The following is a 57671-nucleotide window of genomic DNA, read 5'->3' on the forward strand; positions in this document are numbered from 1 at the left end:
GGTGCCGTCGACCTTGGTGCCGTTGTCCAGCGTGGTCGTCGCGGGGACGCGGAGGGTGCCCCCCGGCAGCATGGTCACGTTCATGGCGTGGCCTTTCCGTCGTCTCTCCTGACCGCTGTTCGCCCAGCATAGCTCCGGGGGTCGCGGCACGCCCACGGTCACCCGATGCCGTAGTGCCCGGACAGCCGGTGGTACACCCGCTCTGCCTCCGCCTCCTCGCCGACCAGGTGGAGCAGCCTGGTCGCCCTCCGGGTGAGCACGCAGGCGAAGGCCTCTGCGAACAGTTCGGTGACGTCGTCGCGGTAGGGCGGATGAAGACGGTCGCGGGTGCGGGCGTGCAGGTCGGTCCAGAAGGGGGAGTGCGAGGGCAGCCGGTCCATGTGGTCGGCGGCGTGGCCGAGCTCGTGCCCGCACACCGACACCGAGGGCGAAGGGGTGCTTCCCACCCCGATCCGCCGCTGCCGGGGGTCGTACACACCCGCGCTGCGCTCCCAGTGGCCCGCCTGCAGGGGCAGTGCGACGCCCCGCAGCCACTCGAAGCCGGGAAGGTCGGGCACCGATCCGGGGCCCACCACGATGCCGCCGCTCAGATGGGTGGTCAGGCGGGTGGCGAGTGCCTGTGGCACGGCCGCCAGCGTCAGTATCGCGAGGAGCGTTTCCGCCGGTGGGAACGTGCCAGGTTCCCAGGTGCGCGCCAACCGCGCCTCCAGTGGGCCGACGTGCAGCCAGCCGGGACGTCCTCTGCTGTGGTCGGCCAACGCAGCCGCTTCTCCTGGATCGGGGGGCGATCCGCCACGGCTTGCGGGCCGGGCCGATCAGGTCCGCGGGCCGCGACGGTGATCATGCGAGACTACATCTCCCGTGCCCCGGCCCGCGCGGGTACGCCCACGCCGGGGCCGTCCGCGCGTGGCCGGGCCGTGTGCCCCGGCTTTTTGTTCGCGGACGCGGGCGCGGCGGGGCGTCCGCACGTTCCCTTCCGGTACGCCCCTACCGGTGTCCGACCAGGATGGCGTGGTGGTCGGTGCCTTCCCCGCCGTCCGGGTCGGCGTGCACGGTGGCGGCCCCCAGGCGGGGCAGATGATGGATCAACCGGTGCTCGGCCTCCACCGCCACCGCGTGCGCCTGCAGCAGCGACAGGTCGTCACCGACCACGATGTCCACCTCGGCGCGCAGCGTGTGGCCCACCCAGCGCAGCCGTACCGATCCCACCCGCCGCACGCCGCGGGTGGCGGCCAGGATCCGCTCGGCGTGATCGACCAGGGCCGGATCGACCGCGTCCATCAGCCGGTGGTAGATCTCGCGGGCCGCGTCCCTGAGGACGAGGCAGATGGCCACCGTGATCAGCAGGCCGACGATCGGGTCGGCGATCGGGTAGCCCAGTGCCGAGCCGCCCGCGCCGAGCAGCACGGCCAGCGAGGTGAGGGCGTCGGTGCGGGCGTGCAGCCCGTCGGCGACCAGCGCGGCCGATCCGATCCGGCGTCCGACCCTGATCCGGTAGCGGGCCACCCACTCGTTGCCCACGAAGCCGATCACCGCCGCCGCGGCGACCCAGCCGAGCGCCCTCACCTCCTGGGGGTCGACCAGGCGCCGCGAGGCCTCGTACCCGGCGAGCACGGCGGAGGCGGCGATGATCAGGACGATGGCGATTCCGGCCAGGTCCTCGGCCCTGCCGTAGCCGTAGGTGAATCTGCGGGTGGCCGCCCGGCGCCCCAGGGAGAAGGCGATCGCCAGGGGGAGCGCGGTCAGCGCGTCGGCGACGTTGTGCAGCGTGTCACCGAGGAGGGCGACCGAGCCGGAGAAGGCCACGACCACCGCCTGGACGGCGGCGGTCACCATGAGCACGGCGAAGGAGACGGCCAGCACGCGCATCCCGCGACTGCTGGACTCCAGGGCGGTGTCGGTCCTGCTCGCGCTGTCGTGGCTGTGCGGGGTGAGGGCGTGGCCTACTCGTGAGAGCAGCCTCCCGAACCCGAACCCGAACCGGCGGCCGGTGGGCCCCCGTCGCTCGTGGCCATGCTCGTGATCATGGCTGTGGCCGTGTTTCCCCGGCTCGCGGTCGTCGCCCGGCCCGTGCCCGTGTTCACGGATGGGTTCGTGCCCGTGCCCGTGTGCGGCCTCGCGGCCCTGGTCGTGGGGGGAATCGGAGCCGGTGGGCCCGTGGGGGGACGGAGAACCGGCATCCTGCTGGTCGGACATGGCTACCTCGTTTGCGACCGGTGCCCTTTTCCCGGAGTATATGTAGTCATGTATGCACGCGACAATCAATCAGGTGACAACCCGTCGCAGGAGCAACCCACCGGCGCCCAGGTGGAGGCCGCCGTCGAGGCGTTCCGGATGCTCAGTGACGCCACCAGGTTGCGCCTGATGTGGCTGCTGTCGTCGGGGGAGTACGACGTCGGCTCGCTCGCCGAGGCCATCGGGGTCGCGCGTCCCTCGGTCTCCCAGCACCTGGCGAAACTCCGCCTCGCCGGGCTGGTGCGCACCCGCAGGGACGGTCGCCGCGTGCTCTACCGGGCCCGTGACGCCCACGTCCGCGCGCTCATCGGCGAGGCTCTGTTCCATGCCGATCACGAGGTCTCCGGCATCCCGCGCCACGACTGACAGTGATGACGTTCATGGTGACGTTGCGGCGGGTCTGACCCACCGACTGACTGACGTCTCGACTGTCCTGCCGGCGTGGGCGCCCGACCGGCGTGCGCCGGGTGACGGCGACCCGGCCGCCGGTGTGGTCACCGGCTTGCGGCGCCAATTGACAGATTAATTTGTCTAATGGTTCCATGAGGCCGTGCCCGCGACCGAGATGACACTCATGGACGAGCCCGACCGCCTGCGTGTCGCACTCCCCCCGATCCGCCGACGGCTTCTCGGCCGCCTGCGCGAGCCCGCCTCCGCGGTCCAGCTCGCGGCCGAGTTCGACCTGCCGCGCCAGCGGGTCGGATACCACCTCAGGGTGCTGGAGGAAGCCGGGCTGATCGAGCTGGTGGAGGAACGCCCGCGGCGCGGTTTCGTCGAGCGCGTCATGAGGGTCACCGCGAACGCCTTCCTCGTCGACCCCGGCGTGCTCACCTCACCCGACGAGGCCGACGAGGCCGACGAAGCGAGCAAGGCCGACGAGACCGGCGGCGGTGACGGTGACGGTGGCGGGGCCACCGGGACCGCCGAGGGGTTCCGCCGCGTCGCCGACCAGTACGCCGCCGAGCACCTCGTCGAGGTGGCCGCCGACACGGTGCGCGACGTCACCCGCATGGCCGCCACCGCCGACCGGCAGGGCGTCCGGCTGCTGACGTTCACCCTTGAGGCGCGGGTGCGCTTCGCCGAGCCCGGCGACGTGCACGACTTCACCGACGCGCTCGCCGACGCCCTCTCCCAGGTCGCGGCCCGCTTCGACACCCCCGGTGGGCGGCTCTACCGTCTCGTCGCCGGTGGGCATCCGGCCCCCGGTCCGCGAGGAACCGGTCTCACCCCCGGCACGCCGGAAACCGATGGGCATCCGGTCTCCGGCCCGGGAGAAAACGCTAGGCATCCGGTCTCCGGTACGCCGGAAACCGGCGGTTGACATCCTTCCCGGGACCGAGGTCCGGGGTTCCCACGTTGGAGGTATCCCATGACAGACGAGCCGTTCTCCATCGAGGTCACCATCGCCGCACCCGTCGGCGACGTGTGGAGCGCGCTGCGCGACCCCGAGCTGATCCGGCGCTGGCACGGCTGGCACTTCGACGGCCTCGACAAGGAGATCGAGGTCATTTACCACCAGAACGTCGTGGAGTCGGCCGCCGAGCACCGGCTGGAGATTCAGGGCGGCGACCTGTTCGAGCTGGCCGACCTCGACGGCCGTACGGGCCTGAGGGTGACCCGGGCCCCGCGCGGTGGCGACCCCGACTGGGACGCCTACTACGACGACATCACCGAGGGCTGGATCACCTTCGTCCACCAGCTCGCGTTCGCCCTGGAACGGCACCCGGGCGCCGACCGGCGCACGGTCTTCCTCTCCGGTGCGGCGGCCCCGCCGGTGCTGGAGGCCACCGGTCTCGCGGCGGTGGCCGGGTTGCCCCCGGCGAGCCCGTACGAGTTGGAGAGCCCCACCGTGGAGACGCTGCGCGGCCAGGTCCGGTTCCGCTCGGCCAACCAGGTCGGCCTCACCGTCGACGGCTGGGGCGACGGCCTGCTGGTCGCTGCTCAGAACCCGCCCTCACCCGCCAATCCGGGCGGCGCCGCCATGATGGTGCTCACCACGTACGGCCTCGACGACGCCGCGTTCGCCGATCTCGAATCCCGCTGGAACGCGTGGTGGGGACGTAACTTCCCGGAGGCCCCCGCGAACGATCAGGATGCCCCCACCGTCGCGGAGCAGGTCCCGAACGCGTGAGGCCGCCGTCCGCCCGGCATGGAAGTGCGGCGCTTGGGTCGGCCGATGGGCCGGGAGGACGCTACGGGGAGTGAAACCCTCGGCGGAGCGCGGGCCGGGCGGGAAGAACCCGAAGTCGCCGGCCCGTTCGGCGGCCTCGCCACCGGTTCCGGGGCGGTGGAGCAGTCGCGCCGGGAGATCGGCCTGACCCTCGGGCGGTGGAGGTCCTCGAACGGCGGCCCCTGACATCCTCCGTCCGCTCTCATCGTGAGAGCTCATGTCCCTGTCATGACACAGGGAGAGCTCACGCCTCCTTCAGGATGGCGGCCACCGACTCGCGCAGCGGTGTGGTGGGGCGGCCGATGAGGGCGCTGAGCTCGCCCGGGGTGGGGGACAGGGCTCCCTGGACGATGTCGAGATCGATGTCGGCGTACATGGTCGCCACCGGTTCCGGCAGGCCCGCGTCGATCAGGGCCCGGCGGAAGTCGGCGTGCGGGAGGTTCCGGTAGACGACCGGCCTGCCGGAGACCGCCGACGCCTCGGCGGCCAGCTCGGGCAGGCTCCACGCGGTGTCGCCGGAGAGCTCGTAGACCTTGTCGCCGTCTTCCTCGCGGGTGAGCACGGTGACGGCCGCGGCCGCGTAGTCGGCCCGGGACGCGCCGGCGACGCGGCCGTCACCGGCGGCGCCGAGGATCGCGCCGTGCTCGACTCCCTGGAGGACGGACGCCGCGTAGACCTCGGTGTAGAAGCCGTTGCGCAGGAAGGTGAACGGGATCCCGGAGGCGCGGATGTGCTCCTCGGTGCCCCGATGGTCGACGGCCAGCGCCAGGGGCGTGGTGTCGGCGTGCAGCACGCTGGTGTAGACGATGCGGGCCACCCCGGCCGCCCTGGCCGCGTCCACCACGGCGCGGTGCTGCCCGAGGCGCCGCCCGACGGCGTCGCCGGAGATGAGCAGGACCGTGTCGCCGGGGGCGAAGGCCCGTTTGAGCGTCTCCGGCCGCTCGTAGTCGGCCTCCTTGACCTTGACGCCGCGCGCGGCCAGGTCGGCGGCCTTGCCGGGAGTTCTCACGGCCGCCACGACACGGTCCGCGGGCACGCGCTCCAGCAGGCCGTCCACCACCAGGCGGCCGAGCTGACCGGTGGCACCGGTGACAACGATCATTTCACTTCTCCTCGCTCGAAGGGTCGCCATCAGGTTAGTACTAACTAATATATAGTGCCAACTAAAAGTTAGTGCTTTCTTTTGCGCAGTGCGACGAGAAAGTTAGAGTGGGCGGATGGACGACCAGGCCGCGATCCCGCTGGACGAGTTCAGCCAGCTCACCTTCGACGTCTTCGTGCGCGGATGCGCCTCGCGCGAGACGATGGAGCACCTGACCGGCCGCTGGGGCATCCTGGTCATGGTCGCGCTCAACGACGGGACCTACCGCTTCAACGCCCTGCGCCGCCGGGTCGACGGAGTGAGCGAGAAGATGCTCGCCCAGACCCTGCAGGCCCTGGAGCGCGACGGCCTGGTCCACCGCGAGGCCGAGCCGACCATTCCCCCGAAGGTCGAGTACAGCCTCACGCCGCTCGGCGCCCAGGCCGCCCGGCGCCTGCTCGACCTCATCGAATGGCTGGAGGGCGAGATGCCCGCGGTCATGGAGGCCCGCGTACGCCACGACCAGGCCAGAAACGAGCGGCAGACGACGTAGGCGCGTCGCCCGCCGCGTCACATCCGTCCGCCGCGCGGCGAATCCGGTGCCGTGGCGGGTGACCCGCGCGCCGCCGAGTACAGGTTTGTCGGTCCGGGGCGTTAGCGTTCCGCGCATCACGGTCGCGGGTGACGAAATCCCCGTGGGCGTCGGCAATCCTTCCATGGTGAAAGGCGGGACCCTTTGGGCTGGCTGGCAGCGGGAGACGGGTACGAGGTCGCTCTGGTGGAGGGCCGGGTGGCGGCGAGGGCCACCGCGGGCCGGGCGGCGGGACGGCAGCTGAAATCGCTGCCCAAACAGGTGCGCGAGCACCCCGAAGTCGAGCGGCTGCGCCGCCTGGCCGAGTGGCTCGACCGGCACGAGGCCACCTGTGTGGCACGGGTGGACGCCTGGATGGTGTCGTCCCTGCCCGTCCCCACCGGGCTGGTGGCCCGGCTGTGGCCGGACGAGGCGTGGCGGTCGGTGCTGTGCGACCTCGTGGTGGTCGGCGACGACGAGGCGGGCTTCCTGCGGGACGTCACCGGCTCCGGCGAGCTGCGGACGGTGAACCTGGACGGCGAGACCGTCCGGATGTCCCCGGAGACCGTGACGCTGCCCCACCCGGTGCTGCTCCCCGACCTGGACGACCTGAGGGAGTTCGCCGCGGAACTGGGCGTGACCCAGCGCGTCGAGCAGATCCACCGGGCGACCTGGGCCAGGCCCGCCGACTTCGCGGAGAAGGCCACCGAGGTGACGGAGTTCGCCGGGGGGAGATTCGCCTTCCGGTTCGGCCTCGCCGCCCGCGCGACCTCGCTCGGCTACCGCGTGTCGGGCGGCTACGCCACCTGCGCGGTGCGCGACGCCGGGCGGGGCGCCGAGGCGTCGGTGTGGATCGGAGAGCCCTATTGGGACGGTGACACCGAGACCGGAAGCCTGACCTGGCACGACCGTGACGGCAGGCGGCTCCCCCTGCGGGAGGTCGGCCCGGTGGCCTGGTCCGAGGGAATGCGCATGGCCGCGGCGCTGTACGCCGGCCGCAACGTCGAGGAAGGAACGAACGCGTGAGCGACGCCACGTCGTCAGTGAGCACCCCCGAGGCCGGGACGCACGAGCTGCCGGGAACGGGCGACGGAGCCGGGGCGCACGAGCCGTCCGGGCAGCGGGGCGGCACCGCGGTTCCCGAGCCGCGGGAGGCGGCGCGCGTCACCGAGGCGCGGGAGCTGCTGGAGGCCGGGGCGGTCCTTCCGCCGGGCACGGACGGCGGCGAGCGGGCGGTGCCGCTGACCGCGCGCGCCTACCGGCACCCCGGTCTGGAGGACCGGGTGGTGGTGCGCCTGGTCGCCGAGGAACTGGGCGCCGCGGAGGACGCCGCGGCGGGTTTCCTCGGGCTGGAGCCGGACGGCGAACCGGCCGTCGTCGGGGTGGGCCTGCGGCGCTCGCTCGGGTTCCCCGAGTGGGTGCTCGTGCATCACCCCGAGGACGGCCACCACGCGCTCGCCCTGGTGCCGGAGCTGGACCGCGCGAGCCGGCAGGCGAAGTCCAAGCCGAAGGCCGCCCTCGACGCCTACCAGCGGCTCGCCACCCAGCTGGCCGGGGCCGTCCCGCACTTCCTGCCGACGTTCCTCGAACAGGCGGGCCGGGTGTTCCTCTCGGTGGAGAACACCACCTACGCGTCACAGATGTTCGTCCAGGCGCGCAGGGCCGAGAGCGAGCACGGCCTGCCCGTCGACGAGGACCGGCTCGACGCGGTCTTCCTGGAGTTCGCGCTCGCCGGAGCCCTGCCGGTGAAGGCCCTGTCCGTGTACGCCAAGGAGCTGGCGGGCCGGGTGCCGGCGAACGAGGCGCTGCGCAGGATCCACCGGCTGTGCGTGCGCCGCACGGCGGGCGGGCTGTCGCCGTCCGCGCAGATGGCCGTCGAGCTGCGCCGCCTGGCCAGGGCCGCCGGGCTCGACGCGGACGTCGAGGAGCAGTCGTACCTGGTGGACCTGCTCGCCCTGCCCGCCACCTCCGGGGCGCCGCTGGGCTGGTGGAAGGCGCACCGCCCGGCCCTGGCGAACCTCGCCCGGCGAGAGCCCGCCTTCCGCGGGACGCTGCTGAACGCGATGCCCGCCAACGGCGACGACGACATGCCCGCCCTCTGGCTGGAGGTGCTGGAGGAGTCGGGCGCCACCGCGGGCCTGGGAGAGGCCGAGGTGCCCGAGGGCGAACGCCCCGCCGACGGCACGGCGGGCTGGCTCGAGCGCTTCCTGGCCATCTGGAACCCCGGCTGGCGGGGAAACCCGAGGCTGCCCGGCCTGTACGCGCTGGTCGAGCGCGTGGCGGGACGGCTGCGCGCCGAGCTCGCCGCGACGGGCGGGACCGTGCCGTTCAAGCCCGACCCCGACCTGGTCGACCTCCTGCTGTCGCTGGAGATACCGGTCGCCGATCCGGGTGACGACGCCCGCCTGCTGCTGGAGCCCTGGGCGCGCGCGGAGGAGGGGCGCGACCTGCTCGCGCTGGCCGCCGCCCCCCGGTTCCGGCGCGCGTTCCACCGCGCCGCCGAGGCGTTCAGTAACGACACCGACGGGAACCGGGCCGTACGCCGCCTGGCGGCCTCGCCCGGCGGCCGGACGATGCTGGCGGAGTGGGTGGGCGCGGTCGCCCGTCGCTCGGCCGCCACCGGCCTGCCGCAGCTGCCCGACGCCCTCAGCCGGCTGACCTGGCTGCCCGGCGAGGCGCTGGTGCTCGCCGGGGAGGAGGTCGCCGAGGCGGTGCGGGCCGACCTCGCCGCCGAACTCGCCAGGACGCTGCGCGGCGGGCTCCTCGACGAGCTGGGCTGGCCGGCCTGGGAGGAGGCGGTCGCCGACCTCGTCGGCCCGAAGGACCTGAACGAGATCGAGACCGCCGACGCCTGGCCGAACCTGATCGTCTCCGGCCCCTCCCGGGCCAGGGTCATCGGCCCGGAGGGAACCGTGCTCGTCCACGACCTGCGCCCGGCACCGGACGGCGTCTGGGGCGACCCCGACTTCCAGCACGTCGACGGCGAGCTGCTCGTCTACTGGCACACCTACGGTGACGGGCTGCGCGGATACTGGCACTCCTCGGCGGGGACGATCCTCGCGATGGAGGGGGAGGGCGGCAAGTGGGCGCTGGGCGCCGACACGGTCACCCTGCCGCTCCCCGGCGGCGGGCGGGCCACGGGCGCCGGGGTGCTGTACCCGGGTGACACCGTGGTGCCCCGCAGGCGCCGCCTGATGGGTGACGGGACCTCGTTCTGGATCTGGGACACCGACGTCAATGGCTGGCGCGAGCACGACCCCGCCGGCATGACGGAGGGCAGGCTGAGCGTGCCCGGGTTCCTCGCCGACGCGCTGCGCTCGGCGCCGCCGGGCAGCACCTTCCGCGACGGCTGGGTGCTGCCCGCCCTCTCCGGCGAGGCCACCCCGGACGGCGTTTCGGCGGACGGTCTGCTCGGCTGGCGGGTGGTCGAGCTGCCCGACGGATCGCTGCGCGGTGAGGACCTCACCGGGCGCGCCGTCACCCTGCGCGGCGGTCCTGACGGGCACGACTGGCCGTCGCGCGCGGTGACCTTCCCCGGTGACGACCGGCCGCGCGCCGTCGTCACGGGCTACCGCGATGTCAAACTTGTCGACCCGGAGGGCGTCGTCGTCGCGACGGCCTCGCTGCAGGGTGAGCCGGGAGTCTTCGCGGAGGGCACCACCCTTCTGCCGCCGCTTCGTCACTGGCACCTCATGCGGCCCCGCGATCCGGAGGGCTCGTCGGCTCTGCGCCGGATCGACGGGGAGACGGCGGCGGCCCTGCTGAAGGCCGCGGGTTCCGTCGAGTCCGTCGAGTCCGCCGATCAAGGGCAGCCGGGGCAGCCGGGGCAGCCTCCGCGGTCGCCGCGAGAGGAGCTGCGCGACCTGGTCCGCGCCCTGCTGCCGCAGGTCACCCATGACGCGCTGATCGCCGGAATCGCCGGGGTGGTGGCGTTCGCCGCCACCCAGCGGGCCACCCTGGACGCGGCGGCGGACAGGCTCGCCGCCGCACTCGCGGGCGAGCGGGAGGAGGGAGAGCCGGAGGGCCCCTCCGACCGGCTGCTCGCCGAGGCGCTCAACGGCCTCGGTGTCGTGACCCCGTACTGGGGGCGGAGGGAGACGTCCCACAACATCTTCCAGCAGCTCCGGACGATCGGCCGCGAGAGGCTGACACCCTCCGGCCGGTCCGTCCGCCTCCACGTGGACGGACCGCCGCTCGCCTACCTCTCCACGGAGTGGGAACCGCTGCTCGACCGGTCGGCCGCGCTCGCCTACCGGGCGGCGTCGGCGTCCGATCCCGAGCAGGCGGGCGCGCTGCGCGAGCTGCTCTCCGAGTTCGAGACGCTCGGGCTGGCCTCCGCGGCGGAACCGTCCTCCTGGCGCCGTTTCGTCCTGCACCTCGACAGCGCCTGGGTCGACAACGTGCGGAACAGGCGTCCCGGCGGCGGCTGGCGCAACGTGCTCCCGCTGGCGGACGGCGCCCTCATCGCGTTCCTGACCTTCGACTCCGACAGCGGCGGAGGCTACCGCTTCACCGCGCTCTTCCACGACCCGGCGGGCCGCTTCGACGTGCCCCACCCCTACACCGTGCGTTTCTCGGGGCCGGTCGGCGAGGCCAGGCACGCGGGCTGGCTCGGGGAGTTCCTCACCGAGCTCGCCGGACGCGGCCCCGTGCCCTGGCGGCCGGAGAGCGCGGAGGAGTTCGCGCGGCTCACCGGGGTGACCGAGACGACGGCCCGGCTGGTCGTCGCCGGGCTGCCGTACGTGGACAGCCACGAGCGCGGCTTCCTGCCCGGCGGCCTGCGGGCGACCCTCGGCGTGAAGGCGGCCGACGCCGCCGTGGCCAAGGACGAGCTGCGCGGGATGAACGCCGACGTACGGCGGGAGGTCGTCGGCGCGCTGCTGCCCGAGCGCCCGGCCGCGCTGTGGACCGAAGGGCCGGACGTCGCCGCCGCCGCGCGCGTGTGGAACGACCGGGTGGGACGGCGGGCCGCCGTCCCCGAGTGGCTCGTCGGGGAGGCGACCCGCGCGGTGCGTCCCTGGTGGGAGCCGAGCCGGGCGCTGCCCGCCCTGCTCGACCCGGCCTCGGCACCGGAGTTCAGCACGGACCTGCGCTGGCGGGTGAAGGGCGACCGCGTCGCCCCTGCCGACGGCGGCGACACCGGATTCACCCATTCCACGCTGCTCTCCGCGATCGCGCTGACCGCGTGGCTCGCCCACCGGCTGCCCTCCGGCGATCCCGTACGGGCCGCGCTGCCCGCGGTGCTGGCCGCGATCAGGGAGCGGCTGGCCAATCCCGACCTGCTGCTCGACCTGGGCGAGTACGTCGACCTCCCCGGGTTCCGCAAGGTCGCGGGAGCCCCCACCGAGGTCGCCGAGGGCTGGGAGCGCCACGGCGCCGTGATCATGGCCACCCATGACGACCGGCCCGCCCCGGGCCTGCGCGTCGCCCTGCTCGACGCGTCGGGGAACGACCCCTACCTGCCGGCCTTGCGTGCCCTGACCGGTCACCCGGAGCGGCCCTTCCCCGCCGAGCTGGCGCTGCGCACCGCCCGCGATCCGCGTTTCGAGGCGCTCCTCGCCGACCCCGGAGACCCCGTGGCGGGGGAGCGCGCGGCCGACGGCACCTGGTGGCCGCAGGACCCCTCCCGCTCCGTGCCCGCGCTGCTCTCCCAGGTCTCGGGGGAGTACGGGCTGGGCCAGGACGCCGCGGCGCTCTACCTGGCGCTGCTCGCGATGCCGGATCCCACCGACAAGAACGTCACCCGGTGGACCGGCTGGAAACCCGCCCGGTTCAAGGCGGCCCGCGCCGAGCTGGCCGCCACCGACCTGGTGGTCGAGGCGAGCCGCACCCGAGCGGGCCGCTCGCTCTTCCTGCCGGGAGGCTGGGCCGAGCTCAAGGCTCCGAACGTCCCGCTCGAACGGTGGAAGTTCCCCCTGCTCGACCTGGTCGGTGAGGAGAGCCCGGTGCTCGGGGTGCTCGTTCCCGCCGAGCCCGCCGCCGACCTCTACACCAGGGCGTGGCAGCGGGTTCGCGACGGCGACGTTCCCCGCTTCGAGGAGCTCCGCGTACGGCGCGGCAGGCGCCGCTGACGCGGGCGACCTCTTCCCGCGGACGCCCTTTTCCCACGGGGGCTTTCCTCTCGCGGGCCCGGACCTTCTTCTTGCGGGTCCGGACCTCATGGGTGCTCTCGTGGGTGCGGATCTCGCGCGGCGGGCCGCGCGGACGAACCGTACGCGCTGACTTCCGTGGGCACGGATCGCTCCAGTGGGAAACACCCGATTCCACCGGTTTCACCGCTTCCACTGTTTTCACTGTTTTCACCAGGCCTGATCGGCCGGGGCGCGGGCTTGTCGCCCGTGTCCCGGCCGGATCGGGCATTCTCCCGGACAGAAGGATCTCCCCGATGACCATGACCGAACCGGTGGCCTCCGCCGCCCTTCCCAGCCGGCGGACGCTGCCGGCCGAGGAACAGCACGCCACCGAACTCGCCTTCCTCGCCGCCCACGACGACGGCCCCCGCCCGCCCGGCTGGGCGCTGACCCCGCGAGCGGTCGTCACCTTCGTCTGCGGCAGCGGGGGCGAGACCCTCGAACTGCCCGGATCCCGGCAGGCGAAGAGCCGCGACGGCGGTGACGGCGGCACCGCGCCGCCCGCCCGGCTCGCCATCGCCCCCAAGTTCGTCGGCGAGCGCTCCCTGGTGGAACGCTGCGTGGTCACCCTCGCGGGCGAGCGTGGCCTGCTGCTGGTCGGCGAGCCGGGTACCGCCAAGTCGATGCTCTCCGAGCTTCTCGCCGCCGCCGTCTGCGGCACGAGCGCGCTCACCGTGCAGGGCACCGCCGGCACCACCGAGGACGCCTTCCGCTACGGCTGGAACTACGCCCTGCTTCTCGCCCAGGGGCCGAGCCGCCAGGCGCTGGTCGACTCCCCGGTGCTGGCCGCCATGCGGGCCGGGCGGGTCGTCCGGATCGAGGAGATCACCCGCTGCCTGCCCGAGGTGCAGGACGCCCTGGTGTCGATCCTGTCCGACCGGCGCCTCAGCGTGCCCGAGCTCGCGGGCACGCCCGACGCCCTGACGGCGGCCACCCCCGGTTTCACCGTGATCGCCACGGCCAACCTGCGCGACCGGGGCGTCTCGGAGATGTCGGCGGCGCTCAAGCGCCGGTTCAACTTCGAGACCGTCGTCCCCATCGCCGATCCCGTCGCCGAGGCCGCCCTGGTACGCGGCCAGGCCACCGCCGTGGTGCGGCGGGCCGGTGCCGCCTTCGGCGTCGACGACGCCGTGCTGGACGCGCTGGTCACCGTGTTCCGCGACCTGCGCTCCGGCCGCTCGGCCGAGGGCTGGGACGTGGAGCGCCCGGGAACCGTGATGTCCACGGCCGAGGCGGTGCAGGTGGCGGCCTCCCTCGGGGTGGCGGCGGCCTACCTGCCAGGCGGGGATGTCCTCGACCTGGTACCCGGTCACCTGCTCGGCGTGGTCCGCAAGGACGATCCGGCCGACCACGCGCGGCTGCTCGGCTACTGGGACGGCCCGGTGCGACGCCGCGCCGAGGACGGCTCCACGATGTGGCGCCGCCTCTGGGACCTGCGGGAGAACCTGCGTTGACGAGCGAGCGGCAGGCGGGCACTCCCGGTGCGGGGGACACGGGTGCCCAAGACGATGATGGCCGAATGACGGCCGGGCGTGGTTCCGGTGTTTCCGGCGGGGGCGTTCGAGATGGTGGTGTCCGGGTGACGGCCGGGCATGGTTTCGGTGTTTCCGGCGGGGATGTTCGAGACGGTGGTGTCCGGGTGACGGCCGATCGCGGTCCCGATCTTCCTGACGTGGACGCCCACGGCGGGGGCGTCGGTGCCGATCCGCGGGGCGCGGTGGAGGCGCTCGCCAAGGCGGGTGGTGACGGGCGGCCCTACCTGCTCGGCGTGCGTCACCACAGCCCCGCGCTGGCGGCGGCCGTCCCGGCCCTGCTCGACGCCGCCGGAGCCGAGGTGGTCTGCGTCGAGCTGCCCGCCGACTTCCAGCCGTGGCTCGTCCACCTGGCGGATCCGGCCACCCTCGCGCCGGTCGCCCTCGCCGGTACGGGTGGTGACGGGCGGCTCGGCTTCTACCCCTTCGCCGACTTCTCGCCCGAGCTGGCCGCCATCCGCTGGGCGCGCGAACGCGGGGCCGAGGTGCTCTGCTGCGACCTCCCGCTCTCCGCCCCCGCCTGGTCGGAGAGTGATCCGGTGAGATCCGGCGCGGCGACACCGCCGTCCAGGGCCTTCGCCGACGGCCTCGCCGCCTCCGCCACGGGCAGGGACGGGGACGACATGTGGGATCGCGCCGTCGAGGTGCTCGCCCCCGGCTGCCCGCCCGAGGCGGTACGCCGCGCGGCGCTGGGCGTGGGCTGGGCGCTGCGGCAGGACGCGGAGGCCTCGGGAGGAGTGTCGCCCGGCGACCTGGCCCGCGAGGCGCACATGCGCGAGGTTCTCGCCGGGGCGGCCACCGAAGGCCGGCGGGTCGCCGCGGTGATCGGCGCCTTCCACGCTCCCGCCCTGGTCACCCGTGACCCGGCTACCGCTGCCCCGGCCGTTCCCGGCACGGTTCCCCCGGACCACGCCACCCCGGACGCCACCCCGGCCCACCCCGCCTCCGGTCAGGCCATTCCGGGTCAGGCACCCTCCGGCAGGGGCACCTCGGCGCGCGGCACGGACACCCCCGCCGCGCCGGCCGCCGGAGGTCCCCCGCCCGCCACCTCACTCGTCCCGTACGCCTTCGACCTGCTCGACTCCAGGTCCGGCTACCCGGCGGGCATCCGTGACCCGCGCTGGCAGCAGGCGGTCCTCACCGCGGGCGGCGATCCCGGGAGGATCAGGGACGCCGCCGCCCGTACGATCACCGAGGTCTGCCGTGAGCTGCGCGCCGCCGGGCACACCGCGGGCACCGGCGAGGCCGTGGAGACGCTGCGGCTCGCCTGCGACCTGGCCCGGCTGCGCGGGCTGCCCGCGCCGGGGCGCGGCGAGCTGCTCGAGGCGGTGACGACCGTGCTCGGCCAGGGCGAACCCCTGGGGCGCGGCCGGGCGCTCGCCCGCGCCCTCGAGACGGTCCTCGTCGGTACCGAGCGCGGCAGGACCGCGCCGGGCACCCCCCGCTCCGGGCTGGGCCCGGCGGTCGAGACCGAACTGGCGGAGCTGCGGCTGCCCCACCCCGGTGATCCCGGCTCCCGCGAGGTCCGCCTCGACCCGCTCCGTTCGGACCTGGACCGCCGCCGCGAGATCCTGCTGCAACGCCTGCTGGTGTGCGGCACCGGCTACGGCAGGCCGACCGAGGTGACGGGTACGGGGGACGGGACGGCCCTCACCACCCGATGGCTGCTCTCGTGGACGCCCTCGGCCGCCGCGCTGCTGGACCTGGCGGGCGTACGGGGCGTCACCGCGGCCCTGGCCGCCGAGGGGACGCTGCGTGAGACCTTCCGCAGGGAGTCCGCCGAGGGCGGCCCCACCTGCGAGCTGATCCTCGCGGGCCTGCGCGCCGCGGCCGCCTGCGACCTGCGGGACCTGGTCGCCGACCGCATCGAGGACGCCGCCTCGATACTTCCCGCCACCGCGGGACTGCCCGACCTGCTCCAGGCCCTCGACCTGCTGGAGGCGCTGCGCCGCGAGCACCTTCCCGGCACCACGCCGCAGAGCCGGGACCGGGCGGCGGAGCTGGCGGGCACCCTGCTGGAGGCGGCCGTACGGTCACTGCCCGGCCTGACCGGCAGTGATCAGCCCGAGGACGCCGCCGCCCTGATCGCGCTCGTCACCCGCTCCGCCGAGCACCGGCTCGGCCTGAGCCTCGACGACGCGCTGGACACCCTCGCGCGTACCGGCTCCCCGCTCATCCAAGGGGCAGCGCTCGCGGCGCGCGTCCTGCTCGACATGGACGAGCCGGACACCCTCGGAGCCCGAGCCGCCGGATGGGTCGACACCGCCACGGGGCCGGAGGGGCGCCACCGCCTGTCCCGCCTGCTCACCGGCCTGCTGGTCGCCGCGGGCCCGCTCCTGCAGTCGGCCGCGGCGGCCCTCGACCCGCTGCTCGACCGCGTCGACGGCCTCACCGACCAGGGTTTTCTCGACCGGCTTCCCGCGCTGCGCGGCGGCTTCGACATCCTCGCCCCGGCGGCGCGCGACCGGCTGCTGCGGGCCGTGACCGACCGTCTCGGCGACCGTATCGACCTGGCCTTGAGCGCCCCGCCCGAGCTCCTGGCGCTCTGGGCCGCCGCGGACGCCGCCGGGCTGGCCGCCCTGACCGCCCTGCGGTTGCCCGTGCCCGGCCTCTCCCTCCCGCCCGCCGGGTCCGAGCCGCCCACCCGGGGCCGGGTGGGCGAGGCCGTCGTGCCCCCGGGGGAGACGAGCGGGTACGAGCCGGAGCCTCCGGAGCCCGTACCGGGAGGGGCAGGGGAGGCCGTCCCGCGCCGGCTCGCCCCGGCCGACCGGTGGCGCCTGCTCCTCGGAAGGGAGACCGAGCGGCTGCCCGCCGGAGCCAGACGCTACGCGCACGCCCTGGACGAGTTGTACGGGGCGGGCCGGGGAGAGGGAGCGGGCGACTTCGGGCCCGGATCGGGTAACGGCGGCGACGGTGGCGGCCAGGGGGCCTCATTCCCCTCCGCCCGCGAGTGGGCCGAGGAGCTCGACGCCCTGTTCGGGGCGGAGGTGCGGGAGGAGGTGCTGGCCGGCGCGGCCGGTGCCGGGCGGACCGACGTGCTGTCCGAACTCGACCCCGACTCGGTACGCCCGTCGATCGACCTGCTGACCTCCGTCCTGTCCCTGGCGGGAGGGCTGCCCGAGCAGCGGCTCTCCCGGCTGAGGCCGCTGGTCCGCCGCCTGGTCGCCGAGCTGGCCAGGGAGCTCGCCACCCGGATGCGCCCCGCGCTGACCGGCCTGGCGACACCGCGTCCCACCCGCCGCCCCGGAGGACGGCTCAACCTGCCCGCCACCCTCAGGGCCAACCTGGCGCACACGCGCCGGACCGGCGACGGCAGACTCCTCGTCGTACCGGAACGGCCGGTCTTCACCACCCGGGTACGCAACGAGGCCGACTGGCGGCTGGTCTTCGTGGTCGACGTGTCGGGCTCGATGGAGGCCTCGGTGATCTGGTCCGCGCTGACCGCGGCCGTCCTGGGAGGCGTTCCCACGCTCTCCACGCACTTCCTCGCCTTCTCCACCAGCGTGATCGACCTGACCGACCGGGTCGCCGATCCGCTGTCCCTGCTGCTCGACGTGCGGGTCGGCGGCGGTACGCACATCGCCGCCGGGCTCGCCCACGCGCGCTCCCTGGTCACCGTGCCGAGCCGCACGCTCGTCGTGGTGGTCAGCGACTTCGAGGAGGGATACCCGCTCGGAGGGCTTCTCGGCGAGGTCCGCTCCCTCGTCTCCTCCGGCGTGCACCTGCTGGGCTGCGCCGCTCTGGACGACACCGGAGCCCCGAGATATTCGGTGCCCGTCGCCCAGCAGCTCGTCGCGGCCGGCATGCCCGTCGCCGCACTCAGCCCGCTCGCCCTCGCCCGCTGGGTGGGCGACCGTCTCCGAGGAGAAACCCGTTGAACCTCCCAGTCGCCTCCCCGGCAGGGCACCTGCCGCCGGTGGAGCCGCACGTGGTCGCCTCGGCCGTGGAGGACCTCACGCCCCGGCTGCGCAGGAAACTCGACGCGGCGATCGAGCGGTGCGCCGGGCTCCCGATCGCCGCCGACGGTCAGAACATCTCCGTCAGCTGGGGGGAGGACGCGACGGTCACCCTCACGCCGGGGCCGTCGGGCACGATCGCCGACCCCGGCGCGGCCCGGTGCTGCTGCCTGCTCGCACCCCGCTGCCTGCACCGCGCGGCCGTCCTCAGCGCCTGTCCGGTCGCGGACCCTGACCCGCAGGTGTCTCCGGACCCGCTCGTGGACATGGACGTGGACGTGGACACGGGGCCGGGGCAGGGCTCGGACACGACCGTGGATCCGGTCGCGGACCCCGTCCCGGTCTCCGGTGGGAAAGCGACCTCGGTCGCGGGACCGGTCAGGGAGACGAAGGCGGGCGCGAGCACGGGTGCGGGTGCGGGTGCCTCCTCGGGCTCCGGCTCCGGTTCCATCCCGGCCTCCGGCGCCGCCTCGGGCTCGAACCCCGTCCCGGTCCCCGGGCCCAACGCCGGGCAGGTGGCCGCCGCGACCGGGTTGTGGGACGCCGCCGGCGGGATTCTCGCGGGCGGGGTGCCCGGTGCCGGAGCGGTTCCCCAGGCCGAGCTGCTCCGCGCGGCCCACACGGCCCGGGTGGCGGGCCTGCACCGGGCCGAGGCCGCGGCCCTCCGCGTCGTCCGCGAACTGCGGGCCGCTCGTGCGCGCCATGACGGCCACCGCCTCGCCGACCTGGTCTCCGCGCTCCGGGAACTCCTGCTGACCGCGAGCAGGCTCGCGGCGGCCGACCCCGATCCCGCCCTGGTGGGAACCGCGCGCCGCGCCTACCGTCAGGGCGAGGGGCTGAGGGTGTACGGGGTCTGCAGGGAACCGGTGATCAGCACCACCGGCTACGGCGGAGTGATCACCCACCTCGTCGCCGAGGACGGCCGCCGGTTCTCCATCGCCGACGTCAAACCCGGCGGATCGGCCCGTGCCCGGGGCGCTGCCACCGCCACGGTCGCCCTCGGCGCCGCGGCTGTCAACCACGCCCAGCTGGCCCGCGGAGGGCTGCTGATCTCCGGCACGACGATCTCCCCGGACGGACGCCTCGGCGCGGGCCGCAGCGTGCGGGCCAATCCCGTCGCGGGACTGTCCTGGTCGGAGGGGCCGCTGGCCGCCCTGTTCGCCCGGTCGCTCGCCTCGGCGGCCGACGCGACGTTCTCCGGGGCCTCGTGGAGCGATCCGCAGGACGACGGGGGAGCCGGACAGCCGCTGGTCGGATGCGACCTGGTGATCGTCGGCGCCGAGGGGGACCGGCTGCTCGCCCGCGAGCTACCACCACCCACGGAAGGAGACCGCGGAGGATCGGACCGTGGTGGGTCGGACCATGGTGAATCGGACCATGGTGAATCGGGCCGCGCCGGATCGGATCCGCCCCTCGTGTCACCCGGGCCTTCCGGTGCCGCCCCTCTTTCCGAACCGGCGGCGGGACGGATGTGGGGACCACTGATCCGGCTCGTACCTGCCGACTCCCACCCCGAGCTGGCCCATGTCGACAACCTGCGGCGACTCGCGTCCAGGCCGGGACTGCGGGTACGGGTGATCGGCCGGTTGGACCCCGGCAGGGCCGCCACCCTGCGCCCGCTCGCGGTCGGGCCGGTTCCGGGTGCCGGGCCGACGCTGCGCCTGCCCGCCGAGTGGCTGGACCGCGCCGACCTCGGGTACGACCGCCTGCAGGGTTCCCACCTTCCGCCCCGCGACGACTGCCCGCCCTGGCGAGAGCCTGCCGAGGCCGACGCGGACCCCGTGACGAGCTCGCCCCTGTGGCGGGCGCGACGCCTCGTCGAGCTGGCCGTCTCCGGCGGGCGGCGGGCGGTCGCCGAGTCCGCTCGCGGCGGTGACTCCCTCGCCCAGCGGGCCCCGCTCCGGCGCGCCGGCTTCGAGACCTCCGCGACCCTCGTCGCCGCGCTCACCGAGGAGGCCGACCGCCGCACCCGCGACGTGTTCGGCCGCCTGGTCGACTCCGGCGGCGACCGGTACGCCTGGGCGTGGCTCGCCGCGGCGGTCCACCTCACGGCCACCGAACGGGCACTCGTCCAGGCGTCCTGGCACGACGGCCACACCCGGCGCGATTCTGCGGAGCCGGGCGACCGTCATCGCGGAACGAGGGAATGAGGAGGCCGGTGCCGGATCGGCGTGCGACCGGAGGAGCGGATCAAGGAGTGTCAGCGGGGGCCGATAGCGTGAGCGGCATGAGCGACGAGATCACCGATTCCCCCACCGACTGGGTCTCCAAGCACCTCCGCAAGTACGTCGAGTCGAACGGCGCGGAGGGTCACCTCTACTACGGGAGGCCCACCCTGCTGCTGACCACCGTCGGCCGCAGGTCCGGGCTGAGGCGGCGGACCCCGCTCATCTACGGCCGCGACGGCGACTCCTACGTGGTCGTCGCCTCCAACGGCGGGGCCGACGACCACCCGCTGTGGTACCACAACGTGCTGGCCCTGCCGCGGGTCGAGGTACAGGTGCAGGCCGAGGTGTTCACCGCCGTCGCGCGGACCGCGACCACGGGGGAGAAGCCCGCCCTGTGGGAGCAGATGGTGGGGATCCACGGTGAGTACGCCGGCTACCAGCGCAAGACGGCACGCGACATCCCGGTGGTGATTCTCACCCGAGCCTGAGGTCCTGACCCGGCGTGCGCTCAACCGGGCGACCCTGGCGCGGCAGTCGTTGCCGGGGCGGTCGGCGCTGTCCGTGCCCGAGGTGGTCGAGCGGGTCGCCAGGCGCCGGCGCGCGCCGGCCGCGGCCCCTGGACGGGGTCGAGGCCCTGGAAGGCGACGGTCGGCCGTCCGGCTACCGCCACCTGCGGGCGACGAAGGTCGGCCTGCCGCGGTGGCCGGACCGCCGAGCCGAGGCCGCCTCCGCCTTGATCCCGGACCGGGCGCGGACGCCGTGCCGATCATGCCGAGGGTGGGAGGGACGGCCGCCGACCGGCCGTGAAAAGCCTGGTCGTAGCATGAGATGGCCGCCGGTGGCCGATGTGCCCGGCGTACGGTGTCGGCCGGACGGGATGGCGGCGAAGGACGGTAGCGCTGGAGCGGCGACCTGTCAGACCCGGGAGGCCGGATCTCATCGCGGAGGGAAGGCGGGGGTAGATCGGCGTTGGTCTTCTCCCGGTGGTCGCGCCACGGAGCCGCCTCGCGTGGGATTGGAGACGCTGATGGTGCCGTTCGACACGGATGTGCTGGTTGTTGGTGCCGGTCCGGCGGGTCTGCTGATCGCGGGGGACCTCGCCGCGAGAGGCGTCGCCTGCACGATCGTGGAGCGGGACAGCCAGGGTTCGAAGCTCACCCGGGCCTTCGCCGTGCACGCCCGTTCGCTGGAGCAACTCGACGCCCGGGGCGTTGCCGACGAGCTGATCGAGACCGGCGTGATCGTCGAGACGATGCGGCTGTTCAACGGCCTGGACCTCGGCCTGTCCCAGCTGCCGTCGCGGTTCCCGTTCCTGTTGTGCACCCCGCAGCACAACGTCGAGCGCGTGCTCGGTGAGCGCGCCACCCGGCTCGGGGTGGAGATCGTGCGCGGTGCCGAGGCGGCCGGACTGCGCCAGGACGGGGAGGGGGTGGATGTCGACGTACGCGCCGGCGGCGTGACGCGCACCTGGCGCGCGCGGTTCGTCGTGGGTGCCGACGGCGTGCGCAGCGCCGTGAGGGACCTGCTGGGCGTCCCGTTCTCCGGGCGCTGCGCCGTGCAGTCGGTCATGCTGGCCGACGTCCGCCTGGACGAGAGGCCGGAGCGGGAGCTGGCCCTCGTCGCCAACGAGGCGGGCTTCTCCTTCGTCTCCTCCTACGGCGACGGCTGGTACCGGATCATCGCCTGGGACCGGCGGCGGCAGCTTCCCGACACCGCGCGGATCAACCTTCAGGAGGTGAGCGACGCCACCCGGCGCGTCATGGGCAGCGACTTCGGCATGTACGACGCCCGCTGGCTGTCGAGGGTACGCAGCGACGAGCGGCAGGTTCTCCGCTACCGTGTCGGCCGGGTGTTCCTGGCCGGTGACGCCGCGCACGTGCACTCGCCGGAGGGCGGGCAGGGCATGAACGCCGGCCTGCAGGACGCGGCCAACCTCGGCTGGAAGCTCGCCGCCGCGGCCCAGGGCTGGGCGCCGGACGGTCTGCTCGACACCTACCACGCCGAGCGGTATCCGATCGGCAGGAAGGTCATGCGGATCAGCGGCACCCTGTTCAGCGTCGCCATGGGCTCCAACCGGCGGCTGCGGGCCGCCCGCACCGTGGTGCCGGCCGCCGCGAAGCGGATCCGCCCCCTCAACCGCTGGCTGGCCGAGACCGTGTCCGGCCTGGGCGTCTCCTATCCCGCCCTCCCGGGAACGCATCGGCTGGCCGGCCGGAGGGTGCCGGACATCCGCCTGACCGGGGAGCCGAGGAGGCTGTACGAGGCGCTGCGGGACGGGCGCTTCGTGCTCCTGGCCCCCGAGGGCGCCCCGGCCTCCACGGTCGCCCCGGTGGCCGCGGGCGACACGGCGGGTCCGCCGCACGGACGGGTGGTTCACGCCGTTCCCGCGAGCGCCGACCTCCCCGTTCTGCTGATCCGCCCGGACGGATACATCGCCTGGGCCACCGACGACGGGAACCCCGTCTCCCTCGACGCCGGCCTGCGCACGGCCCTGGCCGCGTGGTGCGCGCTCCGCCCCCCGGTGGCACTCGCCGCGAAACCCGTGTGAAACGGTCAGCCGCCACGGCCCCGCTGGGCGGGAAGGGCAGTACGATCTACTGTAATTGACAGTAAACCGTGCGTAAGGAGTGGGACGTGGATCTCATCGTGCCGCCGACGGAACGGCTCTGGTGATGGCCGGTCAAGCAACCATCGGTGACCGCATCCGTGGATTGCGGTTGAACAGGCACATGTCCCAGGCGCAGTTGGCCGGGCCAGACCTGTCTGACAGTTATGTTTCGCTCATCGAGTCCGGAAAACGGACCCCCACACCGGTCGTCACACGCCTGCTCGCCGAGCGGCTCGGGTGTGGCATGGAGTTCCTGCTCCACGGGATCGAGCCGCACCAGCGCGTCGACACCGGGCTGGCCCTGCGTCAGGCGGAGCTCGAACTGTGCCACGGGGACCCGGTCGTCGCGGCCGGACTCTTCGCCGACACGGCCGAGGCCGCGAGTGACGACAACGCCGTGCTCGCCGCGCAGGCGCGGTACGGCCAGGCTCGCGCGCTGGAGGCCCAGGGGGACACGGCACGGGCGGTCGAGGCCTACGAGCGGCTTCGCCACGAGGCCGCGGCGCATCCCGAGCGCCTCGCCGACCTGCCACTCGCCGTGGCGCTCTGCCGCTGCTACCACCGTGCCGGTGACACGCTGCGCGCCCGGGATCTCGGGAGGGAGGCCCTGGCCCAGGCCGACCGGCTCGGGCTCGACCAGGGTGAGCTCGCCCTCGACCTCGCCGCGGTGCTCGCCGAGACGGAGATCGACCTCGCGTACGTCGAGCGCGTGCTGTCCGCCACCTCCCTGCCCGACGCCGTCGACCGCGAGCAGGAGGTTCTCAGCCTGTGGCGGGCCGGTACGGCCGCGGCGGAGGAGGACTCCGCGCTCGCCGCGCGGCTCGCGGCGGACGCCGTCGCGGCCGGTCGGCCCGCGCGGATGGCGATCCGTTACGTCCGGAGCGCGATGCGCTGGGCATGGGTCGCCACCGTGCGTCCCGAGGACGCCGACCTCGGCCGGGCGGTCGAGTTCGCCGCCTCGGCGGCCGGGATTCTCTCGCGGCTGTCACCCGGGACGATCGAGCACGCCCGTGGCCTGGTCGTGCTCTCCCGCGTGCGGCTGCGCTCCGGCGACGCGGGCGCCGCCACCGATCTGGCCGAACAGGCTCTCGGCCTGCTCGCCGGGGTGCGCGGGACGGTGCCGGCGATGGCGTACGTGGTTCTGGCCGAACTCGCTCTGGCACGCTCCAAAGACGGCGGCCCGGCACTGGTGAGGGCGCAGGAGCTGCTCGCCGACCCGGTCACCTCCGTGGCCTCCTTCGTCGACCGGGAGTCCGCCAGGCTCTGGCGCGAGATCGGCGACCTCTGGGGCCGGGCAGGGTCGCCGGAGGAGCAGATGAACGCCTATCGCAGGGCGCTCGAAACCGTGGGGGTCTCCCCGCGCGGGGAGACGCCGCCCGGCCCGACATGGCGTGAGGTGGTGATCCCGGAGAGTCCGGCGGTTCCAGCGCATCTCGGCGTCTCGCGCGAGTCGAGAGCCGGGTGACCTCTTCCCCCTGATCCCCGATCTCTGACTCCCGTGGGTCCCCCTCCCGGAGGAGGGGGACAGGCTCGGCCGGGCCGTGCCCCTTGAGCCGTGGCGGCCGGGCCTGCCGGGAGACCGGCTGCCGCAGGTGACGGCGATCGGGCACGGCGATCCCGCCTTCGCGGCCTTCTATCCGGGTTGCCGCAGCGTGTTCGGCTTCCAGGACACCGACTTCGCCGGCTCCCGCCCGCCGAGCGGTACCCGGTACGAGGTCGCGGGCTGGGTTTCGGCCGCCGCGCAGGACACCCTCGCCGGCCTGGCCACCGGCGCCGGATGGCGGACCGCGCCGGCGGACGGGTTCGGCTGGGGCGTCCCGGACGGCCCTGGCGAACGCGATGGCGGCGGCCCGACTGTGGGCCGCGGCGCGGGCGGCCACACGCTGAGCACCACCGGAAGGTGGGGGGCGCGCACGCCGGTGGCAGACTCGGAAGCATGGCAAAGGGTGAGTCGGGGCCGTTGATCCCGAACATGAGGCTGGACGAGCTGCTGGAGGAACTGCGGGAGCGCCTGGAAGCGGTGCTGGCCACCCGCGACCGGGTGCACGCGCTGCTGGACGCGGTGGTCGCGGTGGGCAGCGACCTGGATCTGGGGACCATGCTGCGCCGGATCGTGGAGACCGCCACCACCCTTGTCGACGCCACCTACGGCGCGCTGGGCGTGGCCGGGGATCACAGTACGCTCGTCCAGTTCGTCCCGGTGGGGCTGAGCGAGGAGGAGATCGCCAAGATCGAGCACTGGCCGCACGGGCTCGGTCTGCTCGGTCTGCTGATCAAGGAACCGCAGACGCTGCGGCTGGCCCATATCACCGATCATCCGGCCTCCTACGGCTTCCCGCCGGGGCACCCGCCGATGGGGTCGTTCCTGGGGGTGCCGGTCCGGGTGCGCGAGGAGGTGTTCGGAAACCTTTACCTCACCGAGAAGCGTGGGGGAGGGGAGTTCGACGAGGAGGACGAGGCGATCGTGACCGCGCTGGCCACCGCGGCCGGCGTCGCGATCGAGAACGCCCGCCTGTACGAGGAGACGCGCCGCAGGGAGATGTGGCTGAAGGCTTCGGCGGAGGTCACCACCAACCTGCTGTCGGGCGCCGAACCCGACCGGGTGCTCACGCTGATCGCGCGGCGGGCGCGGCAGATGGCCGGGGCCGACATCGCGGTGGTCCTGCTGCCGGACGAGACCGGGCGGGTCCTGCGGGCGGTCGTCGCCGACGGTACGAATCACGAGCGGGTGGCCGACGCGAGGGCCCCGGTCGCCGGGTCCCTGGCGGGCCTGGCGTTCACCGGCGGCGAGCCGCTCATGGTCACCGACGCGGCCGAGACCGAGATCCCGATCGTGATCGCCGAGTACGCCTCGCTCGGTCCGGTGGCGGCGGTGCCGATCGGTGCGGCGGGGGGCGTGCGGGGCGTGCTGTCACTGGGCAAGCGCCAGGGCCGCGTCCCGTTCAACCAGGCGGAGCTGCGCACCCTGCACTCCTTCGCCGGGCAGGCCGCGATCGCCCTCGAGCTGGCGGAGGGGCGGATGGACGCCGAGCGGCTGGGCCTGCTGGAAGACCGCGACCGGATCGCCAAGGACCTGCACGACGTGGTGATCCAGCGGCTGTTCGCGGTGGCCATGACGCTGATGAGCACGGTACGGCTCGTCGAGCGGCCCGAGGCCTCCGAGCGGCTGCGCAACGCGATCGACGAGCTGGACGGCACCATCCGGCAGATCCGCTCGACCATCTTCGCCCTGCAGACTCCCGGCGACGGCGACGACGGTCTGCGCGCCCAGATCGTGGCCCTGGTGGAGGGAGCGCGCGGTCACCTCGGCTTCATGCCGGGCCTGACCATGGAGGGACGGCTGGACAGCGGGGTTCCGCCGGTGATCGCCGAGCACCTGCCGGCGGTGCTGCGCGAGGCGCTGTCCAACGTGGTGCGGCATGCCAGGGCCTCCAGGGTGGAGGTGTCGGTGGAACTCGGCGAGGAGCGGCTCGTCCTCGTCGTGACGGACGACGGCGCCGGCCTTCCCGCCGGCGGCAGGCGCAGCGGGCTGCGCAACCTCCAGGAGCGGGCCGAGGACCTCGGCGGGTTCCTCACCGCCGAGGCACCGGAGCGGGGCGGCACCCGGCTGGTGTGGAGCGTCCCGCTCGCCCAGGGGGAGGACGGTTCGCAGGGCGCCGGGTGATCCCGCGGGGCACCGGACCGGGCAAGACCGCTCATGGATACCGATAATCTTGGCCGTCATGTCCTTGTTGATGATGAACGGACGAGTTGTCGGGCTGCTCGCAGTGGTCGCTCTGACCGTTGCCGCCTGTGGTGGCACTGATGAGACCGCGTCCGCGTCACCCCCCGCCGCGACTTCCGCGTCGAGTCAGTCGCCCACGCGATCCTCCGCGCCCCAGATGAAGACTTACGAGGTCACCCTGGAGGTGAACGGCAAGGGCAGGATCTACCAGCCGATCGCGTATTTCGCCGACACCAACGGCAGCGAGTCGGATGTCACCCTCCCTTGGAAGAAGACCGTGACAGTCGAACTCACCAAGGCCGAACAGAAGATCGGCTACCCGGTCTCCATCATCCCCGGCGCGGTCCGTGACTCCAACCGCATGCTCAAACCGGGCAGGTGTCGCATTCTCGTCGACGGCAAGGAGGTCGCCACCAATGACGGCGGCGAGAACACGTGTAAGTACACCTTGAAGTGAACCGAGCTCGTTCCGCTCTGACGGGCACCGGCGGTGCGACGCCCAGGCAGAATGAACCGCGCCGATGCTCACTGGTTTCGTGGAGACTCCGATGTACCCCGAGTCGGGTGGAGCCGGAGTACATCATGTGAGGCGTTGCTGTACGAAAGGGCGTTGGGGTGCCTCAGTCTCCGCGACGGGCCTTCAACCGCGCCGACAGGGCCGCCGCCTGGGTGCGGCGCTCCATGCTGAGCTTGGACAGCATGTTGGAGACGTAGTTCTTGACGGTCTTCTCGGCCAGATGCATCCGCTCGCCGATCTGCCGGTTGGTCAGGCCCTCGCCGATCAGCTCCAGGATGTGCCGCTCCTGGTCCGTCAGCGCCTCCAGGGGGTCCTTGCGGGCGGCCTGTTCGCGCAGCCGTGTCAGCATGGCCGAGGTCGTCTGCGGGTCCAGCAGCGACTGGCCGCCCGCCACCGTACGCACGGCGCCGACCAGGTCCGAGCCGTGGATCTGCTTGAGCACGTAGCCGGACGCGCCCGCCATCACCGCGTTGAACAGGGCGTCGTCGTCGGCGAAGGAGGTGAGCATCAGGCAGGCCAGATCCGGCACCCTGGAGCGGACCTCCCGGCACACGTCCACCCCGCTGCCGTCGGGCAGGCGTACGTCCAGGACGGCGACGTCCGGCCGCAGAGCCGGGATGCGGGCCACCGCCGACTCCGCGGTCCCCGCCTCGCCGATCACCTCGATGTCGCCCTCGGACTCCAGCAGCGCGGCCACGCCCCGCCGTACCACTTCGTGATCGTCGACCAGGAACACGCGAATCATGTCTCGAACGCTAGTCCCCTCGTGACCTCGCAGGTAGGGACCAAGGTCCTTCGTGTCGCCGGGTCGTACGGGCCGGGGCGTGCCGGTTGCGGCGGCCGGTGATCTCGGCGGGGGTGATCATGACGTGGAGCTCGCGGGGCACGGCCGCGGATCCTGCCCGCGGCCCCGCGAGCGTTCCCTAGAAGCCCAGGTCGCCCAGTCCCGGATGATCGTCCGGGCGGCGCCCCAGGGGCCAGTGATACCTGCGGTCCGCCTCCCGGATCGGAAGGTCGTTGATGGACGCGTGCCTCGTGCGCATCAGTCCCCGCTCGTCGAACTCCCAGTTCTCGTTGCCGTAGGAGCGGAACCAGTTGCCGGAGTCGTCGTGGCACTCGTAGGCGAAACGTACGGCGATGCGGTTTCCTTCGAATGCCCACAGTTCCTTGATGAGCCGGTAGTCCAGCTCCCTGGTCCACTTGCGTCGGAGAAACGCGATGATCGCGTCCCGCCCGTCGACGAACTCCGCGCGGTTCCTCCAGTGGGAGTCAGGGGTGTAGGCCTGGGCCACCGTTTCCGGATCGCGGGTGTTCCAGCCGTCCTCCGCCAGCCGGACCTTCTGGACGGCGGTATCAAGGGTGAAGGGCGGGACCGGCGGACGTGTCATTTTCACCATCTCCATTGTCGTGCTTCGCGCAATGGAGGCACGTGAAGAGACACATGCTTCCATTTCCGGAAAATTCGGAAAATTCCGGATAAGGCCGTACCGCATTGGTGCGTTCTGGATACGGGTGTCGCCGCCGCCCGATCCGGCGTGGCCGCCTTCGTGCACGGTACGGAACCTGCGGGTCGCGTACGGATTCCGGTGCGCGTGTCTGATGGTTTCTTGGTGCCGCGGTGCCCTTCCCGTGGACCGTCGCGGGCCGGACGCGACCGCGCGTCCCGGGCCGGAGAGGCCCCGCGAGGGGATTCGCGTGCGTCGTCCGGGCCGTCCGTCGCCGCCCCGGTTAGGTTAGGCTAACTTGAAGCGCGTGCCTCCTCCCGTAAAGAGCGCGTATCTCCCCAAACGGCTGGCCGGTCTGTGCCTGCTCGGCGGCCTGCTGCTGCTCGCCGTGCTGGCCAGCATCGTGATCGGTGCCAAGCAGATCCCGCTCGGCCAGGCCCTCTCCGGAGTGTTCTCCCCGGACGGCTCGGAGAACGCGCTGATCATCCAGGAGTTGCGGCTGCCGCGCACGCTGCTGGGGGTGGCCGTCGGGGCGGCGCTCGGACTGGCGGGCGCGCTCATGCAGGCGCTGACCCGCAACCCCCTGGCCGAACCCGGCCTGCTCGGCGTCAACGGCGGCGCCGCGATGGCGGTCGTGACGGTGATCGGCCTGTTCCGGGTGGACGACGTCCTCGTCTACGTGTGGGCGGCGTTCCTCGGGGCCGCCGGAGCCGCGCTGCTGGTCTACCTGATCGGGTCGCGCGGCCGGTCCGGCGCCACACCCGCGCGGCTGGTCCTGGCCGGGGCCGGGATCAACGCGGTGTTCAGCTCCCTGACGGCGGGGATGATGCTGTTCAGCCCGCGCAGTTTCAACAGCTTCCGCTTCTGGCAGGTGGGCTCGCTGTCCGGGCGCGACCTCGCGGTCTTCGTCCAGATCGGCCCGTTCCTGCTGGTGGGGGTGGTGCTGGCGCTCTGCCTGGCGCGCCCGCTCAACGCCCTGGCCCTGGGGGAGGACACCGGGCGGGCGCTGGGCGCCCGGCCGGGCCGGACCCGCGCGCTGGGGGCGCTGGCGGTCGTGGTGCTGTGCGGCGCCGCCACGGCGGCGGTGGGGCCGATCGCGTTCGTCGGGCTGGCGGTGCCCTTCGTGGTCCGGGCGCTGGTCGGTCCCGACCAGCGCTGGGTGCTGCCGTACTCGCTGCTGCTGGCGCCGGTGCTGATGCTCGCCGCCGACGTCGCCGGACGCGTGGTCGCGGCGCCCGGCGAGCTGGAGACGGGCATCGTCACCGCGTTCCTGGGCGCCCCCCTCCTGGCACTGATGGTCCGTCGTGGAAGGGTTCCCCAGCTGTGAGCACGAGTCGTGTCCTGCGCGTCGGGACGATGTCCCTGCGATGGGAGCCGCGCGTCGTCGCGGTGTGCGCCGTACTGGTGGCCGCCACCCTGGGGGCGGCCGTGTCCGTGGTCGGCAGCGGTGACTTCCCCATCTCCGCCGCCGAGGTGGTGGGGGCGCTGACCGGGCAGGGGGACCGGGCCACGGAGTTCATCGTGCTCACGTTGCGCCTGCCCAGGGCGATCACCGGCCTGCTCGCCGGTGCGGCACTCGGCCTGAGCGGGGCGATCTTCCAGAGCATCACGCGCAACCCGCTGGGCAGCCCCGACATCATCGGGTTCACCACGGGGTCGGCCACCGGCGCGCTGCTGCAGATCCTGGTCATCGGCGGCGGCACCGCCGCCATCGCGGCCAGTTCCGTCCTCGGCGCGGTGCTGACCGCGCTCGCCGTCTACCTGGTCGCCTACCGGGGCGGGGTGCACGGCTACCGGCTGGTCCTGGTCGGGGTCGCCGCGGCCGCGATGCTCGAGGCGTTCAACGCCTATCTCGTCACCCGCGCCGAGTTGCGCGAGGCGTACGAGGCGGCGTTCTGGCTCACCGGCAGCCTGAACGGCAGGGGCTGGCAGCACGCGTGGCCGCTGGCCCTGGCCATGGCCGTGCTCGTACCGGTCGCGCTGGCCTTCGGCGGCCGGCTGCGCATGGGCGAGCTCGGGGACGACGCGGCCCAGGCGCTTGGCGTGCCGGTCCAGCGGACGAGGGCCGCGCTCGTGGTGATCGGGGTGGGGCTGGTGGCGGTGGCGACCGCGGCGGTGGGGCCTGTCCCGTTCGTCGCGCTGGCCGCGCCGCAGCTGGCGCGCGGGCTCACCCGCAGGCCCGGTACGCAGCTCGTGCCGGCCGCGCTGATGGGCGCGGCGCTGCTCGTGTTCAGCGACCTGGTGACGCTGTACCTGCCGGTCGCGGTGCCGGTCGGCGTGGTGACCGGGGTGCTCGGTGGCGTCTACCTGGTCTGGCTGCTGTCGACCGAGGGGATGAGAGGGCGGGCGTGAGAGGCCGCGCGTTTCGAGGTGACGGTGTGCCGGCCGTCCTGTCCGGCCGAGGGGTAGTGGGGGCGTGCGCCCGGGATCGCGGGAGTTGTCATGAGACGCGCGTTGACGCCTGAACGCTCCTAAATTAGGTTAGCCTTACCTGACTTAAGGGGAGCTCTGTGCTGACCAGGGAAGAACTGCACCGTTCGCTGACAGAACTGCTTGGAGAGCAGGTAGAGGCGCACGACAACCTCATCGAGCTGGGCATGGACTCGATCCAGCTGATGGGACTGACCGGCCGGCTGCGCCGCCTCGGCGTCGAGATCGGCTTCGCCGAACTCGCGCGGCGGCCCACGCTGGCCGAGTGGTGGGAACTGCTCGCCGAGCGCGGTGCCATCGCGCCGCACCCGGCGCGGAGCCCAGGTCTCGGCTCTGACTCTGCTTCTGGCTTTGCTTCCAGGTCCGTGCTCGGCTCCGCGCCCGATTCCGATCCCGGCTCCGTGCTCAGCGCCGGTGTCGACCTCGACAGCGCCTCCATCCCCGGCGCCGACCTCGGTACGGAGCGGGGATCCGCGGAGCCGGACGGGTCGTTCCCCCTCGCGCTCATGCAGCACGCCTACTGGATCGGCCGAGACTCCGGCCAGTCGCTCGGCTCCGTCGCCGCGCACCTCTACGTGGAACTCGACGGCCGCGAGATCGACCCCGCCCGGCTGGAGGCGGCCGTCGTGGCGCTCGTCGAGCGGCATCCGATGCTGCGGGTCGCGATCTCCGACGACGGGACCCAGCGCATCCTGCCGGAGCGGCCAGGACCCGCCGTCACGGTGCACGACCTGCGCGAGGTGCCGGATCCCGGCGAGGAGCTGGAACGGCTGCGCGCCGAGATGTCCACCCAGCGGCTCCCCATCGAGACGGGCCGCGTCTTCGACGCGCGGCTGAGCCTGCTGCCGTCCGGCGCGGCGCGGCTGCACCTGGACGTCGACATGGTCGCCGCCGACGCGATGAGCTACCGCACGCTGCTGGCCGACCTCGCGGCGCTGTACGAGGGCGAGAGCCTGCCGCCGATCGGCTACGACTACGCGCGCTATCTCGCTGCCGACCCGCGCGCCGAGGCCCGCGCCCGCGACCGGCGCTGGTGGGGCGAGCGGCTCGGCGAGCTGTCCGGGCCGCCCGAGCTGCCGGTCGTGCCGCAGCCGGGCGACCGGGTCGTCCGCAAGCACCACTGGCTCGCCCCCGAGGACAGGCAGCGGCTGATCGCCCGCGCCCACCGCGAGGGCGTCACCCCCGCGATGGCGCTCGCCGCCGTCTTCGCCGAGGTGATGGGTGCCTGGTCGGCGACCCCGCGCTTCCTGCTGAACCTGCCGCTGTTCCACCGCGAGCCGATCCACCCCGACGTGGACGCCCTGGTCGGCGACTTCACCGGCTCCATCCTGCTGGAGGCCGACCTGTCGCGGGAGCTGCCGTTCACCGAACGCGCCCGCGAGCTGCAGGCACTGCTGCACACGGCCGGTGAGCACAGCGACTACTCCGGCCTGGAGGTGCTGCGGGACCTGTCGCGGTCGCGGGGCGAGCAGGTGCTCGCGCCGATCGTCTACACCAGCGCCCTCAACCTCGGCGAGCTGTTCGGCGACCGGGCGCGGCGCAGCTTCGGGGAGCCGGAGTGGATCATCTCCCAGGGGCCGCAGGTGCTCCTCGACGCCCAGGTCACCGAGGTCTCCGGCGGGCTGCTGCTGAACTGGGACGTGCGCGATCCCGCCTTCCCCGACGGCGTCGCCGACGCGATGTTCGCCACCTACACGGATGCGATCACCCGCCTGGGCGCGCCGGACGCCGACTGGGGCGAGCCGCTGCGGATCGGCGCCTCGCCGCACCGGTTGCGCCTGCGGCACGAGCTCAACGCCCAGCCGCCGCCGCCCGCGCGGACGCTGCACGAGGAGTTCTTCGCGCGGGCGCGGCGCACCCCCGACCTCCCGGCATTGCACTGGGGCACCGGGAACGCCGACGGCACTGACGGCATTGACGGCATTGACGGCATTGACGGCATTGACGGCACTGACAGCGCCGACGGCACTGGTGGCGCCGGTGGCACGCTCACGTACGGCGAGCTGGCCGACCGCGCCCTGCGCGTCGCCGCCCATCTCGTGGAGCGGGAGGTACGGCCGGGAGACCGGGTCTCGGTCGAGCTGCCCAAGGGGCCTGACCAGGCCGTGGCGGTGCTCGGCGTGCTGGCGGCCGGGGCCGCGTACGTGCCCGTCGGGGCGGGGCAGCCCGCCGTCCGGCGGGAGAGGATCCTCAAGACGGCCGGGGTCGCGGTCTCGCTCACCTCGGCCGTGACGCACCCCGCGCCGCTGGACGGGCCGGTGCCCGTCCCGCCCGACCAGGTCGGCTACGTGCTGTTCACCTCGGGCTCCACCGGGGAGCCCAAGGGCGTCGAGGTCTCGCACCGGGCCGCGATGAACACGATCGGCGATCTGGTCGAGCGGTTCTCGATCGGCGAGGCGGACGTGTCGCTCGCCGTGTCGGCCCTCGACTTCGACCTGTCGGTGTTCGACCTGTTCGCCCTGCTGTCCCGAGGCGGCGCAGTGGCGATCCCCCTGGAGGACGACCGGCGCGACGCGACCCGCTGGTCCGAGCTGGTCGAACGGTGGTCGGTGACCGTGCTGAACTGCGTGCCGTCGGTGCTGGAGATGCTGCTGCGGACCGGCCCCGCGCCCAGCCTGCGGCTGGTCCTGCTCGGCGGCGACTGGGTCGGCACGCACCTGCCCGCGCTGCTGCGGGAACGCTCGCCGGGGGCCCGGTTCGTCGCGCTCGGCGGTACGACGGAGACCGCCATCCACTCGACCGTGATCGAGGTCGACGGCGAGGTGCCCGCGGACTGGACGGCGGTCCCGTACGGCGTGCCGCTGCGCGGGGTGGCCTGCCGGGTCGTGGACGAGGCCGGGCGCGACCGCCCCGACTGGGCGCAGGGCGAGCTGTGGATCGGCGGCGCGGGCGTCGCGGACGGCTACAGCGGCGACGCCGAGCGCACCGCCGACCGTTTCGTCGTCCACGAGGGCACTCGCTGGTACCGGACCGGGGACATGGCCCGCTACCGGCCCGACGGCACGCTGGAGTTCCTGGGACGGCGCGACCACCAGGTGAAGGTGCGCGGGTTCCGGATCGAGCTCGGTGAGGTCGAGACCGCGCTGGAGAATCACCCCCGGGTGCGCCGCGCCGTCGGCCTGCTCGCCGACTCGCGACTGGCCGCCGCGGTCGTGCTCGCCGAGGAGGCGGGCGCGGAGGAGACCGGGACGGAGGAGCTGCTCGCCCACGTACGGGAACTGCTGCCCCCGCACATGGTCCCCGACCTGCTGGTGCCCCTGGCCGAGCTGCCGCTCACCGCGAACAACAAGGTGGACCGCAAGGCGCTCGCCGCCCTCGTCGCCGCGGCGGCCGGGGAGACGGGCACGCCCTACACCGCCCCGAACACGGCGCTGGAGCGGGTGCTCGCCCGGGTCGTCGGCCAGGTGCTCGGCGTGCCGAGGGTCGGCGCGCACGACGACATCTTCGCGCTCGGCGGCGACTCGGTGCTGGTCACCACCATCATCGCGCGGCTGCGTGAGGCGCTCGACGCCTCCTCGCTCCCGCTGCGGGCGCTGTTCACCGAGCGGACCGTGTCGCGCGTCGCCCACCGGTTCACCGAGGTGGAGGAGACCCCCGGCAGGCTGGAGGCGGTCGCCGAGATCTGGCTCATGGTCGAGGGCATGTCCGAGGACGAGCTCACCGAGCGCCTGGGCGCCGGGGAGCCCGGCTAGCGGCGCACGACCACCCAGGCGGAACGTGCCCGCCGGGGTGGTCGCGGTCACCGGCGCCGGTCGCCCCGGACCGCGCGCCTCCGGTCCGAAGGCCGCGCACCGCCACTTCGCGGCACACCAAGTCCCCCGGAAGCCGTCCGGGGGCTGTTCCGCGGCTGTTCCGCGGTGGGGAAGGCCGCTGTCGAGCGCTCACGGTGGGGGCAGGAACTGGATTCTGACGTCCGCGTTGTAGGGAAGCACGAGGGTTCCGGAGGACGAGGTCCAGCGGTCGGGAACGAGGAAGAGCCGGCCACCGGCTTCGGTCAGCAGTCGCATGCCACGGTAGCGATACTTGAGTTTCCGCTCCTTCGGGCCGGGAAGCCGCTGCATCTTCACGGGTCCCGCCAGGATCTCCAGCCGCTCGGCGGTGTCGATGACCGCTTCGGGATACTCTTCCAGCCGCTGCGCGATGGTCACCGCCCTGCTCACGCCGAAGGCCCAGGCGAAACTGTTGGTGGCCCAGACCGCACCCGCCATGATGAGCCCCGAAGTGGCGAAGATCGCCAGAATGTTCACCCAGCGCGGCCGGTTCCAGCTCCTGACCAGGATGTATCCGCCGTAGGCCGCCAGCAGGGCACCCATGCTGAGGGAGAGCGGAGTGACTCCGGCGGACTCCTGCCGCGACACCTCGGGCACGACCACCCCGACCGCCGCGCGGAAGATCAGTGCTGTCCCGCCCACCAGCATGACGGCCCCGGCGGCCCGCAACAGCCGCTGCCATCTTCCCGACTCGGTCAACCGCAGGTGCAGCACGTGGATGCCGACGAAAGTCAGGGTCAGCAGGAGCACGGTGGCCAGGGGAAGCCAGACGGTCTCGGTGCCGTAGAGGATCAGCTCCTGCACGGTGAGGTCCATGGCCTCCAGGTCGATGCCGAAATACCAGAACCGTGCCCGGGTCGCCACGTAACCGTAGTAGATCATGAGCGCGGTGATGAGCGTGGTGGGCGCCGCGATCTGGGCGACCTGGCTGAAGCGTTCCCAGGACGCCGGCCCGTCCGGCGGGGTCTCACTCGCGGGGGCCTCTCCGGGAGGGTTCCGCCGGACGTACCGGGAACCACCGCTGATGACGGTGACGCGCCGCTTACGGCTCACGACTCGTCCGGTTGCGGGTCCTGTGAGGGGGGCGGCTCGGTCGGTGCCTCCGAGAGCGGGGCTTCCGAGGCCGGAGTCTCCGGCTCCGGAGTCTCGGAGAGCGCCGGCTCGGTCGGGGGCTCCGAGTCCGGGGGGTCGGGGGTGGCGGATGGAGAGGAATCCTCCGGGGACGACTCCCCTTCGCTGTCGCTGCGGAGCTGGTCGCAGGTCACGCTGGGATCCACCGGAATGACTCTAACGGGATGTGGCTTGGCGAGGCATACCCGCAACTTGGCGACGTATGGTTTCCTGAAGGCGGCCGGATGTTCGGCCGAGGGGTTCACGGACGCGTCGAGCCGTTCGCAGAATGGGCCGCCTCCTTCGATGGCCACACAATCCGACTCCACGTTCATGGTGACGGCGCCGTAGTAGTCCAAGGATGCGACCTGCCGCAATCCCACCCAAAGCTCGCAGTACGTCCCCTTTTCCGTGGAGGACGGTAGCTCCGCGCCCGCGCACGGTCCCAGGCTCTTCCCGCCATTCGATGTGGACGCGTCCCTGCAGGGCGAGCCGTCCGAGGGTGAGCCGAGAAAGAAGGCCTTCGGCGAGGAGGGCCGCTGACTGATCGCCACGCCGGTTATACGTACGGGCCGGGGGTGTTCCCTGTTGCTCACGGCCAGGCACTGGAAGGACGTCGACGGAGAGAAGTCTCCGAATGTCGCGGGGTACGAGCCGTCCAGAGTCGGCCCCCCGACCTCGTAGTACTTCTTCTTCTCCCCCTGGGTCCCGTTTCCGCCGCCCCCGTTCCGCCCTTCGTTCTTCCCCTCGTTCCGCCCTCCGTTCTGTCCTGAGTTTTGATCTTTGTCCTGTCCTCCGTTCTTCCCCGCGTTCCGCTCTCCGTTTTGATCTTCATTCTCCTCTATTGACGTGGAGGTTTCGTTGGAGTCATCCGGTGAAGCCCCCGGGGTGGCGCCGCAGCCCGCCAGCAGGACCATGGCAAGCGTAAGCTGGACCATTCTCGCAGTAGGGCACCGCAACATGATCTGCTCCTGCTGAATATGATGTGACCTCCAATTTGACGCACGTGACCGCGTTCTAGTACACGTCGTTTCGACACGGAAACATAACCATTCGATGTTGTTTGTCGGCGACGGGATAAATCCGGTTCCGGCCCGGATTCTGCGACGTGCCTTTCTTGATCATTGATCGGAGAAGGGCGTGGCGGCAGAGTGGATCAGGGGTGGCGCGTTGATGTATTTGCCGTTTGAGTGCTTTTGTTTGGCTTTCGACGGGACCGAAACTCTCTTGCGCGATAAGGCCGGCGGTGACGGCGTTCCGGTCGCGGCGCGGGCCCGTGACGAAGGCCGGGTCCCGTGGCCGGTCGTACGTCGGCATGGGATACGGCGGCATCCGCCGTCGCTCCGCACGATCCGGCGGCGTCGGCTTTTTCCCGCCGGTCCGTCCCACCGCCTCGGGTCGGGAGCGCTGTCATCGGCGGCCGGTCGGCCGCTCCCGGTGTCGTCCCCGGTCAGCGCGGCTCGGCGGCTTGGGGCTCGGCCTCCAGGGTCGCGCCGCGCAGGCCGGTGAGCGTGAGGGCGAGAGCGAGGGCGAGGGCGGCGCTGGCCGCGCCGTACACGACGATCGCGGTGCCGGGTGCCAGGTAGCGGCCGAGCGCGCCCGCGCCGAGCGCGCCGACGGCCTCGCCGCCGGTCTCCTGGGCGGCCCACAGGGCGTTCACCCGGCCGAGATAGCCGTCGGGGGTGTGCGCCTGGATGAGGCCGTAGCGGAGGATCTCCTCGACGGACGCGACGAGGCCGTACCCGAAGAGGATCGCGACGGCGAGCGCGGGATGGGTCGCCAGCCCGAGGCAGGCCAGGAGCGCGAAGCCGCAGACCGAGGCGACGAGCAGCGCCCTGCCCGGCGCCCGCGACCGCCCGGCCCAGCCGCTGGTGACCGAGCCGAGCACCGCGCCGCAGGCGGGCGCGGCGTAGAGCAGGCCGATCGTGGCCGGGCCGCCGCCCAGCTGCAGGGTCGCGAACGCGGGCATGAGCACCGGGATGCCGCCCGCCACCATGAACAGCAGGCCGAGCAGCATGAGCGAGCCGACCACGCGGTGCGAGGCCACGAACCGCAGCCCCGAGCCGATCGCCCTCAGCGGGTTCTCCGTGACCTCGGAGGCCGGTTCCAGCGCGGGCAGCCTCGTCAGCAGGCCGAGGGTGGCGAGCGTTCCCACGGCCGCGGCCGCGTAGTTCCAGCCGACGCCGAACGCCGACACGGTCAGGCCGCCGAGCGCGGGGGAGAGCATCGAGCCGAGCCGTACGGTCAGCGCGTTGATCGCGCCCGCCGCGACCAGCTTGTCCGGGGGGACGAGGGCGGGGGTCGCGGCCAGCAGCGCGGTGACGCTGACGCCGGTCGCCAGCCCGTCCCAGGCGGCGAGCACGTAGATCGCCGCCAGCGAGGGGGAGGGCAGGAAGGCGTTCAGCGTCAGCAGCGCGAAGCCGATACCGGCCGCGGTGCGCGCGACCAGCATCAACCGGCGCCGGTCGTGCCGGTCGGCCAGCACGCCGCCCCACAGGAACCCCGCGAGCAGCGCGAAGCCCTCCGCCGAGGAGACCGCGCCGACGTGCACGGTCGATCCGGTCATCGCGTAGACCTGCACGGGCACCGCGACCATCAACATGCCGATGCCGAAGACCGACACGGTGCGCGCCACGAACACGTCGCGGAAGGCCCTGCTGGTCCGGAGCGGGCTGATGTCCATGGCCAGACGGCGCAACATCTTCGGGGTTCTCCTCGACGGGCAGAGTGGATAAGGTGAGGCTAACCTTAGTTGACCTTAAGGAAAGAGGACAGACCAGTGCAGCGGGTCCTTATGAATGGAAAAATCCACCGTGCCACCGTGACCCAGGCGGATTTGCACTACGTGGGTTCCCTGACGATCGACGCCGAGCTGATGGCCGCCGCCGACATCGTCGAGGGCGAGCAGGTCCACGTCGTCGACATCGACAACGGCGCCCGCCTGGTCACCTACGCGATCACCGGCGAGGCGGGCAGCGGGGTCATCGGCGTCAACGGCGCGGCGGCCCACCTGGTCCATCCCGGGCACCTGGTCATCATCATCTCGTACGGGAACTTCGACGACGCGGAGGTGCGGGCGCACCGGCCCAGGGTCGTCCACGTGGACGGCGCCAACCGCGTCGTCGCGCTCGGCGCCGACCCGGCCGAGCCGGTCGCGGGCGCGGTGGCCCAGATCGCGGGGCGGTGACCCGTGGAGGGATTCACCCCCTGGCCCGAGGAGTTCGCGGCGCGTTACCTGGCCGAGGGCTACTGGAGCGACCGGCTGCTCGGCGACGTGCTGAGCGGTGGCGACCCCGAGCGGACCGCGCTCGTGGCCGGGGACGAGTGGCTGACCTACGCCGAGCTGGACCACCGCGCCGAGCGCACCGCCGCCGGTTTCGCGCGGCTGGGCATCCGGCGCGGTGACCGCGTCGTGGTGCAGCTGCCCAACACCACCTCCTTCGTCGTCGTCTTCCTCGCCCTGGTCAGAATCGGCGCCGCCCCGGTGCTCGCCCTGCCCGCGCACCGCAGCAGCGAGATCGGCTACCTGTGCGAGCTGAGCGAGGCCAGGGCGTATGTCATCCCCGACGTGCACGGCGGGTTCGACCACCGCGACCTGGCCCGCTCGCTGGCCGTGGAGCACGTCGTGGTGGATGGGGACGCCCAGGAGTTCCTCGCCCTCGCCGACCTCGCTCCTGACCTCGCCCCCGGCTCCCCCCTCGCCCCCGACCTCGCCCCTGACCTCGACTTCTCTCCTGCCCCTACTCCTGGCCTCGCTCCCGACCTCGGTTTCTCCCTCGCTCCCGGCCTCGGTGCCGGGACCGAGGCCGTGTTGTACGAGCGGCCCGATCCGGCCGACGTGGGGGTGTTCCTGCTCTCCGGCGGCACCACCGGGCTTCCGAAGCTGATCCCGCGCACCCACCGTGACTACGTCTACAACCTGGAGGCCAGCGCCGAGGTCTGCGGCTTCACCTCCGAGACCGTCTACCTCGTGGTGCTCCCGGTCGCGCACAACTTCGCGCTTGCCTGCCCCGGCGTGCTGGGGGTGTTCGCCAAGGGTGGCACCGTCGTCCTGGCGCCCTCCGGGTCGCCCGACGAGGCGTTCCCCCTCATCGAGCGGGAGCGGGCGACGGTGTGCGCGGTGGTGCCGCCCATCGCGCTGCTCTGGCTGGAGGCGGCGTCCTGGTCGGGGGAGGACCTGTCGTCGCTCCAGCTGCTGCAGGTGGGCGGGGCCAAGTTCGCCGCCGAGCGGGCCGCGCAGGTTCCCGGCGTGCTGGGCTGCGCGGTGCAGCAGGTGCTGGGAATGGCCGAGGGGCTGCTCAACTACACCCGGCTGGACGATTCCCGCGAGCTGGTCGACACCACGCAGGGCAGACCGCTGTCCCCGGCCGACGAGATCCTCGTGGTCGACTCCGACGGCGCCGAGGTCACCCCCGGCGAGGTCGGCGAGCTGCTCACCCGCGGCCCGTACACCCTGCGCGGCTACTACCGCGCGCCGGAGCACAACGCGCGCTCCTTCACCTCCGACGGCTTCTACCGGACCGGAGACCTGGTACGGGTGCTCCCCTCCGGGCACCTCGTCGTGGAGGGCCGTGACAAGGACCAGATCAACCGGGGCGGTGACAAGATCTCGGCAGAGGAGCTGGAGAACCACCTGCTGGCCCATCCGGCGGTGCACGACGCCGCCGTGGTCGGCACCCCGGACCCGGTGATGGGGGAGCGGACCTGCGCCTTCCTGATCGTGCGGGACCAGGCGCCGACCCTGAGGGAGATCAAGCGGTTCCTCAAGGAGCGCGGCGTGGCGGGATACAAGTGGCCCGACCGCGTCGAGCTGGTCGAGGCCTTCCCCCGCACCCCGGTCGGCAAGATCAGTAAGAAGGAGCTCGCCGCGAGCCTGCGCTGAACTCCTCCACGCGGGAGGTCCGTGGGGACGGCGGCGAGGTGCCGGGCGTCCCCGCGAGCGTGAGGCCGCGCGGACGGTGTGGGCCCCCACAGGAGGTGGACGTACGCGATGGCGAGGCCGGGCGCCCTCCCCTGCGACGGCGAGTGCCGGATGCCCCCACGGGGGAGGGCGCGCGACGGCGAATGCCGAGCCGTCCCTGCCGGCGGAGGACTCGCGCGGGTGGTGGCGGACGCCGGGCGCCCTCACACGCGGGGAAGGCGCTCCCCCTCGACCGGCTCTGACCCAGGGAGGCCTGCCGGGCGCCCTCACACGCGGGGAAGGCGCGTGAGGGCGAGTGCCGCTTCCTCGGCGGTGTCTCCTCAGGCGCGCGGGACCACGTACGGGGCGATGCTGGAGAGCTTCTCGCAGGTCTCCTCGTACTCCCGCTCGGGCGTCGAACCGGACACGATGCCGGCGCCGGCCCGCAGCCAGGCCCGGCCGTTCTCGCTGTAGACGGCGCGCAGCACCAGGGCGGCGTCCATCGCCCCGTCCTGCGAGACGGCCAGGACGGCTCCGGCGTACAGACCCCGGGGCTCCTCCAGCCGGGCGATCGCGTCGATGGCCCCCGCCTTGGGGATGCCGGAGGCGGTCACGCCGGGAAACAGCACGTCGAGCGCGTCCCAGCCGGTGCGGCCCGGCGTCAGCTCGCCGCTGACGCTCGAGCCCAGGTGCTGCACGCTGCCGCGTTCCTTCACCGTCATGAAGCCGGTGACCCGCACCGTGCCGGGCGCGCACACCCGGTACAGCTCGTCCTGCGAGGCGCGCACGGAGACCGCGTGCTCGAAGATCTCCTTGGGGTCGCTCTCCAGCTCGCGGCGGGTCTCCGAGTCCGCGTTCTCGCCCCGGCCGAAGGCCCGCGTGCCTGCCAGCGGCTGGGTCGTCACCGTGCCGTGCCCGTCGACGCCCACCAGCACCTCGGGACTGAACCCGGCGGCCTGGAAACCGTCCAGGTCGAGGAGGAACGAGCGGGCCGGGGTGTTGGCGGCGCGGCCACACGCGTACGTCGCGACGACGTCGACGGGGAACGGGATCGGCAGCCGCCGGGAGACGATGACCTTCTCGTAGAGCCCGGCGCCGATCTCGGAGATCGCCTGGGCGACCCGCGACCGGTAGAGGTCGCCGCCGGGGCGCACGTCGACCGGTGACGGTGACGGAGTCCCGGGCGTGCCCTGGCCGGACAGCAGCTCGGCGACCCGCTCGGCCTCCTCGGCGTCCGCGCTCACCACCAGCGCGCGTCCCGCCTCGACGCGTACCTCGGTACGCGGCACGACCAGGTGCGCGAGTCGGCCCGCCGGGGTGAGCGCGGCGAACTCGAACGCGATCCAGCCGTAGGCGTTCCACACCGGCCACGGGGCGGCCCGCAACGCCGCCTCCAACGCCGCGGCCGGACGGCCGGACCACGGCTCGTCGACCCAGGCCGCCGGGTCGACCGGGTCCAGCGCACCGGCGGAGGACGGCCAGCGGCTGCGCACGACTCCGGGTTCGAGGATCACCTCGCCCGCCACCCCGCCCGCGAAGGTCCACAGGCCCGGCCGCTCGTACACGGTGTAGTCGTCGAACAGCCCGGACCCGGCCAGGCGGGTGACCAGACGCAACGGGTCGGCTGCGCTCTCGACAACTACCTCTGTGCGCATCTCATCCGTGCGGACACCAAAGGACAACGAACCCACCCCTCTGCGAAACCGGACAACTACCGATCAATTTAGGTAAGGCTAACCTTGTGTGGATTTAAGAGGCAAGGCTAACCTAAGTCTCGATGCGGGACAGCGTGCCCGACCCCGGCCCCTAAGGAAGAGTTGAGCGTGCGGGAACAGCAGCAGGACGTTGCACGGCGGCGCGAACTGATGCGGCGGATGATGGCCGAGGCGGGGCTCGCCCCCGGCCGGGACCGGATCACCCCACGCCGCTCCGGTGGACCCGCCCCGCTGTCCTACGCGCAGCAGAGCATGTGGCTGCACCACCGGACGTTTCCCGCCAGCCCGGCCTACAACGTGTGCCTGCTGGTACGCATGTCGGGCGCGCTCGACCCCGAGGCGCTCCGTGAGGCGTTGCGCGCCCTCCTGCGCAGGCACGCGGTGCTGCGCACCGTCTACGCCGAGAGCGACGACGGGTCTCCGGTGCAGTACGTCGTCGCCGACGACTCCCTCGACCTGCCGGTGCGCGACTGCGCCGAGGACGACGCCGAGGCGTACGCCGCGCGGCTCGCGGCGCTCCCCTTCGACCTGCGCGCCGACCGGCCGATCCGGCTCGAACTGCTCCGGCTCGGCACCGACGGGTACGCCCTGGTGCTGGTCGTGCACCACATCGCCTGGGACGGCATGACCTGGGGGTCGCTGTCGCGCGACCTGTCGGCCCTGTACCGCGCCGCCGTCTCAGGGGAGCCGCACGGCCTGCCCGCGCTGACCGTCCACTATCCCGACTTCGCCGTCTGGGAGCAGAACCGCCCGCACCCGGCGGAGGAGATGGACTACTGGCGGCGGCGCCTCGACCCGCCGCCCGCCCCCCTCGACCTGCCCGCCGACCGCCCGCGCGGCGCGACCGCGTCCGAGCGCGGCGGGCGCAGGGCCCGCCGCTTCGACGACGCCGTCACCGCCGGGATGCGGGAGCTGGCCGCGAGGGAGAACCTCACCCCGTACATGGTGATGCTCGCCGCCCACGCCGTGCTCCTGCACCGCTACACCGGCGCGACCGACATCGCGATCGGCTCGGCCGTGATGAACCGCGAGCACACCGAGATCGAGCGGCTGGCCGGGAACTTCGGCAACACCCTCGTGCTGCGCACCGATCTGTCGGGCGCCCCCACCTTCCGCGAGGTCCTGCGCCGGGTCCGCGACACCTGCACCGAGGGGTTCGCGAACCGGACACTGCCCTACGACAGGATCGTGCAGGAACTGCGGCCCGCCCGCAGACGCGGCGGCTCGCCGTTCTTCGACACCATGCTGCTGTTCCTCGCCCAGGAGATCGGCGAGCTGGACCTGCCCGGCGTCACCACGAGCTGGACGCACGTCCACAACGGCACCACCCACTTCGACCTGTCGCTGGAGGCCTTCGTCCGGCCCCGGGGGATGACCGTCGAGGCCACCTTCCGGCGCGAGCTGTTCGACGACGAGCGCGTCGACGCCCTCCTCGCCCACCTGGAGACGCTGCTCGGCGACGCGGTGAGCCGTCCGGACCTGCGGATCGCCGACCTGGAGCTGCTCGGCGCGGCCGAGTCGGCCCTGCTGGCGGAGTGGAACGACACCGCGCGTCCCATCCCGGACACGACGGTGGCCTCCCTGTTCGAGGAGCAGGCCGCGCGCACCCCCGGCGCGGTCGCCGTCGACGGCGTCGGCGGGGCCACGCTCACCTACGCGGAGCTGGACCTGCGGGCCTCGGCCCTCGCCCGGCTGCTGCGCGAGCGCGGTGCCGGACCCGGCCGGGTCGTCGCGCTGGCCCTGCCCCGCACCCCCGACCTGGTGGTCGCGCTGCTGGCCGTGCTGAAGTCGGGCGCCGCCTACCTGCCGCTGGACCTGGACCACCCGGCCGACCGGCTGGCCTACATGATCGGGGACGCGGCCCCGCTCTGCGCGATCGCGACCCCGGAGACCGCCGCCCTCATCCCGCCGGGGACCGAGGTGCTGACACCGGGCGACGCGTCTCCCGATACGGAGGAGCCGTCGTACCCGGCCAGGGGCGGAGACCTGGCGTACGTCATCTACACCTCGGGCTCGACCGGCCGCCCCAAGGGGGTGGCCATCCCGCACGCCGCGCTCACCGCCTTCCTCGTCACAATGAGGGAGCGCCTGGCCCTGGGCGTCGGCGACCGGCTGGTCGCGGTGACCACGATCGCGTTCGACATCGCCGCGCTGGAGCTGTACGTGCCGCTGATCAGCGGCGCGACCGTCGTGCTGGCCGGGCGTGAGACCGTACGCGACCCCGCGGCGCTGGGCGCGCTGCTCGCCGGGGCGACCGTCGTCCAGGGCACCCCGTCGCTGCTGGGCTCGCTGGACCCGGCCGCGCTTCGCGGGCTGCGGGTGCTCGTCGGCGGCGAGGCCCTTCCGGCCGCGCTCGCCGAGACCCTGCACGCGGTGGCGGCGTCGGCCGTGAACGTGTACGGGCCGACCGAGGTGACGATCTGGGCGACCTCCGCCGAACTGCCGTCGTCCGGGATCGGCGCGCCGTTCCCCAACACCCGCGCGTACGTCCTGGACGCCGCGCTGCGCCCCGCCCCGGTCGGCGTCCCCGGCGAGCTCTACCTCGCCGGGACGCAGCTGGCCCGCGGCTACGCGGGCAGGCCGGGCCTGACCGCGGAACGCTTCGTCGCCGACCCCTTCGGCCCGCCGGGCGAGCGCATGTACCGCACCGGCGACCTGGCCCGGTGGGGCCGCGACGGAACGCTGGAGTACCTGGGGCGCACCGACGACCAGGTGAAGATCCGCGGGTTCCGCATCGAGCCCGCCGAGGTGCAGGCCGTGCTCGCCGCCCACCCCGGCGTCGCCCAGGCCGCCGTCGTGGTCCGCGAGGACACGCCGGGCGAGAGGCGCCTCGTCGCGTACGTCGTGCCGGACGGCGACCTCGACGAGGCGGACCTGCGGGCGGCGGCGGCCGGGGCGCTGCCCGAGTACATGCTTCCCGCGGCGACGGTCCTGCTCGAGGCGCTGCCGCTCACCGTCAACGGCAAGCTCGACCGGGCCGCGCTGCCCGCGCCCGAGGTGCGGGTGTCGAGCCGGGGGCCGCGCGACGACCGCGAGGCGGCGCTGTGCGCGGTCTTCGCCGAGACCCTCGGCCTGGACGCGGTGGGCATCGACGACGACTTCTTCGCCCTGGGCGGTCACTCCCTGCTGGCCACCCGCCTCGCCGGGCGGGTGCGCGCCGCGCTCGACGCCGAGCTCACCATCGCCGACGTCTTCGAGGCGCCCACGGTCGTCACGCTGGCGCCCAGGCTGGTACGGGGTACCCGGCCGAGGGTCCGCGACGTGACCCGGCCCGGGATCGTCCCCGCCTCGCCCGCCCAACGCGGCTTCTGGTTCGAGGAACGCCTGCGCGGCCCCTCGGCCGCCGACGCGCTGCCGCTCGGCCTGCGCCTGCACGGACCCGTCGACGTCGACGCGTTGCGTGCCGCGTTCGGCGACGTCGTCGCCCGGCACGAGGCGCTGCGCACCCTGCTGGAGGAGGGACCCGACGGGCTGCCGGTCCAGCGTCTCCTCGACACCGGCAAGGCCGCCTTCGACGTGGTGGACGCGCGCGGCTGGTCGGGGGAGCGGCTGCGCGCGGCCGAGACGAGGGCCGCCTCGCACGTCTTCGACCTCGGGACCGACCTGCCCATCCGGGCGACCCTGCTGCGGGTCTCCGCCGAGGAGTCCGTGCTCGTCGTGCTCCAGCACCACGCCGCCGCCGACGAGTGGTCGTTCACCCCGCTGCTCGCCGACCTGTCGCGCGCCTACACCGCCCGCGCCGCGGGCACCGCGCCGGACTGGGCGCCGCTGCCCGTGCAGTACGCCGACTACGCCGGCTGGCGGAGCGAGTCCCCGGCCCCCGCCGACCGGCTCGACTTCTGGGAGCGGACGCTGCGCGGGCTGCCCGAGGAGAGCACGCCGCCGACCGACCGGCCCCGTCCCGCCGAGGCGAGCCACCGGGGCGGGCTGGCGCCGTTCCGGCTGCCGCTGGCCGGGGCGCGACGGCTCGCCCTGGAGACCGGCACCAGCGTCTTCATGGTCCTGCACGCCGCCGTGGCCACGCTGCTGCACCGGGCCGGCGCGGGCGACGACGTGGCGCTCGGCTCGCCCGTCGCGGGCCGCGCCGACGAGGACCTCGCGGACCTGGTCGGCGTGTTCGTCAACCTCGTCGTGCTGCGTACCGACCTGACCGGCGACCCGACCTTCACCGAGCTCCTGGAACGGGTCCGCCACACCGACCTGGCCGCCTTCTCCAACGCGGACGTACCGTTCGAGCAGGTCGTGGAGCGGCTCGCCCCCGAACGCTCGCTCGCCCGCAGCCCGCTGTTCCAGGTGATGATCGTCCACCAGCGACTGGAGGACGTGCGGCTGCGGCTGCCCGGGGTGCGCGCCGAGCCGTTCCTGCCCGAGACCGGCGGCGTCAAGTTCGACCTGGACATCTACTTCGCCGAGGGTGAGGAGCTGATCGAGGGGTTCGTCGCCTACGCGACCGACCTCTTCGACGCCGAGACCGTCACCGGCATGCTCGCCGAGCTCGGCGAGCTGCTCGACCAGGTGACCGGGGACCCGGCGCGGCGCCTGTCGTCGCTCGGCGCCCCCGCCGGGAGGCTCGCGCCGGCCGACACCGCCCGCGAGTTCGCCCCGCTCACCATCGCCCAGCGGTTCGAGGCGCAGGTGGCGCGCACCCCGCACGCCACGGCCGTCGTCTCCGGCGTCGTCTCCGGCAACGTCTCCGGTGTTGTTCCTGGCGACAGCGACGGCGACGGCGACGGTGGCGGCGGTGGCGGCGGCGGCGGGATCACGCTCAGCTACGCCGAGCTGGACGAGCGCGCCGAGGCCCTCGCCGACCGGCTCGCCGCGGCGGGGGCGGGCCCCGAGAAGATCGTCGCGATCGCGCTGCCCCGCTCGGCCGAGTTCGTCGTGGCCCTGCTCGCCGTGCTCAAGACCGGCGCGGCCTACCTGCCGATCGACACGACCTACCCGCGCTCCAGGATCGACCTGATGCTCGACACCGCCGGGCCCCTGCTGGTCCTCGGCGCCGACGAGCCGCTCCCGGACGCCCCGCCCCGCGCCGAGGTCGCGATCCGCCCCGACCACCCCGCGTACGTGATCTTCACCTCGGGGTCCACCGGGACCCCGAAGGCCGTCGTCGGCACCCAGCGGGCGCTGGCCAACCGGCTCGCCTGGGGCGCGGACCTCGCCCCCGTCGGCGTACGGGTCGCCAAGAGCTCGCCGGCCTTCATCGACGGCAGCACCGAGCTGCTCGGCGGCCTCGTCGCCGGTGACACCGTCGTCGTCGCGGACGACGACACCGCCACCGACGCGCTCGCCCTGGCCGAGCTGATCCGCCGCCACGACGTGAACCTGGTGACGGTCGTGCCGAGCCTGCTGGCCGCGCTCATGGAGACCGGTGAGCGGGCCGGGGGCCTGGGCTCGGTGACCACGTGGGTGAGCAGCGGCGAGGCCCTGCCCGCCGCCCTGGCCGAGCGGGTCCCCGCCCGGCTGGTCAACCTGTACGGCTGCTCGGAGGCGGCCGGGGACAGCCTGATCGCCGAGGGCGCCGGCGGGCTGGTCCCGATCGCCAACACCGTGGCGTACGTCCTGGACGCCGGGCTTCGCGAGGTCCCGGTCGGCGAGCTCTACCTCGCCGGGGACGGTCTGGCGCGCGGGTATCTCGGCGACCCGGCCCGCACCGCCGAGCGGTTCGTGGCCAGCCCCTTCGGCCCGCCGGGATCGCGGCTCTACCGCACCGGAGACCGGGTGCGCCGTCGCCGCGAAGGCGGCCTGGACTTCCTGGGCCGGGCCGACGACCAGGTCAAGATCCGCGGCTTCCGCATCGAGCCGGGAGAGGTGGAGGCGGTGCTCGCCGCGCAGCCCGGCGTGCGCCAGGCGGCCGTGGCGGTCCGCTCGGGGCCGCGCCTCGTCGGCTACGTCGTGGGCGACCCCGGTTCGGAGCCCGGTTCCGAGCCCGGTCTCGACCTCGACGCGCTGCGGGTCCGGCTCGGTGAGATCCTGCCGGACTACCTCGTCCCCTCCGTGCTCGTCGGCCTCGACCGGCTGCCGCGCACTCCCAACGGCAAGCTCGACCGCCGCGCGCTGCCCGAGCCCGCCGTCCGCGAGGGCAGGGCGCCGCGAACCGGCGCCGAGATCGCCATCGCCGGGCTCGTCGCAGAGATCCTCGGGCGGGACGGCGTCAACGCCGACGACGACTTCTTCCGCACCGGTGGTGACAGCATCAGCGCGGCCCTGCTCGTGGGACGCGCCCGCCGCGCGGGCCTCCCCTTCGCCGTCCGCGACGTCTTCCGGCTGCGTACCGTCGAGGCCCTGGCCAGGGTCGCGGCCCTCTCCGGCGGCACGCCCGCGCAAGGCGGCACGCCCGCGCAAGGCGGCACGCCCGTCGAGGACGCGACGGTCCCGGCCACGGCGGAGGCGGCGGTCCTGTCCGGCGAGGTCGTGGCGGGCGGGCCGGTGGAGGCGCGGGCCGAGCTGCCGCTGTCGCCGCTGCAGGAAGGCCTGCTCTTCCACCTGATGCTCGCCGGTGAGGACCGCGACATCTACGTCCAGCAGGCCGTGGTGACCCTGGCCGGGCCGGTCGAGGCCGACCGGCTGGCCGGGGCCGCGCGCGAGGTGCTGCTGAAGTTTCCCAACCTGCGGGCCGGGTTCCGCACCGACGGCGGCCGTACCGCGCAGTTCGTCCCCGAACACTTCGAGGTCGACTGGACCTACGCCGAGACCGGTGCCCCGGAGGCGCTGGAGGCGTTCGTCGAGGCCCAGCGTGCCCGGCCGTTCGTCCCCGACGAGCCGCCGCTGATCCGCTTCGCGCTGGCCAGGGTGGGCGAGGACGACTTCCGGTTGGTGCTCACCTCCGAGCTGATCCTGCTGGACGGCTGGTCGGGCGGCCTGCTCGTCACCTCGCTGCTGGAGTTCTACACCGACGCGCGCGCCGAGCGCGCCCGGCCCGTGGTTCCCTTCCACGCCTATCTCGACTGGGTGAACGGGCAGGACCGGCAGGCCACGATCAAAACGTGGGGCCGCAGCCTCGAGGGGCTCGACGAGCCGACCCTGCTCAAGCCGGAGCTGGCCGACCGCCCCGCCGACCTCGCCGCCGCGGGGGAGATCCACCGCGCGCTGCCCGAGGACCTCGCCGCCGGGCTCGGCGCCCTCGCCCGCGAGTCAGGCCTCACCCTCGGCACCCTGTACGAGAGCGCCTGGGGATTGCTGCTGGCCGGTCTCACCGGCCGCGACGACGTGGTCTTCGGCGTCTCGGTGTCCGGCCGCCACCCCGACGTCGACGGGGTCGAGTCCGTCGTCGGCCTGCTGTTCAACACCGTCCCCGTCCGGGTGCGCGCCTCGGCGGCCGACCCATTGCGCGCGGTCCTGGAGCGGGTGCAGACGTTCCAGTCGGAGCTGTTCGACCACTCCTACGTCGCGCTCGCCGACGTGCAGCGGGTGACGGGCCTCGGGACCCTCTTCGACACCCTCTTCGTGTTCCAGAACTTCCCCGGCATGCCCACCGGGCGCGGCTTCGGCCCCGACGGCGACGTGCGGGTGACCGGCCGCCAGGTGCGCGACGCCACCCACTACCCGGTCACCATGGTCGTCGAGCCCGGCGCGGGCCTGCGCGTCATGTACCGGGGCGACGCCTTCACCGAGGCCGAGGCCGAACGTCTCACCGACCGGTACATGCGCGTCCTGGAGACCCTCGCCACCGCGCCCGAGACCCCCTGTCACCGGCTCGACCTGCTCCTGCCCGACGAGCACGACCGGTCGCGCCGCGACTGGGCCGAGGCCGAGCGGTTCGTCCCCGACCTCACCATCGCCGAGCTGCTCGCCGAGCAGGCCGCGCGCACCCCGGACGAGCTCGCCCTGGTCTCCCAGCCGGACACGCGGTTCACCTACGCCGAGCTGGACGCCGCCGTCAACCGCCTGGCCCGGCTGCTGAAGGCGCACGGAGCCGGTCCCGAACGCGTGGTCGCCCTCGCCCTGCCCCGCTCCGCGGAGATGGTCGTCGCACTGTTCGCGGTGCTCAAGACGGGCGCCGCCTACCTTCCCCTGGAGCTGGACTACCCGGCCGACCGGCTCGACTTCATGCTGGCCGACGCCGCCCCCGTCTGCCTGGTCTCGCACCGCGACATCGCCGCCGGGCTGGCGAACCCCGGTTCCTCGATCCTGCTCGACGACGCCGCCGTGCGGGAGACGCTGGCGGGCCTGCCCGGCACCGAGCTGACGGCCGGGGAACTGCCCGGCTTCGGCAGGGACGTGCCGGGACGGCTGGAGCACCCGGCGTACGTGATCTACACCTCCGGGTCCACCGGGCGTCCCAAGGGCGTGGTCACCCCCTACCGGGGCCTGACCAACATGCAGTTCAACCACCGGGCCAACATCTTCGACCCGGTCGTGGCGTCCGCCGGGCGGCGGCTGCGGATCGCGCACACCGTGTCGTTCTCCTTCGACATGTCGTGGGAGGAACTGCTCTGGCTCATCGAGGGCCACGAGGTGCACGTCTGCGACGAGGAGCTGCGGCGCGACGCCGAGGCGCTCACCGAGTACCTGCGGCGCCACCGGATCGACGTCATCAACGTGACGCCGACCTACGCGCAGCAGCTCCTGGAGGAGGGGCTGCTCGACGGCGAGCACCGCCCGCCGCTCGTGCTGCTGGGCGGCGAGGCCGTCCCGGCCGCCGTGTGGGACCGGCTCGCGGCGGCCGAGGGGGTGCTCGGCTACAACCTCTACGGCCCGACCGAGTACACCATCAACACGCTGGGCGGCGGCACCGAGGACAGCGCCACGCCCACGGTCGGCAGGCCGATCTGGAACACCCGGGGCTACGTGCTCGACGGCTGGCTGCGCCCGGTCCCGCCCGGCGCGCCGGGAGAGCTCTACATCGCCGGAGCCGGTCTGGCCCGGGGCTACCTCGACCGGCCGGGCCTGACCGCCGAGCGTTTCGTCGCCGACCCGTTCGGCGGCGGCCGGATGTACCGCACCGGCGACCTCGTACGGGTGCGCCAGGACGGCAACATCGACTTCCTCGGCCGTACCGACGAGCAGGTGAAGATCCGCGGCTACCGGGTCGAGCTGGAGGAGGTCGAGACCGCGCTCGCCGCCGAGCCCGGGGTCGGGCAGGCCGCCGTCGTCGCCGTCGGCACCGAGGTGCCCGGCGTGAAGCGTCTCATCGGCTACGTGGTGCCCGACGGCGCCGCCCGGCCCGACGCCGAGCGCGAGCACCTGGCGGAGTGGCGGCAGATCTACGACGCCGAGTACACCGAGATCGGCACCGCCGTCCACACCGAGGACTTCGCGGGCTGGGACAGCAGCTACGACGGGACGCCCATCCCGCTGGAGCACATGCGCGAGTGGCGCGACACCACCGTGGCCCGCATCGAAGACCTCGGGCCCCGGCGGGTGCTGGAGATCGGCGTCGGCACCGGCCTGCTGCTGTCGCGGCTCGCCCCCGGCCGCGACGAGTACTGGGGCACCGACTTCGCGGCCCCCGTCATCGCCAAGCTCGAAGCCGACCTCGGCCCCGGCTCGCCGGTGCGCCTGAGCTGCCAGGCCGCGCACGACACCACCGGTCTGCCCGCCGGGTACTTCGACACGATCGTCGTCAACTCCGTGGTCCAGTACTTCCCGAGCGCCGGATACCTCGCCGACGTGATCGCCGCCGCGATGGACCTGCTCGCCCCCGGCGGCGCGCTGTTCGTCGGCGACGTGCGCGACCTGCGGTCGGTGCGCTGCCTGCACGCGGCGATCCAGCTCGGCCGGGGCGGTGACGACGACGGCACCGGTACGGCGGCGATCGACCGGGCCGTGCGGATGGAGAAGGAGCTCCTCCTCGACCCCGCGTTCTTCGCCGCCCTCGGCCTGGCCGCGCGGGTGGAGGTCCGTACCAAGCGGGGCGTCCACCACAACGAGCTCAGCAGGCACCGCTACGACGTGACCCTCTGGAAGTCACCCGCCGAACAGTCCGCCGCACCGGCCACGGAACAGGCCACGGAACCGGCGGGCGCGCGCCACGAAACCCCGCCCGCCGGGACCACGGTCGTGGACTGGGCCGGACCGGACGACCTGGCGGCCCGGCTGTCCGGGAACCCCGGGCCGCTGCGGGTGCGGGCCATCCCCGACCCCAGGCTGTCGGTCGAGCTCGCCGCGCTGCGCGCGCTGGAGGGCGGCGCCTCCCACCGGGAGGCGCGCGAGCTGCTGCAGGCACCCCCGGCGGGAATCGAGCCCGAGCTGCTGTACGCGCTCGACCCCGGAGTGGTGACCACCCCCTCGGACGAGGTCGGCCACTACGACGCCGTCTTCGGCGGAGGGGCCGCCCTCCTCCCGGCGGATCCGGACCGCAGGCCCGCGTCGTACGCGAACAACCCGGCCGCGGCCCGCGACCACGGGGCGCTCGCCGCGCGGGTGCGCGAGGGGCTGAAGAAGCGGTTGCCCGGCTACATGGTGCCGAGCGCGATCGTCACGCTGGACGCGCTACCGCTGACCGTCAACGGCAAGCTGGACCGGCGGGCGCTGCCCGCCCCCGACCGGCAGGGCCCGCGCGGGTCGGGGCGCGCGGCCAGGACCGCCGTGGAACACCTGTTGTGCACCCTGTTCGGCGAGGTGCTCGACGTCTCGGGCGTCGGCATCGACGACAACTTCTTCGACCTGGGCGGGCACTCGCTGCTCGCGACCCGGCTGGTCGGCAGGGTCCGCGCGGTGCTGCGTACCGAGCTCGCGATCCGTGACCTGTTCGAGGCGCCGAACGTCGCGGAGCTGGCCACCCGGCTGCACGACAGGGCCGGTGTCACGCTCAGGCCCCCGCTGGTGCCCAAGGAACGGCCCGAGCGCGTCCCGCTGTCGTACGCGCAGCGCAGGCTCTGGCTGCTCGACCAGATCCTGCGGGAGGACGACGGCCCCCGCGAGGCGTACCACCTGCCGCTCGCCGTGCACCTGAGCGGCGCGCTGGACGTGGACGCGCTGCGGGCCGCGATCGGCGACGTGACGGCCAGGCACGAGAGCCTGCGCACCGTCTTCGCCGAGCACGAGGGCGTGCCCTACCAGCGGATCCTGCCGCCGGAGTCGGCGCGCCCGGTCCTGGAGGTCACCACCTGCCCGCCTGAGGAGGTGATCGCGCGGCCGTTCGACCTCGCCACCGAGATCCCGCTGCGGGTCGCGCTCATCCCGGAGGGGGAGGACGAGCACCTGCTGCTCGCCGTGTTCCACCACATCGCGTTCGACGAGTGGTCCTTCGGGCCGTTCGCCAGGGACGTGGCGCGCGCCTACGCCGCGCGGCTGGACGGGGCGGCGCCGGGCGAGGAACCGGACGGGGAGCCGGGTGCGGTGCCTGGCGGGGCGCCGGGAGGCAGGCCTGGCGGCGCGCCGGGATGGAGGCCGCCCGCCGTGCAGTACGCCGACTACACGCTCTGGCAGCGCGAGCTGCTCGGCGACCCCGTCGACCCGGGCGGCCTGCACGCCCGCCAGCTCGCCTACTGGGCCAAGGCGCTGTCGGGCATGCCGGAGGAGATCCCGCTGCCGGTGGACCGGCCCCGGCCAGCCACCGTCGGCCAGCGCGGCGGCACCACGACCAGGGAACTGCCGGTTCCGCTGGTCGGGCGGCTCCGCGAGCTGGCACGTGGCGCCCAGGCCAGCATGTTCATGGTCTGCCAGAGCGCGGTCGCCGCGCTGCTGCACCGCACGGGCGCGGGGGAGGACATCCCGCTGGGCAGCCCCGTCGCGGGCCGTACCGACGAGGCGGCCGCTGACCTGGTCGGCTTCTTCGTCAACACGCTCGTGCTGCGCGCCGACACCTCGGGGGACCCCTCCTTCGCCGAACTGCTCGCCCGCGTCCGCGACACCGACCTGGCCGGTCTCGCCAACCAGGACCTGCCGTTCGAGGCGCTGGTCGAGGCGTTGCGGCCATCCCGGGTGCCCGGTCGCAACCCGCTGTTCCAGGTGATGGTCGGCTACGAGAACCAGGCCATGGGCGACGTCCGCTTCCCCGGGCTGCGGCAGCGGGAGGCGCTCTTCAGCCCGCCCGCGGCGAAGTTCGACCTCGACTTCATCTTCCGGGAGAGGGAGGAGGAGCTCCACCTGATCGTCGACTACTCGGCCGACCTGTTCGATCCGGCCACGATCGACACGATGATCGGGGCGCTCGTCGGCGTGCTGGAGGTCGTCGCGGCCGACCCGGAGGCGTGCCTGAGCGACCTGCCCGTGACGCTCACGGCCCGTACCGTCACCGGGACCGGCGCCGGACGCGGCGACGGCGACGGCGCCGCCCGGCGCGACGACGACCGCGAGGCGATGCTGTGCCGGGCGTTCGCCGAGGTACTGGAGGTGGACGCGGTCGGCCCGCACGACAACTTCTTCGACCTGGGCGGGCACTCGCTGCTCGTCATGCAGCTGGTGCGTCGCATCCGGCGCGAGCCGGGCTGCGCCGGGGTGAAGGTCGCGACCCTCATGACAGCCCAAACCGTTGCGGAACTCGTCAACCGCCTGGAATGAGGCGCTTCACACAACCGCCAAAGATTGTTAGGTTAGGTGAGGCTAACCTAAAATTAGAGCCCTCCCGGGCTTTGGAAGGACACCCATACTCATGCGCGACACGATGCGCCGCCTGGCCGCGACCGGAACGCTGCTGCTGGGCCTCGGCCTGGTGAGCGCGTGCGCCGGTGAGAGCGGCGGAGCCGAACAGCCCGCCGCGAGCGCCCCCGCGACCCAGGCCGCCTCCGGATTCCCGGTCACCATCACGCACAAGCTCGGCACCACCACGATCGAATCCGCACCCCAGCGCATCGTCGCCCTCGGCGAGGTCGACCAGGACACCCTGCTCGCCCTGGGCGTCCAGCCGGTCGCGATGGCGGAGCTGACCGGGATCCAGGACGACGGGCTCACCCCCTGGACCGCCCCCAGGATCTCCGGGACCAAGCCGACGCTGCTGAAGGCAGGAGAGGCCGGCTTCTCGCTGGAGCAGATCGCCGCGCTCAAGCCCGACCTGATCCTCGCGGGCGGCGACTACTACATCGACAAGGAGTACGCCAACCTCTCCCAGCTCGCGCCGACCACCGCCTACGAGACCGGCCCCGCCGAGGACTCCTGGCAGGTGGTGGCCCGCCAGGTCGCCAAGGCGGTCGGCAAGGCGGACGAGGGGGAGAAGCTCGTCACCGACGTCGAGGCGAAGATCGCCTCGGTCAAGACCACCTACCCCGAGCTGGCCGGCAAGAAGTTCGCGCTGACCAGCGTCTTCCCCTCCGGGAACATCGGCGTGATGAAGTCCGACACCGACATCAGCGTCCAGCTCTTCGGCCAGTTCGGGCTCGCGCTGCCCGAGGAGATCAAGGCGCTTCCCGGCGAGGGCTTCGCGGCCGAGCTGAGCATGGAGAAGGTCAAGGTCCTCGACGTCGACCTGCTGCTCAGCCACTACAACGACGACGCCGCCACCCAGAAGAAGATCGAGGCCAACAAGCTGTTCGCCGGTCTCGACGTGGTCAGGCGCGGCTCCTACGTGCCGCTGGACCTCAAGGCGTTCTGGCCGTTGCGCACGCCCACGCCGCTCGCGGTCCCCTACGTGATCGACCAGGTCGTTCCCCGGGTCGCCGAGGCCGCCAAGGCCGTCGGCACGCCCTGAACCACCCTGTTCCATGCTGCCCCCCGCCGCCGCCCGGCCGCGGGGGGACCATCCCTTCAGTACGTGAGAGGCGAACATGTCGAGCCCGGTCTATGACGTCGTGGGCATCGGTTTCGGCCCTTCCAACCTCGCGCTCGCGGTGGCCCTGGAGGAGGAGTACGGCTCCAGCGTGAACGCGGTCTTCTTCGAGAGGCAACCGAGGTTCGGCTGGCACCGCAACATGCTCATCGAGGGCGCCACGATGCAGGTCCACTTCCTCAAGGACCTGGTCACCCTGCGCAACCCCACCAGCCCCTACTCCTTCCTGTCCTACCTCCAGGAGAAGGGGAGGCTGGTCGACTTCATCAACCACAAGACCATGTTCCCCACCCGCCTGGAGTTCCACGACTACCTGGAGTGGGTCGCGTCCTCCTTCGCCGACCTGGTGCGCTACGACTCCGAGGTCGTCGCGGTGCGCCCGCACGACGACGACACCCTCGAGGTCGTCGTGCAGCACGGCGACGAGCTGCACACCTGCCTGACCCGCAACCTCGTGATCGCGGTCGGCCTCGACCCCGTGCTCCCCGACGGCGTGCGGCAGGGCGAGCGGATCTGGCACACCGAGGAACTGCTGGCCAGGCTCGAAACCCTCGGCGAGCGCGAACCCGGGCGGTTCGTCGTGGTCGGCGCCGGGCAGAGCGCGGCCGAGACCGTCGAGCATCTGCACCGTACCTACCCGTCCGCGGAGGTCTGCGCCGTCTTCACCCGGTACGGCTACTCGCCGGCCGACGACAGCCCCTTCGCCAACCGCATCTTCGACCCGGAGGCCGTCGACCACTTCTTCACCGCTCCCGAGGAGGTGAAGCGCATGCTGTTCGCCTACTCCCGCAACACCAACTACTCGGTGGTGGACCTCGACCTCATCGACGAGCTCTACCGGCGCTCCTACGCCGAGAAGGTCGCCGGTGTCCAGCGGCTGCGCATGCTGAACGCCTCCCGGCTGCTCGACGTGCACGACGACGGCGACACCGCCCGCGTCCGGATGTGCTTCCTGCCCACGGGCGAGGTGAGCACGATCGAGGCCGACGCGGTCGTCTGCGCGACAGGCTACCGCGAGCGCAACCCCCTCGACCTGCTCGGCGAGGCGCGCGGGCACTGCCGTACGGGCGAGGCGGGCGAGCTGCTGGTGGAGCGCGACTACCGGATCGCCACCGACCCCGGGCAGACCTGGGGCGTCTACCTGCAGGGGGCCACCGAGGACAGCCACGGGATCGCCTCGTCGCTGCTGTCCATGACCGCCGTCCGCACCGGCGAGATCGTGCGCTCCATCGCCCGGCGTTCGGCGTCGATCCCCCAGGTCGCCGAGATGTGACCGGCGCGCCCGGCCGGCTCTCCGACGGGCGCCGTCGCGCCCGCCCGCCGTCCGGGCGCGGAACGCCTCCGCGCTTCCGTCGCGTTCCCGCCGCGCTCCGGTCGCGTCCCCGCCGTGTCCCCGCCGCGCTCCCGCCGCGCTCCCGCCAGGCGCGGGCCGGGCGCGCGAGGCGTGGCCGGGGCTCTCCCGGCGCCGTGCGCGAGCCACCGCGGATCCTCTCCCGGCTCCCTCTCCCGGGTCTCCCCGTCAGCCCTGGGAAACAGGGAAAGGCGTTGACCGGCGGGCCGTCCGAGGCCCCTGTTCCCGGACGGCCCGCGCCGGCGCGTCACGCCGGTGAAACCGTGATCTGATTCGCGCACCCGTACGCGCGACACCACCACGGGCTTGCGAGGCACCTGGAACGGCCGTGCCGGTCGATTCGCGCACCGGCGTTCCTCGCCTGCAACGCTCCCCTTCACGCGCTTCCCGTCGCCGGCCGTTCCAGGTGGACGCGGCAGGGACGACATTTGCAGCAGCGGTTGACTCCCCTCAAGAAGAACTGTTGGGATGGGATTCTGGAATGCGCTCGCCCGCTCCGAACTGGGTCCTTTGCCGATCGGCTGGGATACGGGTGAGATATGATCTTCGGCGGTCCGGGCTCAGCGGGTGGTTAATTTCTGAAAAGGGAAGGCGCGATGACGCTGGCGG

At 73.3% G+C, this 57671-nt stretch carries 34 protein-coding genes (2 of these 34 cut by a window edge); 24 read left to right on the forward strand and 10 right to left on the reverse strand.

Annotated features, from left to right (window positions below; all coding sequences use genetic code 11):
- From OG587_RS27025 to OG587_RS27035, 3 genes are all read right to left on the reverse strand, one after another.
- On the reverse strand, positions 1-84 hold the beginning of the coding sequence (locus tag OG587_RS27025; RefSeq protein ID WP_329080014.1) for a hypothetical protein. The gene continues 144 nt to the left of window position 1, outside the view; 84 of the gene's 228 nt are visible here — the first part of the coding sequence; its start codon is at positions 82-84; the stop codon falls past the left edge of the window.
- Positions 85-158: 74 nt separating this feature from the next.
- Entirely contained in the window at positions 159-758 is a 600-nt protein-coding gene (locus OG587_RS27030; RefSeq protein ID WP_329080016.1) for a hypothetical protein, read from the reverse strand.
- A 229-nt stretch (positions 759-987) separates the two neighbouring features.
- On the reverse strand, positions 988-2196 hold the full coding sequence (locus OG587_RS27035; protein ID WP_329080018.1) for a cation diffusion facilitator family transporter: 1209 nt from the start codon (positions 2194-2196) through the stop codon (positions 988-990).
- A gap of 48 nt (positions 2197-2244) precedes the next feature.
- Here OG587_RS27035 and OG587_RS27040 point away from each other — a divergent pair, with 48 nt between their 5' ends.
- The 3 genes from OG587_RS27040 to OG587_RS27050 all read left to right on the forward strand — a co-directional run bounded on the left by OG587_RS27040 (position 2245) and on the right by OG587_RS27050 (position 4366).
- The gene (locus OG587_RS27040; protein WP_329080020.1) at positions 2245-2601 is read left to right on the forward strand and encodes an ArsR/SmtB family transcription factor; all 357 of its coding nucleotides are present in this window, start codon (positions 2245-2247) and stop codon (positions 2599-2601) included.
- A gap of 184 nt (positions 2602-2785) precedes the next feature.
- Positions 2786-3556 carry a helix-turn-helix domain-containing protein gene (locus tag OG587_RS27045; protein WP_329080022.1) on the forward strand — a complete coding sequence of 257 codons (771 nt, stop codon included), beginning with the start codon at positions 2786-2788 and terminating at the stop codon, positions 3554-3556.
- A 48-nt stretch (positions 3557-3604) separates the two neighbouring features.
- Positions 3605-4366: an SRPBCC family protein gene (locus OG587_RS27050; RefSeq protein ID WP_329080024.1), complete on the forward strand. Its 762-nt coding sequence runs from the start codon at positions 3605-3607 to the stop codon at positions 4364-4366.
- 283 nt (positions 4367-4649) lie between these two features.
- On the opposite strand, the gene OG587_RS27055 is transcribed toward OG587_RS27050, so the two are convergent.
- The gene (locus tag OG587_RS27055; RefSeq protein WP_329080026.1) at positions 4650-5507 is read right to left on the reverse strand and encodes an NmrA family NAD(P)-binding protein; all 858 of its coding nucleotides are present in this window, start codon (positions 5505-5507) and stop codon (positions 4650-4652) included.
- 115 nt (positions 5508-5622) lie between these two features.
- Here OG587_RS27055 and OG587_RS27060 point away from each other — a divergent pair, with 115 nt between their 5' ends.
- The 12 genes from OG587_RS27060 (at position 5623) to OG587_RS27115 (ending at position 26633) form a co-directional block, all read left to right on the forward strand.
- The gene (locus tag OG587_RS27060; RefSeq protein ID WP_329080028.1) at positions 5623-6039 is read left to right on the forward strand and encodes a winged helix-turn-helix transcriptional regulator; all 417 of its coding nucleotides are present in this window, start codon (positions 5623-5625) and stop codon (positions 6037-6039) included.
- A gap of 183 nt (positions 6040-6222) precedes the next feature.
- Positions 6223-7083 (forward strand): DUF4132 domain-containing protein, encoded by an 861-nt coding sequence (locus tag OG587_RS27065; protein ID WP_329080029.1) that lies wholly within the window; start codon positions 6223-6225, stop codon positions 7081-7083.
- On the forward strand, positions 7080-12128 hold the full coding sequence (locus OG587_RS27070; protein ID WP_329080031.1) for a DNA-binding protein: 5049 nt from the start codon (positions 7080-7082) through the stop codon (positions 12126-12128). Before OG587_RS27065 ends, OG587_RS27070 begins: the two co-directional genes overlap by 4 nt.
- 314 nt (positions 12129-12442) lie before the next feature.
- Positions 12443-13642, forward strand: a complete 1200-nt coding sequence (locus OG587_RS27075) for an ATP-binding protein (protein ID WP_329080033.1) — start codon at positions 12443-12445, stop codon at positions 13640-13642.
- 185 nt (positions 13643-13827) lie between these two features.
- Entirely contained in the window at positions 13828-17598 is a 3771-nt protein-coding gene (locus OG587_RS27080; protein WP_329080035.1) for a vWA domain-containing protein, read from the forward strand.
- On the forward strand, positions 17595-19826 hold the full coding sequence (locus OG587_RS27085; protein ID WP_329080037.1) for a hypothetical protein: 2232 nt from the start codon (positions 17595-17597) through the stop codon (positions 19824-19826). Before OG587_RS27080 ends, OG587_RS27085 begins: the two co-directional genes overlap by 4 nt.
- A 77-nt stretch (positions 19827-19903) precedes the next feature.
- Entirely contained in the window at positions 19904-20332 is a 429-nt protein-coding gene (locus OG587_RS27090) for a nitroreductase family deazaflavin-dependent oxidoreductase (protein WP_329080038.1), read from the forward strand.
- Between the two features lie 521 nt (positions 20333-20853).
- Positions 20854-22392 carry an FAD-dependent monooxygenase gene (locus OG587_RS27095; RefSeq protein WP_329080040.1) on the forward strand — a complete coding sequence of 513 codons (1539 nt, stop codon included), beginning with the start codon at positions 20854-20856 and terminating at the stop codon, positions 22390-22392.
- Positions 22393-22516: 124 nt separating this feature from the next.
- Positions 22517-23917, forward strand: coding sequence for a helix-turn-helix domain-containing protein (locus tag OG587_RS27100; protein ID WP_329080042.1), 1401 nt, complete (start codon positions 22517-22519; stop codon positions 23915-23917).
- 76 nt (positions 23918-23993) lie between these two features.
- A complete protein-coding gene (locus OG587_RS27105; protein ID WP_329080043.1) occupies positions 23994-24416 on the forward strand; it encodes a hypothetical protein in 423 nt (140 codons plus the stop codon).
- Positions 24389-26116 carry a sensor histidine kinase gene (locus tag OG587_RS27110; protein WP_329080045.1) on the forward strand — a complete coding sequence of 576 codons (1728 nt, stop codon included), beginning with the start codon at positions 24389-24391 and terminating at the stop codon, positions 26114-26116. The genes OG587_RS27105 and OG587_RS27110 overlap by 28 nt, the downstream gene beginning before the upstream one ends.
- A 217-nt stretch (positions 26117-26333) precedes the next feature.
- On the forward strand, positions 26334-26633 hold the full coding sequence (locus OG587_RS27115) for a hypothetical protein (RefSeq protein ID WP_329080047.1): 300 nt from the start codon (positions 26334-26336) through the stop codon (positions 26631-26633).
- Between the two features lie 163 nt (positions 26634-26796).
- On the opposite strand, the gene OG587_RS27120 is transcribed toward OG587_RS27115, so the two are convergent.
- Both OG587_RS27120 and OG587_RS27125 read right to left on the reverse strand, forming a co-directional pair.
- Positions 26797-27438 (reverse strand): response regulator transcription factor, encoded by a 642-nt coding sequence (locus OG587_RS27120; RefSeq protein ID WP_329080049.1) that lies wholly within the window; start codon positions 27436-27438, stop codon positions 26797-26799.
- Positions 27439-27616: 178 nt separating this feature from the next.
- Positions 27617-28081, reverse strand: coding sequence for a nuclear transport factor 2 family protein (locus OG587_RS27125; protein WP_329080051.1), 465 nt, complete (start codon positions 28079-28081; stop codon positions 27617-27619).
- A gap of 364 nt (positions 28082-28445) precedes the next feature.
- Here OG587_RS27125 and OG587_RS27130 point away from each other — a divergent pair, with 364 nt between their 5' ends.
- The 3 genes from OG587_RS27130 (at position 28446) to OG587_RS27140 (ending at position 34260) form a co-directional block, all read left to right on the forward strand.
- Entirely contained in the window at positions 28446-29465 is a 1020-nt protein-coding gene (locus OG587_RS27130) for a FecCD family ABC transporter permease (protein WP_329080053.1), read from the forward strand.
- Positions 29462-30490, forward strand: coding sequence for a FecCD family ABC transporter permease (locus OG587_RS27135; RefSeq protein ID WP_329080055.1), 1029 nt, complete (start codon positions 29462-29464; stop codon positions 30488-30490). The genes OG587_RS27130 and OG587_RS27135 overlap by 4 nt, the downstream gene beginning before the upstream one ends.
- Positions 30491-30648: 158 nt before the next feature.
- Complete coding sequence (locus tag OG587_RS27140) at positions 30649-34260, forward strand: non-ribosomal peptide synthetase (protein WP_329080058.1); 3612 nt, start codon at positions 30649-30651, stop codon at positions 34258-34260.
- Positions 34261-34449: 189 nt separating this feature from the next.
- Here OG587_RS27140 and OG587_RS27145 read toward each other — a convergent pair whose 3' ends face one another.
- From OG587_RS27145 to entS, 3 genes are all read right to left on the reverse strand, one after another.
- Positions 34450-35391 (reverse strand): hypothetical protein, encoded by a 942-nt coding sequence (locus OG587_RS27145; RefSeq protein ID WP_329080060.1) that lies wholly within the window; start codon positions 35389-35391, stop codon positions 34450-34452.
- Positions 35388-36386: a hypothetical protein gene (locus OG587_RS27150; protein WP_329080062.1), complete on the reverse strand. Its 999-nt coding sequence runs from the start codon at positions 36384-36386 to the stop codon at positions 35388-35390. The genes OG587_RS27145 and OG587_RS27150 overlap by 4 nt, the downstream gene beginning before the upstream one ends.
- Positions 36387-36898: 512 nt before the next feature.
- Positions 36899-38149 carry an enterobactin transporter EntS gene (entS, locus tag OG587_RS27155; protein WP_329080064.1) on the reverse strand — a complete coding sequence of 417 codons (1251 nt, stop codon included), beginning with the start codon at positions 38147-38149 and terminating at the stop codon, positions 36899-36901.
- Positions 38150-38227: 78 nt separating this feature from the next.
- On the opposite strand from entS, the gene panD reads away from it, so the two are divergent.
- Entirely contained in the window at positions 38228-38635 is a 408-nt protein-coding gene (gene panD / locus OG587_RS27160) for an aspartate 1-decarboxylase (protein ID WP_329080066.1), read from the forward strand.
- A gap of 3 nt (positions 38636-38638) precedes the next feature.
- Positions 38639-40330, forward strand: coding sequence for a (2,3-dihydroxybenzoyl)adenylate synthase (locus OG587_RS27165; protein WP_329080068.1), 1692 nt, complete (start codon positions 38639-38641; stop codon positions 40328-40330).
- 359 nt (positions 40331-40689) lie between these two features.
- Here OG587_RS27165 and OG587_RS27170 read toward each other — a convergent pair whose 3' ends face one another.
- Positions 40690-42003: a salicylate synthase gene (locus OG587_RS27170; protein WP_329080070.1), complete on the reverse strand. Its 1314-nt coding sequence runs from the start codon at positions 42001-42003 to the stop codon at positions 40690-40692.
- Positions 42004-42171: 168 nt separating this feature from the next.
- Between OG587_RS27170 and OG587_RS27175 the strand changes: the two genes are divergently transcribed.
- The 4 genes from OG587_RS27175 to OG587_RS27190 all read left to right on the forward strand — a co-directional run.
- Complete coding sequence (locus OG587_RS27175) at positions 42172-54510, forward strand: non-ribosomal peptide synthetase (RefSeq protein WP_329080072.1); 12339 nt, start codon at positions 42172-42174, stop codon at positions 54508-54510.
- 91 nt (positions 54511-54601) lie between these two features.
- Positions 54602-55633 (forward strand): iron-siderophore ABC transporter substrate-binding protein, encoded by a 1032-nt coding sequence (locus OG587_RS27180; RefSeq protein ID WP_329080073.1) that lies wholly within the window; start codon positions 54602-54604, stop codon positions 55631-55633.
- 76 nt (positions 55634-55709) lie between these two features.
- Entirely contained in the window at positions 55710-56984 is a 1275-nt protein-coding gene (locus tag OG587_RS27185) for a lysine N(6)-hydroxylase/L-ornithine N(5)-oxygenase family protein (RefSeq protein ID WP_329080075.1), read from the forward strand.
- A gap of 674 nt (positions 56985-57658) precedes the next feature.
- Positions 57659-57671: the 5' portion of a helix-turn-helix domain-containing protein gene (locus tag OG587_RS27190; RefSeq protein ID WP_329080077.1), read on the forward strand. 830 nt of this gene lie beyond the right edge of the window; 13 of the gene's 843 nt are visible here — the first part of the coding sequence; its start codon is at positions 57659-57661; the stop codon falls past the right edge of the window.

The sequence above is a fragment of the Streptosporangium sp. NBC_01469 genome (genome assembly GCF_036227305.1).
In the GTDB taxonomy this organism is placed as follows: Bacteria; Actinomycetota; Actinomycetes; order Streptosporangiales; family Streptosporangiaceae; genus Streptosporangium.

Coding starts and splice junctions, on each gene's coding strand:
- OG587_RS27050 (WP_329080024.1), top strand. CDS start 3,605: ATGACAGACGAGCCGTTCTCCATCGAGGTCACCATCGCCGCACCCGTC.
- OG587_RS27040 (WP_329080020.1), top strand. CDS start 2,245: ATGTATGCACGCGACAATCAATCAGGTGACAACCCGTCGCAGGAGCAA.
- OG587_RS27150 (WP_329080062.1), bottom strand. CDS start 36,386: ATGGTCCAGCTTACGCTTGCCATGGTCCTGCTGGCGGGCTGCGGCGCC.
- OG587_RS27090 (WP_329080038.1), top strand. CDS start 19,904: ATGAGCGACGAGATCACCGATTCCCCCACCGACTGGGTCTCCAAGCAC.
- OG587_RS27120 (WP_329080049.1), bottom strand. CDS start 27,438: ATGATTCGCGTGTTCCTGGTCGACGATCACGAAGTGGTACGGCGGGGC.
- OG587_RS27170 (WP_329080070.1), bottom strand. CDS start 42,003: ATGCGCACAGAGGTAGTTGTCGAGAGCGCAGCCGACCCGTTGCGTCTG.
- OG587_RS27055 (WP_329080026.1), bottom strand. CDS start 5,507: ATGATCGTTGTCACCGGTGCCACCGGTCAGCTCGGCCGCCTGGTGGTG.
- entS (WP_329080064.1), bottom strand. CDS start 38,149: ATGTTGCGCCGTCTGGCCATGGACATCAGCCCGCTCCGGACCAGCAGG.
- OG587_RS27035 (WP_329080018.1), bottom strand. CDS start 2,196: ATGTCCGACCAGCAGGATGCCGGTTCTCCGTCCCCCCACGGGCCCACC.
- OG587_RS27110 (WP_329080045.1), top strand. CDS start 24,389: ATGGCAAAGGGTGAGTCGGGGCCGTTGATCCCGAACATGAGGCTGGAC.
- OG587_RS27115 (WP_329080047.1), top strand. CDS start 26,334: ATGAAGACTTACGAGGTCACCCTGGAGGTGAACGGCAAGGGCAGGATC.
- OG587_RS27185 (WP_329080075.1), top strand. CDS start 55,710: ATGTCGAGCCCGGTCTATGACGTCGTGGGCATCGGTTTCGGCCCTTCC.
- OG587_RS27125 (WP_329080051.1), bottom strand. CDS start 28,081: ATGACACGTCCGCCGGTCCCGCCCTTCACCCTTGATACCGCCGTCCAG.
- OG587_RS27180 (WP_329080073.1), top strand. CDS start 54,602: ATGCGCGACACGATGCGCCGCCTGGCCGCGACCGGAACGCTGCTGCTG.
- OG587_RS27060 (WP_329080028.1), top strand. CDS start 5,623: ATGGACGACCAGGCCGCGATCCCGCTGGACGAGTTCAGCCAGCTCACC.
- OG587_RS27075 (WP_329080033.1), top strand. CDS start 12,443: ATGACCATGACCGAACCGGTGGCCTCCGCCGCCCTTCCCAGCCGGCGG.
- OG587_RS27100 (WP_329080042.1), top strand. CDS start 22,517: ATGGCCGGTCAAGCAACCATCGGTGACCGCATCCGTGGATTGCGGTTG.